At 61.6% G+C, this 57,671-nt stretch carries 46 protein-coding genes and 4 pseudogenes (2 of these 50 running past the window's edge); 17 read left to right on the top strand and 33 right to left on the bottom strand.

The features are described from left to right. On the top strand, nucleotides 1-837 hold the 3' portion of the coding sequence (locus FDW83_RS00520) for a Rid family hydrolase (protein ID WP_138135676.1). The gene continues 12 nt to the left of window position 1, outside the view; only the last 837 of its 849 coding nucleotides appear in the window; the start codon falls outside the window, past its left edge; it ends in the stop codon at nucleotides 835-837. Between the two features lie 87 nt (nucleotides 838-924). Here FDW83_RS00520 and FDW83_RS00515 read toward each other — a convergent pair whose 3' ends face one another. Beyond that, nucleotides 925-1,218: a hypothetical protein gene (locus tag FDW83_RS00515; protein ID WP_138135675.1), complete on the bottom strand. Its 294-nt coding sequence runs from the start codon at nucleotides 1,216-1,218 to the stop codon at nucleotides 925-927. Between the two features lie 821 nt (nucleotides 1,219-2,039). On the opposite strand from FDW83_RS00515, the gene FDW83_RS00510 reads away from it, so the two are divergent. Continuing rightward, nucleotides 2,040-2,528, top strand: a complete 489-nt coding sequence (locus FDW83_RS00510; protein WP_240720787.1) for a thioesterase family protein — start codon at nucleotides 2,040-2,042, stop codon at nucleotides 2,526-2,528. Between the two features lie 201 nt (nucleotides 2,529-2,729). Here FDW83_RS00510 and FDW83_RS00505 read toward each other — a convergent pair whose 3' ends face one another. From FDW83_RS00505 to FDW83_RS00475, 7 genes are all read right to left on the bottom strand, one after another. Then, nucleotides 2,730-3,302, bottom strand: coding sequence for an adenylate kinase (locus FDW83_RS00505; RefSeq protein WP_171027420.1), 573 nt, complete (start codon nucleotides 3,300-3,302; stop codon nucleotides 2,730-2,732). 225 nt (nucleotides 3,303-3,527) lie between these two features. Further along, nucleotides 3,528-4,901, bottom strand: coding sequence for an aromatic acid/H+ symport family MFS transporter (locus tag FDW83_RS00500; RefSeq protein WP_138135673.1), 1,374 nt, complete (start codon nucleotides 4,899-4,901; stop codon nucleotides 3,528-3,530). A gap of 2 nt (nucleotides 4,902-4,903) precedes the next feature. Beyond that, the gene (locus tag FDW83_RS00495; RefSeq protein WP_138135672.1) at nucleotides 4,904-7,294 is read right to left on the bottom strand and encodes a bifunctional salicylyl-CoA 5-hydroxylase/oxidoreductase; all 2,391 of its coding nucleotides are present in this window, start codon (nucleotides 7,292-7,294) and stop codon (nucleotides 4,904-4,906) included. Nucleotides 7,295-7,307: 13 nt separating this feature from the next. Next, entirely contained in the window at nucleotides 7,308-8,966 is a 1,659-nt protein-coding gene (locus FDW83_RS00490) for an AMP-binding protein (RefSeq protein WP_138135671.1), read from the bottom strand. 52 nt (nucleotides 8,967-9,018) lie between these two features. Continuing rightward, the gene (locus FDW83_RS00485; RefSeq protein WP_138135670.1) at nucleotides 9,019-9,891 is read right to left on the bottom strand and encodes an acyl-CoA thioesterase II; all 873 of its coding nucleotides are present in this window, start codon (nucleotides 9,889-9,891) and stop codon (nucleotides 9,019-9,021) included. Between the two features lie 5 nt (nucleotides 9,892-9,896). Continuing rightward, nucleotides 9,897-10,379, bottom strand: a complete 483-nt coding sequence (locus FDW83_RS00480; protein ID WP_138135669.1) for a cupin domain-containing protein — start codon at nucleotides 10,377-10,379, stop codon at nucleotides 9,897-9,899. 4 nt (nucleotides 10,380-10,383) lie between these two features. Then, nucleotides 10,384-11,235, bottom strand: a complete 852-nt coding sequence (locus FDW83_RS00475) for a fumarylacetoacetate hydrolase family protein (protein ID WP_138135668.1) — start codon at nucleotides 11,233-11,235, stop codon at nucleotides 10,384-10,386. Nucleotides 11,236-11,369: 134 nt separating this feature from the next. On the opposite strand from FDW83_RS00475, the gene FDW83_RS00470 reads away from it, so the two are divergent. Then, entirely contained in the window at nucleotides 11,370-11,768 is a 399-nt protein-coding gene (locus FDW83_RS00470; protein ID WP_138135667.1) for a RidA family protein, read from the top strand. Nucleotides 11,769-11,843: 75 nt separating this feature from the next. Here the strand turns inward: FDW83_RS00470 and FDW83_RS00465 are convergent, their stop codons facing one another. From FDW83_RS00465 to FDW83_RS00435, 8 genes and pseudogenes are all read right to left on the bottom strand, one after another. Beyond that, complete coding sequence (locus tag FDW83_RS00465) at nucleotides 11,844-12,719, bottom strand: PaaX family transcriptional regulator C-terminal domain-containing protein (RefSeq protein WP_138135666.1); 876 nt, start codon at nucleotides 12,717-12,719, stop codon at nucleotides 11,844-11,846. A 68-nt stretch (nucleotides 12,720-12,787) separates the two neighbouring features. Continuing rightward, nucleotides 12,788-14,506, bottom strand: a complete 1,719-nt coding sequence (locus FDW83_RS00460; protein WP_138135665.1) for a thiamine pyrophosphate-binding protein — start codon at nucleotides 14,504-14,506, stop codon at nucleotides 12,788-12,790. A 160-nt stretch (nucleotides 14,507-14,666) separates the two neighbouring features. Then, complete coding sequence (locus FDW83_RS00455; RefSeq protein ID WP_240720814.1) at nucleotides 14,667-15,377, bottom strand: LysR substrate-binding domain-containing protein; 711 nt, start codon at nucleotides 15,375-15,377, stop codon at nucleotides 14,667-14,669. 48 nt (nucleotides 15,378-15,425) lie between these two features. Next, nucleotides 15,426-15,629 (bottom strand): annotated as a pseudogene (locus tag FDW83_RS19330) (LysR family transcriptional regulator); the annotation flags it as partial. A 32-nt stretch (nucleotides 15,630-15,661) separates the two neighbouring features. After that, nucleotides 15,662-17,257 carry an ATP-dependent acyl-CoA ligase gene (locus FDW83_RS00450; RefSeq protein WP_240720786.1) on the bottom strand — a complete coding sequence of 532 codons (1,596 nt, stop codon included), beginning with the start codon at nucleotides 17,255-17,257 and terminating at the stop codon, nucleotides 15,662-15,664. Then, the gene (locus tag FDW83_RS19710; protein WP_138135663.1) at nucleotides 17,254-17,571 is read right to left on the bottom strand and encodes a Zn-ribbon domain-containing OB-fold protein; all 318 of its coding nucleotides are present in this window, start codon (nucleotides 17,569-17,571) and stop codon (nucleotides 17,254-17,256) included. Before FDW83_RS19710 ends, FDW83_RS00450 begins: the two co-directional genes overlap by 4 nt. Then, nucleotides 17,568-18,707: a thiolase family protein gene (locus FDW83_RS00440; RefSeq protein ID WP_138135662.1), complete on the bottom strand. Its 1,140-nt coding sequence runs from the start codon at nucleotides 18,705-18,707 to the stop codon at nucleotides 17,568-17,570. Before FDW83_RS00440 ends, FDW83_RS19710 begins: the two co-directional genes overlap by 4 nt. 51 nt (nucleotides 18,708-18,758) lie before the next feature. After that, complete coding sequence (locus FDW83_RS00435; RefSeq protein ID WP_138135661.1) at nucleotides 18,759-20,093, bottom strand: MFS transporter; 1,335 nt, start codon at nucleotides 20,091-20,093, stop codon at nucleotides 18,759-18,761. A gap of 343 nt (nucleotides 20,094-20,436) precedes the next feature. Between FDW83_RS00435 and FDW83_RS00430 the strand changes: the two genes are divergently transcribed. The 3 genes and pseudogenes from FDW83_RS00430 to FDW83_RS00420 all read left to right on the top strand — a co-directional run bounded on the left by FDW83_RS00430 (nucleotide 20,437) and on the right by FDW83_RS00420 (nucleotide 24,380). Then, nucleotides 20,437-21,255 (top strand): cyclase family protein, encoded by an 819-nt coding sequence (locus FDW83_RS00430; RefSeq protein WP_138135660.1) that lies wholly within the window; start codon nucleotides 20,437-20,439, stop codon nucleotides 21,253-21,255. A gap of 233 nt (nucleotides 21,256-21,488) precedes the next feature. Then, nucleotides 21,489-23,645, top strand: coding sequence for a glycogen debranching N-terminal domain-containing protein (locus tag FDW83_RS00425; protein ID WP_138135659.1), 2,157 nt, complete (start codon nucleotides 21,489-21,491; stop codon nucleotides 23,643-23,645). Between the two features lie 244 nt (nucleotides 23,646-23,889). Further along, nucleotides 23,890-24,380 (top strand): annotated as a pseudogene (locus FDW83_RS00420) (recombinase family protein). Between the two features lie 382 nt (nucleotides 24,381-24,762). Here FDW83_RS00420 and FDW83_RS00415 read toward each other — a convergent pair. Next, on the bottom strand, nucleotides 24,763-26,304 hold the full coding sequence (locus FDW83_RS00415; protein ID WP_138135658.1) for a DUF3604 domain-containing protein: 1,542 nt from the start codon (nucleotides 26,302-26,304) through the stop codon (nucleotides 24,763-24,765). Between the two features lie 147 nt (nucleotides 26,305-26,451). Between FDW83_RS00415 and FDW83_RS00410 the strand changes: the two genes are divergently transcribed. After that, nucleotides 26,452-27,888 carry a sulfatase-like hydrolase/transferase gene (locus tag FDW83_RS00410; RefSeq protein ID WP_138135657.1) on the top strand — a complete coding sequence of 479 codons (1,437 nt, stop codon included), beginning with the start codon at nucleotides 26,452-26,454 and terminating at the stop codon, nucleotides 27,886-27,888. Nucleotides 27,889-27,898: 10 nt separating this feature from the next. On the opposite strand, the gene FDW83_RS00405 is transcribed toward FDW83_RS00410, so the two are convergent. The 6 genes from FDW83_RS00405 to FDW83_RS00380 form a co-directional block, all read right to left on the bottom strand. Further along, a complete protein-coding gene (locus tag FDW83_RS00405; RefSeq protein WP_138135656.1) occupies nucleotides 27,899-29,203 on the bottom strand; it encodes a sulfatase in 1,305 nt (434 codons plus the stop codon). Nucleotides 29,204-29,209: 6 nt separating this feature from the next. Beyond that, nucleotides 29,210-30,094, bottom strand: a complete 885-nt coding sequence (locus FDW83_RS00400) for a carbohydrate ABC transporter permease (RefSeq protein ID WP_240720785.1) — start codon at nucleotides 30,092-30,094, stop codon at nucleotides 29,210-29,212. After that, nucleotides 30,087-31,046: a carbohydrate ABC transporter permease gene (locus tag FDW83_RS00395; protein ID WP_138135655.1), complete on the bottom strand. Its 960-nt coding sequence runs from the start codon at nucleotides 31,044-31,046 to the stop codon at nucleotides 30,087-30,089. The genes FDW83_RS00400 and FDW83_RS00395 overlap by 8 nt, the downstream gene beginning before the upstream one ends. After that, nucleotides 31,043-32,323 (bottom strand): extracellular solute-binding protein, encoded by a 1,281-nt coding sequence (locus tag FDW83_RS00390; protein ID WP_138135654.1) that lies wholly within the window; start codon nucleotides 32,321-32,323, stop codon nucleotides 31,043-31,045. Before FDW83_RS00390 ends, FDW83_RS00395 begins: the two co-directional genes overlap by 4 nt. 146 nt (nucleotides 32,324-32,469) lie before the next feature. After that, a complete protein-coding gene (locus FDW83_RS00385) occupies nucleotides 32,470-33,984 on the bottom strand; it encodes an arylsulfatase (RefSeq protein ID WP_138135653.1) in 1,515 nt (504 codons plus the stop codon). Then, the gene (locus FDW83_RS00380) at nucleotides 33,974-35,416 is read right to left on the bottom strand and encodes a sulfatase-like hydrolase/transferase (protein WP_138135652.1); all 1,443 of its coding nucleotides are present in this window, start codon (nucleotides 35,414-35,416) and stop codon (nucleotides 33,974-33,976) included. Before FDW83_RS00380 ends, FDW83_RS00385 begins: the two co-directional genes overlap by 11 nt. A gap of 53 nt (nucleotides 35,417-35,469) precedes the next feature. Here FDW83_RS00380 and FDW83_RS00375 point away from each other — a divergent pair, with 53 nt between their 5' ends. The 3 genes from FDW83_RS00375 (at nucleotide 35,470) to FDW83_RS00365 (ending at nucleotide 39,421) form a co-directional block, all read left to right on the top strand. Next, complete coding sequence (locus FDW83_RS00375) at nucleotides 35,470-36,381, top strand: LysR substrate-binding domain-containing protein (RefSeq protein ID WP_138135651.1); 912 nt, start codon at nucleotides 35,470-35,472, stop codon at nucleotides 36,379-36,381. Nucleotides 36,382-36,460: 79 nt separating this feature from the next. Next, the gene (locus FDW83_RS00370) at nucleotides 36,461-38,257 is read left to right on the top strand and encodes a sulfatase-like hydrolase/transferase (protein ID WP_138135650.1); all 1,797 of its coding nucleotides are present in this window, start codon (nucleotides 36,461-36,463) and stop codon (nucleotides 38,255-38,257) included. A gap of 201 nt (nucleotides 38,258-38,458) precedes the next feature. Continuing rightward, nucleotides 38,459-39,421 carry a formylglycine-generating enzyme family protein gene (locus FDW83_RS00365; RefSeq protein WP_138136080.1) on the top strand — a complete coding sequence of 321 codons (963 nt, stop codon included), beginning with the start codon at nucleotides 38,459-38,461 and terminating at the stop codon, nucleotides 39,419-39,421. A gap of 556 nt (nucleotides 39,422-39,977) precedes the next feature. Here the strand turns inward: FDW83_RS00365 and FDW83_RS00360 are convergent. Next, a complete protein-coding gene (locus FDW83_RS00360) occupies nucleotides 39,978-40,919 on the bottom strand; it encodes a LysR family transcriptional regulator (RefSeq protein WP_138135649.1) in 942 nt (313 codons plus the stop codon). 122 nt (nucleotides 40,920-41,041) lie between these two features. Here FDW83_RS00360 and FDW83_RS00355 point away from each other — a divergent pair, with 122 nt between their 5' ends. The 5 genes and pseudogenes from FDW83_RS00355 to FDW83_RS00335 form a co-directional block, all read left to right on the top strand. Continuing rightward, nucleotides 41,042-42,034, top strand: a complete 993-nt coding sequence (locus FDW83_RS00355; protein WP_138135648.1) for a DUF1852 domain-containing protein — start codon at nucleotides 41,042-41,044, stop codon at nucleotides 42,032-42,034. Between the two features lie 20 nt (nucleotides 42,035-42,054). Beyond that, nucleotides 42,055-43,101 (top strand): methionine synthase, encoded by a 1,047-nt coding sequence (locus tag FDW83_RS00350; protein WP_138135647.1) that lies wholly within the window; start codon nucleotides 42,055-42,057, stop codon nucleotides 43,099-43,101. A 2-nt stretch (nucleotides 43,102-43,103) separates the two neighbouring features. After that, on the top strand, nucleotides 43,104-43,676 hold the full coding sequence (locus tag FDW83_RS00345; RefSeq protein ID WP_138135646.1) for a flavin reductase family protein: 573 nt from the start codon (nucleotides 43,104-43,106) through the stop codon (nucleotides 43,674-43,676). Between the two features lie 278 nt (nucleotides 43,677-43,954). Beyond that, the gene (locus FDW83_RS00340) at nucleotides 43,955-44,719 is read left to right on the top strand and encodes a YoaK family protein (RefSeq protein WP_138135645.1); all 765 of its coding nucleotides are present in this window, start codon (nucleotides 43,955-43,957) and stop codon (nucleotides 44,717-44,719) included. A gap of 529 nt (nucleotides 44,720-45,248) precedes the next feature. Continuing rightward, nucleotides 45,249-45,665: pseudogene (locus FDW83_RS00335) on the top strand (integrase core domain-containing protein); the annotation flags it as partial. 5 nt (nucleotides 45,666-45,670) lie between these two features. Here FDW83_RS00335 and nrdF read toward each other — a convergent pair. The 4 genes from nrdF to nrdH all read right to left on the bottom strand — a co-directional run bounded on the left by nrdF (nucleotide 45,671) and on the right by nrdH (nucleotide 49,700). Continuing rightward, a complete protein-coding gene (gene nrdF, locus FDW83_RS00330; RefSeq protein ID WP_138135644.1) occupies nucleotides 45,671-46,645 on the bottom strand; it encodes a class 1b ribonucleoside-diphosphate reductase subunit beta in 975 nt (324 codons plus the stop codon). An 88-nt stretch (nucleotides 46,646-46,733) separates the two neighbouring features. Next, the gene (nrdE, locus tag FDW83_RS00325; RefSeq protein WP_138136078.1) at nucleotides 46,734-48,854 is read right to left on the bottom strand and encodes a class 1b ribonucleoside-diphosphate reductase subunit alpha; all 2,121 of its coding nucleotides are present in this window, start codon (nucleotides 48,852-48,854) and stop codon (nucleotides 46,734-46,736) included. A 20-nt stretch (nucleotides 48,855-48,874) separates the two neighbouring features. After that, complete coding sequence (gene nrdI / locus FDW83_RS00320; protein WP_138136079.1) at nucleotides 48,875-49,345, bottom strand: class Ib ribonucleoside-diphosphate reductase assembly flavoprotein NrdI; 471 nt, start codon at nucleotides 49,343-49,345, stop codon at nucleotides 48,875-48,877. 109 nt (nucleotides 49,346-49,454) lie between these two features. Continuing rightward, nucleotides 49,455-49,700: a glutaredoxin-like protein NrdH gene (gene nrdH / locus FDW83_RS00315; protein WP_013601222.1), complete on the bottom strand. Its 246-nt coding sequence runs from the start codon at nucleotides 49,698-49,700 to the stop codon at nucleotides 49,455-49,457. A 420-nt stretch (nucleotides 49,701-50,120) separates the two neighbouring features. On the opposite strand from nrdH, the gene FDW83_RS00310 reads away from it, so the two are divergent. Together FDW83_RS00310 and FDW83_RS00305 are read left to right on the top strand one after the other, a co-directional pair. Further along, the gene (locus FDW83_RS00310; protein ID WP_138135643.1) at nucleotides 50,121-51,038 is read left to right on the top strand and encodes a LysR family transcriptional regulator; all 918 of its coding nucleotides are present in this window, start codon (nucleotides 50,121-50,123) and stop codon (nucleotides 51,036-51,038) included. 45 nt (nucleotides 51,039-51,083) lie between these two features. Beyond that, nucleotides 51,084-51,587 (top strand): DUF2004 domain-containing protein, encoded by a 504-nt coding sequence (locus tag FDW83_RS00305; protein WP_138135642.1) that lies wholly within the window; start codon nucleotides 51,084-51,086, stop codon nucleotides 51,585-51,587. A gap of 84 nt (nucleotides 51,588-51,671) precedes the next feature. Here FDW83_RS00305 and metE read toward each other — a convergent pair whose 3' ends face one another. The 5 genes and pseudogenes from metE to FDW83_RS00280 form a co-directional block, all read right to left on the bottom strand. Next, nucleotides 51,672-54,002, bottom strand: coding sequence for a 5-methyltetrahydropteroyltriglutamate--homocysteine S-methyltransferase (gene metE, locus FDW83_RS00300; RefSeq protein ID WP_138135641.1), 2,331 nt, complete (start codon nucleotides 54,000-54,002; stop codon nucleotides 51,672-51,674). 95 nt (nucleotides 54,003-54,097) lie between these two features. After that, entirely contained in the window at nucleotides 54,098-55,060 is a 963-nt protein-coding gene (locus tag FDW83_RS00295) for a methylenetetrahydrofolate reductase (RefSeq protein WP_138135640.1), read from the bottom strand. Between the two features lie 335 nt (nucleotides 55,061-55,395). Next, nucleotides 55,396-56,422 (bottom strand): annotated as a pseudogene (locus FDW83_RS00290) (HNH endonuclease); the annotation flags it as partial. A 342-nt stretch (nucleotides 56,423-56,764) separates the two neighbouring features. Further along, nucleotides 56,765-57,523: a hypothetical protein gene (locus tag FDW83_RS00285; RefSeq protein WP_138135639.1), complete on the bottom strand. Its 759-nt coding sequence runs from the start codon at nucleotides 57,521-57,523 to the stop codon at nucleotides 56,765-56,767. Then, on the bottom strand, nucleotides 57,520-57,671 hold the 3' portion of the coding sequence (locus FDW83_RS00280) for a vWA domain-containing protein (protein WP_138135638.1). 760 nt of this gene lie beyond the right edge of the window; 152 of the gene's 912 nt are visible here — the last part of the coding sequence; its start codon lies off the right edge, out of view; the stop codon is at nucleotides 57,520-57,522. Before FDW83_RS00280 ends, FDW83_RS00285 begins: the two co-directional genes overlap by 4 nt.

The following is a 57,671-nucleotide window of genomic DNA, read 5'->3' as shown; positions in this document are numbered from 1 at the left end:
AAAGCCGCGGCCCCTGTCCGTCAGTTGCGCCTCGTTGTCCAGGCCGAGGACTACGACAAGGCCTTGGCCTTCTACCGCGACGTGCTGGGGCTGCCCGAGGAGGAAGCCTATGAAGGAGAGGGTGACGCCCGCGTTACGATCCTCGATGCCGGCCGGGCCACCCTCGAACTGTCCAACCCTGCCCAGGTGCGGCTCATCGACCGGGTGGAAGCGGAGGGCCAGCCGAGCGCTAGGCTCCGGGTCGCCTTCGAAGTGGAGGACACGGAGGCAGTGACGGCCAGGCTTGTTGAGGCGGGGGCCGAACTGATTGCCACGCCGCGGGAAACCCCTTGGCGGTCGCTGAACTCACGGCTGGCTGCGCCGGCCGGGCTTCAGGTGACCCTCTTCCAGGAGCTCGCGCCGGTTGAGGAGCGGGTACAAACGCCGGGGTTCAAAAAGCCTGAACCGGAAGAAGGCGTGTCCGGCCACCACTTCAGCCCCAGCCTCTACCAATCTCCAGCGCCCTTTTCACACTTTGTCCGGCACGGGAAAATCGGCTACACAGCAGGGATCATCGGACAGAACCCCGACGACGGAAGTCTGGATTCCCCAGATGTGGAGAACCAGTGCGAGGCCATGCTGACCAATCTGGAAACGCTGCTCGGCGAAGTCGGGCTTTCACTGGCCAATGTCCTGAGCACCACTATCTACCTAACCGACTACGACGACTTCCACGTCATCAACGCCGCCTACGCCCGTCGATTCCCCGAACCATTTCCGGCTCGCACCACCCTTCAGGTCGCCGGACTGCCCTTTGGCGCCCGCGTTCAGATCGACGCCGTCGTGGCATTCTCGTAACTTCCGGACGCGGCTTACCCTGAACGTACCGGGGGCCAAACAGCAGTAGGTGTTACAGCCGGGGGGAGGCCGAAATTCCCTCGGGCGTCATCCTCGGAGCAGGCTCTCGCGGCGGATCAGAGCGGCCAGCATGGCCACGAAGCACGCCACGGTGAGGAGGGCCAAAACCGCCAGCACGGGGTTGATCCACGGAGGGACCAGGTCGTACTCGGCGTTGCACTTGGTGGTCAGCGGGAACATCTGGAGCTGCTCATGCGCTTGCTGGCTGCGGTATTCATGGTCATACAGGTGGCCACTCAACTCGCACGCCTCCGCGACGTCGAGCCCGCCGGCGGATAGCCCTTGGAAGAAGACCATGACCAGCAGGAACGCGGACAGCATGGTTAACGACAGCCACCCGGACGGCCTTATGCGCAGCAACGTCTCCCCCATCCACTGGAGCCTACCTGCGTGTCCCCCATCTGCTGAAACGGGTACCCGATACTCAGGTGCCGCTCAGGCGCCGGCTATAGCGTAGTGAGCCGAGCCGGCGGCGAGGGCGTCGCCTGAGACCACGACGCCTCCCCCAGCGGTCGCCGGCTCCCACTCCCTCCTACGAGGCTGCTTCTAGATGGAATTCGACCCAAGACTCCCGAAGTAGGCAGCGCACCCCATCCTGTTCCCTCAGCTACTTGACGGAATATCCGTTATCGGCGTTGGCGTTCAAGGAAGCTGTCGGACAAGCAAGACATAAATTCTCCTAACCCAGGCACCCGCCTGCTCCGGCGGTAGCAGCTAAACCTTTCGTCCGAATACGCTTATGACGCCCTCGCTTCGCTCACAGCGGGCCGCGACGCAGGATAACTCGCTCGAAGATGCTGTCATGCCGCGGCGAAGATGAAGAATAACCTACTTAAAGTTCAGGCCGACCCACGGCGTAGCGACCGGGGTCGTGCCTCCGAACACGGATCGGAACTCTTCGTCGAGTAGGGCGCCGATGCACAGTTCCTGCGCATTTTCCTTAGTCTCCTCAGAGTGTGAACCAGACATCTTTGTCTCCTAGCGAAGAGTCACTTGTAGTGTCCGCCATGCGTGCACCTTGCTACAGTATATATTGTTATATTTACGATCGTAAATAGTCGGACATATGAAGATTATGCACTTGGGTTTACGTACGTCACGCTCTGTTATATTCAGAGACCCGACACCAAGAGGAGTCCGCCGTGGATTTGTCCCGAGCAAACCCCCGTGCCAGCGTAGAACGCACTGTTGAGTGGGTGGACACGGATGCTTCCGGGCACCAGCACAATTCGGCAGTGATGCGCTGGGTGGAGTCCGCCGAGGCGGAGCTGTTCCTTCATACCCTCAAGCTGCCCGACTACTTCCCGAGTGTTCCCCGCGTTCACCAGGAAATCCACTTCAAGGCCAAGCTGTGGTTCGGGCAGAGGATTACGGCGACGGTAGGCATCTCCAAGCTGGGCAGAACGTCCATGACCTACGCCTTTGAGGTTTACGGGCATCAGCACGATGGCCTGGCAGGAGCCGTGGCCGCTTTCGGAACAGTAACGGTTGCTCATGTACCGCCCGGTTCGGCCAAAGCCCAGCCTTGGCCGGTCGCCGTCGTCCAAGCCGTAGCACTCCCCCATCGGCCCGGGGCGGAGGCTCATTCCCGGGCAGGCCATACAGGACATGTTGACCCGAAAGATTTTTAACGTAAGGAAACCCGTGAAAGTGCTGGCTCACGTCAAGCCAGCACTTTCACCGGGGCTAATGTCCCGCATTAGGGCACTTCCTATGTCGGGGGATTTATATGTCGTGAGGCCAGAATCAGTTGTCCTGAGTCGCGGCACCCGGAAGGTTGATCCTTCTGCCAGCGGCGATGCCAGTTCCTGCCATCGCCGGCGGGAACCGTACTAAGAGACTCCGACAAACCTGCCCAAGGAATAGAGGACGCGCTGGGTGACATCGTCGATGCCGCCACTGCCATGGACTTGGGTCAGGATGCCGCGCCGGGCATACCGTGCGACAACCGCTTCGGTCTGCTCGTTGTAGAGGTCCAAGCGGTGCCGAATGACGGCTTCGTTATCGTCCGAGCGCCCCGTTTCCTTCGCCCGACCAAGCAGGCGGGCAACGAGCTCTTCATTGTCGGCGCTCAGCTCCAGGACGACGTCGAGCTTCCGATCCCTTTCAGCGAGGATCAGGTCCAGATAGTCCACCTGGGCAACGGTCCGGGGGTAACCGTCCAGCATAAAGCCGCTTTTTGCGTCGGCCTCGCTGATGCGGTGGCGCACCATCTTGTTGGTTACGCTGTCAGGAACGAAGTCACCGGCGTCCAGGTACTTCTGGGCTGTCAGGCCAAGAGGGGTCTGACCCTTAACGTTGGCACGAAAGATGGCGCCTGTAGAGATTGCAACGATGCCAAGTTGCTTAGAGATCCGCTCCGCCTGGGTTCCCTTGCCGGAACCGGGAGGTCCAATGATCAACATTCTGGTCATGACAAAACCCCTTTGAGGTTGTTAGTGGTAGTGCAGAACATGGTCCCGCCAGGCAGACTCGGCACAGCCCTGACGACGTAGTCAGGGCTGTGCCGTTGATTCTCCCTACGAAACGTGCGCCGGGGGTGACTGTGCCGAACGTGGCCATCGTGCCGGCGTTGGGAGGGGCGTCATCTGGAGCTCCAAGAGACGTGCCCTAATTGTGCTGGCGACCCATTATTCTCTTAGTGCGCCGATCCCGGCCACCTCTTCGTCTGGATCGCCGTCGGCAGTATTTGAAAGGACCCACGGCTCAGGTTGCGGCTTGGGAATCATCGCTACCGCCGTCGCTGCAAGCACCGCGATTCCGGCGAATATCGCGAAGTTGGCCTCAAACGGCAGTCTTGAACCAGCGATCCAGCCACCGATCAGGGGGCCGGAGATGGCGCCCAACCGGGCGAAGCTTAAGGCCCACCCAGTGGCAGTGCCACGGACCTTGGCTGGATAGTAATCGGCAATGTAACCGGTCAAAACCAGGGACGTGGAGATGGAACCTACGCCTGCGAATGCGACGAACAGCAGGTTGACCACCATGGTGTTCGGGAAGACCAACAGCATGATGCCCAAGCCGCCAAGAATGTAGAACACCACCAGGATGAGCTTCTTGCCGTACTTGTCTGCGGCGCGGCCGAGGAGGAGTCCGCCGATGGCAGACGCAAGGCTGAAGACCAGCAGGAAGGTAAGGGACGAGCCGAGATCGTAACCGGCCTTCTTCATGATGCTCGGCAGCCAGGTATTAAGTCCGTAAACAAGGACCAGTCCGCAGAACAGCGAAATCCAAAAGAAGACTGTGGACCGCAGGTACTTGCGGGAGAACATGGTGGTGATGGTCCTCCACCAAGGTTCTGTCACCGCACTAGTCGCTGCTGGTGCTGCCACCGGAGTGTAGTCGGAGATTTTAAGCTTGGCGGCCAGCGCCTTTGCTTCGGCCCTGCGGCCCTTGGACTCGAGGTACTCCAGCGATTCGGGAAGAAGCTTCCAGATGACGGGCAGGAGCACTACCGGTGCGGCACCAATGGCGATCACGGCACGCCACCCGCCGAGCGGAAGGACGAACAAAGCGGCCAACGCGGCAGCTACGATGCCCAGCGAGTAGCCGGAGTACATGAGCCCGTAATTGAAGGAGCGCTTGTTCGGGGCCGAATATTCGATGGTTAACGCCGCTGCCACCGGGATGACACCACCCATGCCCAGCCCTCCGACGAGACGGAACAGGCCAAAAAGTTCAGGGGTGGGAGCCCATGCTGCCCCAGCCTGGGTCAGGGTGAAGATGGCCATCGAGGCCAGCAGCATTTTTTTGCGGCCAACCAGGTCGCTGAGCGTGCCGATGAACAGCGCGCCGATCAGCATTCCGATCAAGGCGTAAGAGCCCAGGCCACCTAGGGCAAGCGGACTCAGGTTCCATTCCTTGTAGTCGGCAAGGGCAGGCAGGACGGCGCCGAGCACACCGACGTCGTAGCCCTCCGCGAGGATGGCAAGCCAGCAGCAGAACAGAACAACGCCGGTGCTGCGCTTGGGCACGCTCCAACTGGTAACCGGTGCGGCGGCCATGGCTACTCCACCAGGACCGATGCAGCGGCGGACGCAGGGGTCCAGCGGAGATGAGGTGTGGTGGTTTCCGCATCCAGTTCCTTCAGCAGGGACAGGCGGGGACGTACGGCGTCAGTGCGGGAGCTCGGCGGCTTGCGCCGGCCGGCCCGGAACTGTGAAATCCACTGGGCGCCGGGTCCTTGGTATTCCTGTTCGGCGGCGGCGTGCAGGGTCCATTGGGGGTCGTACAGGTGGGTGCGGCCCAGCGCGATGAGGTCGGCACGGCCGGCGAGGAGGATGGAGTTGACGTCGTCGTAGGTGGAGATGGCGCCGACGGCTATGACGGCCGCGCCTGCCGGAGCGGCCACTTCGTGGCGGATGCGGTCTGCAAACGGCGTTTGGTAGCTGCGCCCGAAGGCCGGCTTTTCCTCCTTGGCGACCTGCCCAGTGGACACATCCAGGCCCGCTGCGCCGTGCGCAACGAAAGCACGGGCGATTTCGACTGAATCGTCGGATGTGTTGCCGCCGTCGATCCAGTCCGTGGCGGAGATGCGCACCGTCACCGGCTTGCTGGCAGGCCAAGCCGCACGGACGGCGTCGAATACCTCCAGGGGGAACCGGAGCCGGTTTTCCAAGCTGCCGCCGTACTCGTCGGTCCGCCGGTTGGAAACCGGCGAAAGGAACGAGGACAGCAGGTAGCCGTGGGCGGCGTGCACTTCCAGCAGGTCGAAACCTGCTTCCTCAGCCCGCAGCGTGGCGGCGACAAACTCATCTTTGATTGCGTCCATCCCGGCACGGTCCAGCTCCAGGGGGACCTGGTTCCGAGGGCCGTAGGCGACCGCAGACGGGCCAACCGCCTGCCAGTTACCAGCCTCCAGAGGTTCGTCGATGCCTTCCCACATGAGCCTGGTGGAGCCCTTGCGGCCGGAATGGCCGATCTGGGCGCCGATCTTGGCGGTGGACTGGCTGTGGACGAAGTCCACGATTTCCTTCCAGCTGTCCCGCTGGGCGTCTGTGTACAGTCCGGTGCATCCGGGGGTGATGCGGCCTGCTTCGGAGACGCAGACCATTTCGGTCATCACCAAGCCGGCGCCACCGAGGGCCTTGGAGCCGAGGTGGACTTTGTGGAAGTCGCCGGGGATACCGTCAACTGCGGAGTACATGTCCATGGGCGACACCACAACGCGGTTCTTCAATTCCAGTTCCCCGATGATGAAGGGCTGGAACATGGCCGGCGCTGTCTGGGTAAGCCCCTGGGACCGGGCGAAATGCCGCTCCACCGCGGCGGCGAATTCCGGGTCACGCAGGCGCAGGTTTTCCTGGGTGATGCGGCGGCTGCGAGTCAGCAGGTTGAAGGCGAACTGGGTGGCGTCCTGGTCTTTGTACTGGCCAATCCGTTCGAACCATTCGAGGGATGCCTGGGCGGCGCGCTGGGTGGATTCGACAACGGGGCGGCGTTCAGTCTCGTAGGCAGAGAGCGCTGATTCCAGGTCCCGATGTTCGTGAAGGCACGCAGCCAGGGCGAGGGCGTCCTCCATGGCCAGCTTAGTGCCGGAGCCGATGGAGAAGTGCGCGGTGTGGGCGGCGTCGCCGAGCAGCACCACGTTGTCCTTGCGCCAGCTGCGGTTACGGACGGTGTTGAAGTTCAGCCACTTCGAGTTGTTGGACAGAACCTCGTAGCCAGCCAGCTCCTCGGCAAAGATGGAACGGATTTTGGCGATGGCTTTCTCATCGGAGACGCCGGGGGGAAACACTTCACCGGCGGTCTCGTCGAATCCTGCGGCATGCCACACATCTTCGTGCATCTCGACGATGAAGGTGGAGCCTTCGTCCGAGTAGGGGTAGCCGTGGATCTGCATGACGCCCCACTCGGTTTCCTTCACGAAGAACTTGAAGGCCTCGAACACCTGGTCCGTACCGAGCCACATGTACTTGTTGGTGCGCGGATCCAGGTCAGGGCCAAAAGCCTCAGCGTACTTGGCGCGAATCTGGGAGTTCACACCATCCGCGGCCAGCACCAGGTCGTGGGTGGCTTCGAGTTCCTCTACCGCAGGGGCCAGGGTGCTGAACCGGACGTCAACGTCGAGTTCGATGCACCGGCGCTGCAGCAGCTCCAGCAGTTCCTTGCGGCTCATGGCTGCGAAGCCCTGGCCGCCGACGCTGATCATCTGCCCGCCGAAGTGGACGTCGACGTCGGACCAGCGGGCAAAGCGGCGGCTCATGTATTCAGCCACGACGGGGTCCGCGTTGCCGATTCCGCCGAGTGTCTCATCCGAGAAGACGACGCCGAACCCGAAGGTGTCGTTTGCTGCGTTGCGTTCCCAGAGGGTGATCTGGTGGGACGGGTCCAGCTGCTTCATCAGTGCTGCGAAGTACAGGCCGCCCGGGCCGCCTCCAACGATGGCGATTTTCATGGTCTTGCTCCTTTTAGGCCTGGCTCTGGCCGGCGGCGGTCAGTTGTTCGGTTTCGTCCGCGATGCTGTCGCGGAGTTTGAAGTGCTGAAGCTTGCCGCTGGGGTTGCGGGGAAGTTCAGTGACAAAGCGGACGTCGCGAGGGTACTTGTAGGGCGCGATGGTGGCTTTGACGAAGTCCTGGATTTCCTTGCGCTTTGCAGCGTCCCCGACGACGCCCTCGCGAAGCACCACGAACGCGCAGACAACAGTGCCGCGCTCGGGATCGGAACGGCCGATGACAGCGTTCTCCACCACGTCAGGGTGCTGGTCAATAGCGGCTTCAACCTCGGGTGCGCCGATGTTGTAACCGGACGAGACGATCATGTCATCAGACCTGGCCTGGTAGGTGAAGTACCCGTCCTCGTCCATGGAGAACGTATCGCCGGTGACGTTCCAGCCGTGCACGACGTATGTCGACTGGCGCGGATCGTCGAGGTAGCGGCATCCGGTGGGACCGATGACTGCCAGCCGTCCGGTGTGCCCGGGTCCCAGATCGTTCCCGTCCTCGTCGAGTATGGTGGCCCGATACCCCGGGACTGCCCGGCCGGTGGTTCCTGGCCTGATGTCGTAACCCGCAGCGGAGATGAAAACGTGGAGCATTTCGGTGGCACCGATGCCGTTCACCAGCCGGAGCCCGGTTGCCTCCCGGACAGCCACCCAGGTTTCCTTGGACAGGTGCTCACCCGCTGATACGGCAACGCGGAGGCCGCGAAGGAGGTCCCCGCGGTTCTCTTTGAGTATGGCCCGGTAGGCGGTGGGAGCGGTGAAGAGAATGGTTGCTCCTGCTTTGGCCGCATATTGGGCAAGTTCCACCGGCCCGGCTTTTTCTGTGAGCAGTGACGAGGCGCCAAACCGCAGCGGAAAAACCACAAGACCGCCCAGCCCAAAGGTGAAAGCCAGAGGCGGTGACCCGGCAAAGACGTCTTCGGCGGTGGGCTGCAGGATGTGCCGGGCGAAGGTGTCCGCGTTGGCCAGGACGTCCCGGTGGAAGTGCATGGTCACTTTGGGTTTCCCGGTGGTGCCGGAAGTGGGGCCGAGCAGTGCCACGTCGTCGGCAGCTGTATCGACGGTGGTGAATTTTCCGCTCTTTTCTGCGCATCGGTTGGTGAGGTCCCCGTTGTCGGCCCCTCCGTATGCCAGGACTGTTAGGGCGTCGGGTGCTGCTTCCTTGAGTTCGTCAAGGCACCGATGGTCCGAGATGGCGACCACGGGCTTGGTGAGGTGGATCAGTGTTGCGATCTCGCTGGAGCGCAGCATCGGCATGGTGGTTACCACCACTCCGCCCGCCTTAAGCACCCCCAGCCAGGCAGCTACGAGCCAGGGGTTGTTGGGCCCGCGGAGCAGCACACGGTTTCCGGGCACGACGCCCAGGTCATCAGTGAGGACTTGGGCCACCTGGTTGGCGCGCTGCTGCAGCTCACCGTAGGACCACGCCCTCCCGTCGGGGGTCCGCAGGGCGGGGCGGTCCGGACCGTGCTCGGCGACGGCATTGTCGATGAGCACAGCCGCGGCGTTGAGCCGTTCGGGGTACTGAAGTTCGGGGAGGCTAAATTCGAGCGCCGGCCAGGTGTTGGCGGGCGGCAGGTGGTCGCGGGTGAACGTGTCCACGTGGGCCGATTGCGTCATGCTCATGGCCGTTCCTTTCAGTGGTGCGTCGGTGAAGCTGATGCTTGTGTGGGAGGGGTCAGGCGCCGGGGCGAATCATGCCCTCTTGGGCGACTGTGGCAAGGAGCCTTCCCTGCCGGTCGAAGAAGCGGCCCATTGCCAGGCCCCTGTTGCTCTGGCTGGACACGGCTTCCTGGGCGTACAGGATCCATTCGTCGGCGCGGCCCTCGCGGTGGAACCACATGGAGTGGTCCAGGCTGGCCGTTGCGAGTCCCCGGCTGGACCAGTGGAGGCCGTTGACCCTCAGGAGCGGTTCCAGGATGGTGTAGTCGCATACATAGGCCAGCGCAGTGCGGTGAAGATCGACATCGTCCGGCAGGGAATCGAAAGCCTTGACCCAGATGGCCTGCTGCGGCACAGGGCCGCCCTCCAGCTCGATGTACACCGGTCCCGGTACGTGACGCATGTCGAAGCTACGTCCGGCGGACCAGTAATCGACAGCAGGACCGACGGCTTCCTCCAGTGCCTCTGCGGCACTGCGCAGGGAATCAGGTTCGACGGCGGCGGGTGCCTCGGGCTGAAAGTCCGGGCCGTCCTCAGGAACCTGAAAGGAACCCATTGCGGCATAGACAGCCTTGCCGTTCTGGAATCCGCGTACGGTCCGGGTGGAGTACCCGCGGCCGTCACGCAGCCGCTCCACTTCGTAGCGGATGGTTGCCCCGACGTCGACGGGCCGCATGAAGTAGCTGTGCATGGAGTGCAACGCCCTGTCTCCGTCGACTGAGCGCATCATTGCCGCAGCAGCCTGGGCCACCATGTCCCCGCCGTAGGCCTTGGGCCAGGGCACGTACTGGGTTGTGGCGCCGTAGGCCTCGTCGTAGACCTCTGCCGGAGCCGGCGTCAGCTCCACGGCCCGCAGGAAGGTCTCCGAGGTCAGTGTTCCGGTGATCATCGCGGTCAGGCCCTGCGGTAGCCGGCGAGGGTTTCGTCGGCCACGTCGTCGAGGTTGACCACCAGGTTCTCCGGCGTGCGTGCCGTCAGCCAGACGAGTTCCTCGGTGACGGACATGTTTGCCTCCACGTGGGGCATGAACGGTGGGACGAAGACCCAGTCGCCGGCCTTCATGTCGAGGAATTCCTGGTAGTTCTCCCCGAAGTAGATGCGCCCCTGGCCACGCAGCACGTACCCGCCCGTTTCCGCTTCGCCGTGGTGGTGCGGCAGTGAGCGGTACCCGGGAGTGTTGGATACCTGGCCGAACCAGATCTTGGTGGCCGGTGTGTGCTGGATGCTGACACCCGAGACGCGGATGCAGTCCCCGGACTGGGCGGTGTTGGTGTCCTCATGCCCTGCCCGGGTGACCACGGGGACTACCTTGCCATCGGCTTGGGCATAGATGGAGTTGTCGCCTTCGAGGCGGTAGTCAGTAGCAGTCTGGTTCATTGGGTCACTCCTTGGTTGATGTTGGACTGATGCGGACGACGTTTTCAAGGCGTCCTATCCCGGTGATTTCGGTGGTGAGCACGTCACCGTCGTTCAGGAAACGGGGCGGCGTCATGCCCATGCCCACTCCCCCGGGCGTTCCTGTCAGGACGAGGTCGCCAGGGCGCAGGATGGTGAACTGGGAGATGTAGGAAAGCAGTTTTGCCGGGGCAAACACCAGGGTGCCGGTGTTGCCCTTTTGAACGACGTCGCCGTTGACGTAGCCAACGACGTCGAAGGTTTCGCCAGCCTCGTCGGGTGTAACGAGGACGGGGCCGACAGGGGTGGTGGCGTCAAACGCCTTGCCCTGGAACCACTGCAGTGTCCGGTTTTGCCAGTCGCGCATGGAGACGTCATTGGCGACGGTGTACCCGGCTATTGCCGCTGCGGCCTGATCCTCGTCCGCACGGAAGATTTCAGTCCCGACCACCGCCGCCAGCTCGGCCTCCCAGTCGACGCGGTCGCTTCCCCGGACCACGATGGCGTCATTCGCTCCCACCAGGGTGTCCGCGTACTTGGCGAACAGGGTGGGGTACTGGGGAAGTTCCCTGCCCATCTCCTGGATGTGGTCCGCGTAGTTCAGACCGCAGCAGATGACCTTGCCGGCGCGGGGAAGTAGGGGCGCGTAGTCAACGTCGCCGGCTTCGATAACTGCCGGCTCCTTTGCAGCAGCGGCCTCGCGGACCAGGTCCCGCCAGTCCGGCCGGGCCAACAGTCCCCCGACGTCGGAGGCCGGGAGGGCAACATAGGCGTCGGCACCCGTGGCGACTGCCGCCGTCGTTCCCTGTCCGGCTATGCGCAAGGTGGCGAGTTTCATGGATTCTGTCCCTTCGATATCAATGTGTCGACTTTTTTACGATCGTCACATATGCTCAACGTAGCACGGCGGAATTGATCTGCACAGAGCCTTTCCGGAACTTTTTTCAGAAGCCACATACCAGGAGGAACAGCATGGGCCACAAGACAATCAACCCGGAGTCGCTTCCCAAGCCGTCCGGATTCGCGCACGGGATGCTCGCCGGGAACACGGTATTCCTGGGCGGCCAGACGGCCTTGGACAAGGACATGAAGATCGTGCCCGGCGGCATCGTGGAACAGTTCACGCAGGCGTTCTCGAACGTCCTCACCACACTGCGCGAAGCAGGTGGCCAGCCGGAGGACCTGGTAAACGTGACGATCTACCTGACCGACGTTGAGGACTATATAGCCAACGGCCGCGAGATCGGACGCATCTGGCGGGAGATGGCGGGTTCGCAGTATCCGGCGATGGCAGGCATCGGGGTCACCCGCCTGTGGCAAAAAGAGGCGATGATCGAAATCCAGGGCATCGCTGTCATCAGCGAACGCTGACCCGGAAAGTAAAGAGGATCCGGCTGGCCGTTATTGCCAGCCGGATCCTTTTCAGGTTCCCGGACTTTTTGGTCTCTAGGCTGCTTCCGCTTGCTCCACCAGGGACAGGGCATAGATCTCAGCCATCGGAGCGATCAGGCGGTGCACGCTGAAGAAAATCCGGCGCGCCTCGGGTCCTTGCCAGCCGGGCGGGAGGTACTCAAGGGGCAGCCCGGGGTCACGGTAGGGCAGACGCCGCCACAGGGTCAGCATGGGTACGTAGTAGCGGAACGCGTCCCGGCGAAGATCCTCCGAGGACGCGGCCAACGCCTTTTCGGGGTCATCACCCACCAGCGCGGTCCAGTCCTCCAGCGAGCTGCCGTAGGTGTCCATGAACTCGGAGATTTGCGACTCCAAGGCCTCGAGGTCCCACCACTGGGCCACCTTCGCCCGCATATCTGAATCCGACGAGTAGTCGCCGGTAAAGAACTCCACATACTTGTCCAGCCCCCGGGATTCGAGGCGCTGCCTGGCGCCTTCCCGCACTCCGGAAGGTGCAATCCAGACTCCCGCTCCCATGGAACCAAAACCCAGCCTGGTCAGCTCGGTGCGCAGCTGGTGGCGCCGGTCCCGCATCGACTCGGGTACGGAAAAGATGGCCAGGACCCAAGGGGCTCCGGTGGCTGCGCGGTAGGGGGCGAAGATGCGCTCGTCACCCTCACTGACGAGCTTTAGTGAACGCTCGGAGAGCTCGTACCGGGCCACTCCCCCGTTCTTGACGCTCGTCAGTACCCCCTTGGCCTTCAGCCGGGAGACGGCCGAGCGGACGCCGGGCGCATCATGGCCCAGCTCGCCAAGCATCTGAATCAGCACGGAAATGGGAAGCTGGCCGCCCCCGCGGCGTCCATAGAGACCGTAAATCGTCAGGATTAGCTGCTGCTGGGGCAGGGAAGGAACAGGCGCAGCAAGCATGCGATCGGGTCTCGATTCTGTCGGGGTCACAGTCCTTCCAAGCATATTTGAAAGACGAAGCGCTCCACTTAGTGTCCCTTGAACGCTTCCGCCAACCACCAGGCACCGCCGTCGGAAGCGATGCGTGCATCGATGACCAGCGGTGCGTTGCGTGGCCCTGCCAGCCATTCCTTGATCCCGTCAAGGTCGCCAGTCGAGCGGACAGTGAGCGCGGCCGCGCCATATCCGCGGGCGATCGAGGCGATGTCCACCTGGGGGAACCGCACGACGTCCAGGTCCTCGTCATCGGCGTCGAAGTGGTGCACTTCGGCACCGTAGGCGGAATCGTTGTAGATGACGGCCACAAGTGGAATTTTCTCCCGGACCAGCGTCTCCAGTTCCGAGATCGCCATGAGGAAACCTCCGTCGCCGGCTCCCAGGACGGGCAGGCGGTCAGGCCGGGCCTTGGCGGCACCAATGGCCGTGTACAACCCAAGGCCGATCGATTGAAAGGCTTGGGTGAAGCAGAATCCGAACTCGTCCGGAACGGACAGGTAGGTGCTGGGATAGCCCATGAAGTTGCCGGAGTCGACGGATACTATGCGCTCGGCCGGAAGGATGCGGTCAAGTTCCCGGGTGAGCACGCGGGGGTCTATGACCTCGGAGGTGGACAAGTCTTCTGTCAGTTCCGTATTCCAGCGGGCATGGCCCGTGATCTCTCGCGCCATTTCCGGCGTCCGCAGGCCTACCGCGTTGTGCTGGGATGTCCGCAGCCTGGCAAGCACGGCAGCTGCCGTTTCTGCGCTGTCGCCCAGCACGCCCAGGTCGATGGGACGGTTGGCGCCAAGAGCGCGGTCCTCAAGGTCCACTTGAACCACCTTCGCCGTGGGCCCGATCAGCGAACCATGGCGCATTGTCCACATGTTCAGGGCACAACCCCAACCGATGATCAGGTCCGCTTCGGAAATCATTGCCGCGGTGAACGGCGAGGAAAAGCCGCCGGAAATACCCAGGTTGAAGGGGTCACCCTGGAAAAGGCCGTGTGCGACGGCGGAGGTGGCCACGAGTGCCCCCGCCGCCTCGGCCAGGGCGGCGATTTCAGGTCCCGCGCCGCGGCCGCCGCGCCCGGCGACAAAAACCGGCCGCCGGGCATTCCGGATAAGCCCGGCCAGCTCCTCGACAGCCGCATCCGTGGGTGCGAACCGCTGAGCCGGCACCAGCGGTACCGGCTCCGCAATGCCCTCTGGTGCCGGCGCCGCCTGGACATCAGTAGGCAGGGACAGTACAACCGTCCTGCGCTCGTTAACGGCCGTCCGGTATGCCCGGACCGTGTCAGCCACGGCGCTTTGCGGGGAGTGGATGCGCTCGGCCACCGCTCCCACGCTGCGGGCCAATGCGTCCTGATCGATCCTGAAGTTGGAACCCACCGCGGAAGCGGCCGTATCGGCAGTTACGACGATCATGGGCGTACGGCTCTTGGCAGCTTCGCCGATACCCGTCACCGCATTAGTCAGCCCGCAGCCCTGATGGGTGGAGACGACCCCCACCTTCCCGGACATCCGCCCGTAGGCATCGGCCATGGTGGCAGCACCGCCCTCATGGCGGGCTGCTGTATAGGGCACGCCGGCCCGGCGCAATGCATTGGTGACCACGAAGTTCCCGCTGCCCACCACGCCGAAAATGTGGCCAACACCGAGCCGGGCAAGAGTGTATCCGACCAGTTCGCTGACATTGCCGGCCACAAGGGCGGGCGGAACGTCCGGCGTAACCACGTCACTGCCTTCGAAGCCACTGGTGATAACAGTCATTGTCTCTTCTCCTTTGGGGACAGCGCGGAAACGGCCGCCAGCAACGTCATTGGCGCAGGCAGGATTCCGTCACTACGACGATTCTATGGCGTTAAATTTACGAACGTCAATCATTTGAAATATAAGCTCTGCTGGCGGAGGCCTTCAGATGGCGGTGCAGTTAGGGTGAGGTGGTGGACGGGGTGGGGTCGAGGAGGTCGCGCCGGATCTGCTCCCCCACTTCCCGCAGCTTCTCGGCAAACAGTGCAGCGTTCGGGGCCAGTGGCCTGTCCGCATGGAGCAGGATGCCAACCTGCTGGGCAAGTCCTGCGAGGTGCAGCTCGAGCATCTGCAGGCCCGGCTCCACAACTGCCATGGACTCCGGCATCAGGGCAAGAAATCCTGCCTCGGCCACGAGGGCGCGCAAGGTGGCAGGAGTTCCGGATTCCACCCGCTGAACCGGCGGGGTAAGGCCGGCGGCGTGGAAGTTCTCCTCGAGTTCATCACGCAGCGGTGTATTCGCCAGCGGCACTACCCAGGGATGCCTGACGAGATCCCTAAGTGAGGCCTCCGCTAGGGCATGCACGGGGTGGCTGGGCGCGGCAACAATGCGGAATTCCTCCCGGTATAAAGGGACAAGCCGCAGCCGGGACGTACTGGGATGATCGGTAACCCGGCCCACCAGCAGGTCGAGATCGCCGTTGCCCAGCTCCTGTATAAGGGCTTCCGGCGGGGCCTCCCGGAGCAGGACTTCCACCCGGGGCCTTTCAGCTGTGAATCGAGCTACCGCCCGCGGCAACAGCAGGTTGGCGCCGGTAACGTGCGCGCCTACCCGCACCACACCCGCTTCCGGATCTGCGAGCTCATCCACCCTGCGACGCAGGGTAGCCACATGACCCACAATCGCCTTGGCATGCTCGAGGCACACCTGCCCAGCCGGTGTGGGTACCATGCGGCGTCCGGTTCGCTCGAACAGGGGCGCTCCGACCGCTTGCTCGGCTTCCCGTAGGGCCCGGCTCAAGGCCGGCTGCGTCAAATACAGTTCTTCCGCAGCCCGGACCAGGCTCCCTTGTTCTGCAATCGCAAGTACGATCACAAGGTGACGCAGCTTCAGGTGGGTGGTCAGCAGCGCCCGCAGGTCCATCTCTTCATCCTACGGGCTCGCCCTCCAGGCAATCAGCGTGCAGCGGCGGCAGCGGTCTGGCGTGGAATGGCAACTTCCCGGTCCCACTGGGCTGCCTCGCGGCCGGCCGCCTTGAGCACCTGCTTGCGTACCTTGCCGTTCTCGGTCTGGGGCAGCTGATCTACCACGCGCAGGAAGCGCGGGATGGCAAACGACGCCAGCCGTGGGCCGCAGAAATCACACAACTCGGTGAAATCGATCGGCTCCCGCAGGATAAGTGCTGCCATCACCTCATCCTCCCCCAACTCCGAATCGACGGCATAAACTGCAGCGTCCTGGATGGCCGGATGCTGCCGCAACACCTGCTCAACTTCCACAGAGGAAATATTCTCGCCGCGGCGGCGGATCACATCCTTGATCCGGTCAACGAAGCGCACCCATCCGTCCTCGTCAAGGACAACCCGGTCTCCGCTGTGGAACCACAAGTCCTGCCAGGCCTTGGTTGTTGCTTCCGCCATGGCGTGGTACCCGGTGGCCATGGCGTGAGGCTGGTCGCTGCGGATCAACAGTTCACCGGGCACGCCGGCGGGAACGGGCACACCATCGGAGTCCACGACGCGGATGGAGAACCCGGGCCGCACCTTGCCTACATAGCCGGGGCGCCACTGATCGGGAGTTGATCCGATCACCGAATTCGTCTCCGTGGACCCGTAGCCGTCCAGCAGCAGCACCCCAAACCGTTCCCGGAAAGGTTCTACCAGTCGGGCAGGGGTTGCAGGAGAGAGGGCCAGACGGATCGTATGGTCCCGTTCCCCGGGCCCGGGGTCCTTGCCGGCGAGGATGCCCACCATTGCGCCGAGAAGATATGTCACGGTAGCACCGGCGGAGGCGGCGTCCGACCAAAAGCGGGATGCTGAGAACCGCGGGCCCAGAACGTACTCGCCGCCGCATTCAACGGCCTGCATAAAGGCATTAAGGGCGTTCGTGTGAAAAAGGGGTAAGCACGTGTACAGCACGTCCTCGGGGCCAAGCCCCAGCTGGTCAGACATGTTCACCGCCCACCAGTAGAACTGGCCTTGGGGACACAGCACACCCTTGGAAACCCCGGTGGTCCCTGATGTGTACAGGATGGCGGCGGTCTCGGCCGGAGCGGCATCCACTGGTTCCACACCAGTACCAGGCTCCGGGATCGGGAGCACCTCGAAGGGTGCCTGAAGATTTGGGGCGGGGCCGTCGATGACCCACGCCGTGCGAAGGACCTCCGGAGCCACTGCTGCCAGGTGCGGCAGCTGCTCAGCTTCTGCCACCACCAGTGCGGCCCGGGAGTTCTCCAGCACGTGCCGCAGCTGTTCCCCGCGGCTGGCTGTGTTCACAGGAACAGCGACGGCACCAATCCAGGCACAGCCAAGGATCAAGTCGAGCAACTCCGGCCGGTTTGAGGACATCAATGCAACCGTCTGCCCGCGCTCGATCCCGGCGCTGCGCAGCATGCCTCCCGCTCCAGCTGCGGCCTCCACCATTGCCTGGCTGTCACGGCTAACCTCACCGCAGCGGAACAGCGGTGCCGACGGGGCTTTGCTGGCCCGCTCTAGCAGCATCTGCGGGATGGTCAGTGGACGCTGCCGCCGTCCGGCAAGTGTTGGATTCATGACTGATCCTCATTCAGGGTCGTGTGGATTGGTATGTACGCGTTGGCGCCGGACCCGGCTACGGGGTCATTCGTAAGGGGCACACTCTGTCCAGGTTCAGCTTCAGAACCGGTCAGTCGGGCGATAAGCCGCAGGCCGCCGTCGAGGGCCACGGTTGCCAGGACGATGCCGTCAGAGAGTGTCGTGGTTTGCTCAATGGTTCCGGTCTCTGCTGCGACTGTTGAGAAACTGTCCTCTCCGCAGACCGGGCAAAAAAGGCGGGCCGGGAAAAGGAGGCTTCGGCAGTTGCGGCATTCCTGCACCACGGCGCTCATTTTGCGGCCTCCAGCACAGACATGGTGGCGCAGGCGCCGTAGCGGTACAGGACCATGCCGTATCCGCTGACCACAGCGTGGCGGACCGAAATTTGCCGCGCCCCTGCAGTGCCCATGAGCTGGCGGGCTGCCTCAACCAGCCCATGCATGCCGCCGGCTGCGCCCGCCTGTCCCGCCGAGAGCTGGCCCCCGGAGGTGTTCACCGGCAGTTCGCGGGTGGCGATGCGGCGCTTGATGAAATCAGCTGGGTGATCGTCCGCCGGCAGAACGCCGAGGTCCGCCAGCTGCGCCACCACCATGGAGGGGTAATCGTCGTAAACGCAGGCGAGGCCGACGTCCTTCGGGCCGATTCCGGCTTCCTCCCATCCGGGCTGGGCGCAGGCCCGAAGCCCGGTTTCCAGTCCGTCACCGGCCTGCTGGTCGGCGTTGTAGGACGCCCGTACCGTGAGCACCTTTGCACGTGGTCTGCTGTTGCCGGGGTCAGCCACGAGGACAATTGCGTCAGCACCGGTTACCGGAGGAACACAGTCGTAGCGTCCCAACGGAGTGGCGACGGCCGGTGCGTTGAGGTATTCGTCCATGGTGAGGGCTTTTCGGTAGACAGCCCCGGGGTTGTCCGCGGCCCATTCGCGCTGGGCGATGGCGATGTGTCCGTAATCTTCACGAGTAAGTCCGAGCACCTCCATCTGCCGCGTGGTGAGCATCGCAAACAGGGCATTCGGTCCCTTCATCGGCAGGGGCGCGAGGTGGTCCTGGGTCGCGCGGTTGTAGCTGGCCACCAGCTGTGAGAATGCCGGCCCGTCCATCAGGTCCCCTGCAGCGAGAACGATGACCTTGGCATCGCCGGCTTCGATCGCCCGCACTGCGTGCTGGAGCATGCCCCCGGCACTTGCCCCGCCGTTCGTATCCTGCATCAACCAGGTCAGGCGAAGACCCATCCGCCAGGCCAGGTCAATGGCGTGGTCCGGGTTGAGCGTGAAGCTGGAGACCGCGAACCCGTCGACGTCACCCGGGCTGAGGCCTGCTTCCCGCAATGCGTTGCGGACGGCACGGGCGATAACCTGGGAGGTTTCCGTCCCCGGGTGGGGGTGGCGGGTGTAAGGCGATTGCCCTGTTCCGATGATGGAGACCGTCACTTCGGTCCTTTCTGGGGTGACTGTAAGCAAAGGGCGGAACGATCCGGACGTTTAGGAGACAGTCTCGGCCGGCTGGCCTGCTTCCTGACGCTGGTCATCGTGCTTTTTCCGGCCCCCCGCAGCAGCTACCGCTATCAGGGTCACCAGCACCATGCCAATGAGGTACAGCGACACCGGCGCAGAGGAGTTGAAGTTCAACAGCAGGGCCGTGGCGATCATGGGGGCTACCCCGCCGGCGAACACGGCCGCGATTTCGTGGGCAATTGCCATGCCGGAGTACCGGACTTCGGCGGAGAACAGTTCATGGAAGAACGCCGGCTGGGTTCCGATCATGGCACCGTGGCAAACACCGTTGGCGATAAGGAAGGCAAGGATCACCACTGCAGGGGTGTTGGCATCGATCATTGCAAAGAACGGGAAGGCCATTACACCCATACCCACGGCGCCGAACGCGTACATGGGGCGCCGGCCGATACGGTCGGAGAGGTATCCGAAGAAGATGTAAGCGCCGAACGAGACCAGCATCGACACCGCCACTGCCAAGAGCAACAGCCCCTTGTCTACTCCTACGTGGACGCCGTAGACGATCGAGAAGGAAAGGAAGATGTACGAGCCGCCGTTTTCAGCGACGCGCAGGCCCATGGCAATGAGGATTTCGCGAGGGTGGGCCCTTATAGCATCCAGCGCGGGGACACGGTGCTCGGAACGGCTCTCACGGACTTCGGTGAACTCTTTGGATTCGGGAAGCTTGAGGCGGATGTAGGCGCCCACACCAAGCAGAACGATGCTGACGAGGAACGGCAGACGCCAACCCCATGCCAGGAACTCAGGTTCGGGCATCAACTGGACCAGGAAGAAGGCCAGGGAAGACAGCACGAAACCGAGCGAGATGCCGCCCTGGCTGAAGGCTGCGAGCATGCCCCGGCGGGAGTTGCCGCTGTTTTCGCTGATAATCAGAACGCCGCCCCCCCATTCGCCGCCGGCGGCGATGCCCTGGAGGATTCGAAGGACGATGAGCAACGCTGGCGCCCACACCCCAACCTGGGCGTATGTGGGCAGCAAGCCCATCAGCATTGTGCTGATCCCCATGATCGTTAATGTCATGACCAGCGACTGCTTGCGCCCCAGCTTGTCTCCGATGTGACCGAAGATTATTCCGCCCAAGGGGCGGGCGGCGAACCCGACAGCGAATCCGGCAAAAGCGGCCATGGTGCCCACGAGCGGGTCTGTGTCGGCCGGGAAGAACAAACGGCCAAACACGATGGCCGATGCTGTGGCGTACAGGAAGAAGTCGTACCACTCGAGCGCATTGCCGACGAGCGAGGCAACAACGTACTTGCGGACCCCGGGACGTTGTCCCGGCAATGTGGTTGGGGAATCAGACATTGTTGCTCCTTAGTGCTGATGAAACTGTGGCATGTGACCGCCGGCCCGATTTCACATCCCGGCCATGTTGCTGCTGATCCAGGTGAACCCGGATAACGGCCTGGTAAGTGTGACGGGCGTTACGTTGATTAACTTCAGTGTCCCTCCCGGGGCGGGCACCGTCGAATGCCTATATCGCCAGGGTCTATGCAGGTTCCGGTAAGGCAGCCTGATACGCGGGAGTAAGTGTTCCGAACCGGATTGCGCGGTGCTAACGTCGCAGCCATTGGCCCTTGCGTACACGCCGCGGGCAGCCAACGCAATCCTCTGGCCTCCGCTGGGGTGAACAACTTTAGGAGTTCTCATGGAACTAGACGCTGTGAATGACGCCCGTCAGGCGGGCTTGGCCCGCCTGCTCGGTGATCTTGGCGCCCAACGAACCGGCGTAGTGGACCTCACTACCCCGCTCTCCGCCGCCACGCCCACATTGGAGTTGCCCGCGCCATTTGCCAACCTCATTGATTTCTCGCTCGAGGAGGTCTCCGCGTACAACGAGCCAGGGCCCTACTGGAAGCATCACAACATTCATACGGGCGAGCACATCGGCACTCATCTGGACGCCCCGGTACATTGGGCCACGGGGCGCGACGGCAAGGACGTCGCCCAAATCGAGCCAGCCCGGTTAGTAGGCCCGGCCCTTGTCCTGGACGTCACCGCAGAGGCCGCCTCCGATCCCGACTTCCTGCTGGATGTCCACCACATCCGCGAATGGGAATCGGAGTATGGATCACTGCCGGAGGGTGGCTGGCTCCTCATTCGTACCGGCTGGGAGAACCGCTCCCAAGACCGTGAACGCTTCCTGAACAAGGATGAACAGGGAAACCCGCACTCCCCCGGATTTACAGTCGAATGCGCCCGATGGATTGCGGAAGAATCCGTGTTGTCGGGAATTGGCGTGGAGACGGTCGGCATTGACGCCGGCGCAGCCGCCGGACAACAGCCCCCTTTCCCGGCCCATCACTTCCTGCTGGGAAATGATAAGTACGGCATCACTTCGCTGCGGAATCTGGCGCAGCTGCCGCCAGTCGGCGCAGTGCTCATCGTGGCCCCGTTGCCGATCGTCGGCGGAACCGGCAGCCCGGCCCGCGTGCTCGCCCTGGTTGAGGCCAACCAGATGCATTGACCGAGAGAATGCAGTGGGGCGTTCACTGGCGTGGGCTGACATGAAGAAGCCTGCAACAGATCGCCTACAGGTCGGATCCAAATCGGAGGCTGGCCGCAGTTGTGCTTTGCGGATGGCCAGGCTAGCGCCAGGGTGTAGACCGGCGTAGCGTCGATGAAAACGAACAGGGCGCTGGGCGGGGCTAGATACGGAGGCCGGCTCGACGGCCAAGGATCCATCAGAGGAGCCAGGCAATGGCTGGCTGGAATGCTGACACGGCGGCCGGCCCGATGGGGCCAGGGTCAGTTACCTTGGTGCAGGGATCATCGTTCTGCATCTCCTTGCAGAACGGAGACATCCACTCCGACCTTCCACACGGTCTGTTCGTTCAGGACACTCGTGTCCTGTCCGGCTGGAGCCTGACCGTTAACGGTCAGCCACTCGAGCCCTTGGCGGCGGAAACGAAGGAGCCGTACCGGGAGTTGTTCGCCGGGCGCCCCTCCCGCTCAGAGGGGTATGCGGACAGCCCGCTGATTGTGGAGCGGCTGCGCGAATTGGGGGCCGGTATGCAGGAGCAGGTCACCGTTTACAACCACTCTGTGGAACCGGCGGAATGTGTGATCGTGCTGCGGATTGAGGCAGACTTCGCGGACCTCTTCGAGGTGAAAGAGGCAAGGATCCAGCGGCGATGGGACGAAACCCGCCGCACCAACGGCGACGCGCTCACTATTCGGGCTGTCTGGCAGGATGTCCGGAAGAGCGTGACTGTCCAGGGCCAAGGGGCTGACGTCACGCCGCAGGCCCTCACGTACCGGGTGACCGTGCCGCCGCACGGGCACTGGAACACTGTCCTGACCGTCGCGCCCAGCACCGAGGGAGCCGACCCCGCTTTGGCTTTTGTTCAATCCGGCGGGGATGGATCGTCCCCCCTGGACAGGCGCCGGCAAGAGTGGGTGGCCAAGATACCCGTGTTGCAGATGGGAAACCGCTCCATTGAACGGACCCTGCAGCGCAGCTACGACGACCTGGGCGCGCTCCGCATCGAGGACCCGGACCACGCGGATCGTGTGGTGGTGGCCGCCGGGGCACCATGGTTTATGGCTTTGTTTGGGCGCGACTCACTGTGGGCCTCACAAATGGCGTTGCCTGTGGACCCGTCCCTGGCGTTGGGTACGCTGCAGACGCTGGCGGACCGGCAGGGAACCGTTGTGGATCCAGTGAGCGAAGAGGAGCCCGGCAAGATCCTGCACGAAGTCCGGCTCGACGTCTCCAGCGGGCTGTCCCTGGGCGGCAAGTCCGCCTACTACGGCAGCGTCGACGCCACGCCGCTGTTCGTGATGATGCTGGGATCGGTCAGCCGCTGGGGATTCGCCAAGGACACCATCGCCGCGCTGCTGCCCCATGCGGACCGTGCTCTGGAGTGGATCCGTGACTATGGAGACAAAGATGGCGACGGTTTCGTCGAGTACGAGCGACTCAATCCCCAAGGGCTGATCAACCAAGGCTGGAAGGACTCCTGGGACGGCATCAACTTCGCCGATGGAAGCTTGGCCGAACCACCGATCGCACTTTGCGAAGTTCAGGCCTATGTCTACGCCGCGTACGTGTCGCGCGCGTGGATGGCTTACGACGCCGGAGACAGGGGTTTAGCGGATGAGCTCATCGATCGGGCCGCGCACTTGAAGAAACGGTTCAATGAGCAATTCTGGATCCCTGAACGTGGTTACTTCGCCATAGCCCTCGATGGCAAGAAGCGGCAGGTTGACGCGTGCGCCTCGAACATGGGCCACTGCCTGTGGCACGGCATTGTTGATGAGGACAAGGTACCGCCGGTGGCTGAACGGCTGATGTCTCCGGAAATGTTCAGCGGGTGGGGAGTACGGACCCTGGCCAGCGACATGGGAGCCTACAACCCAGCAAGCTACCACAACGGATCGGTTTGGCCGCATGATAATGCAATCATCGCGGCAGGCCTGCTCCGCTACGGATTCGTAGCGGAGGCACAACGGATATCCACCGCACTATTGGAGGCTGCCGAGTATTCCAACGGCCGCCTACCGGAGCTCTTCTGCGGCTTCAGCCGGGACCGGTTTGCCGCGCCCGTGCCCTACCCCACGGCCTGTTCACCGCAAGCCTGGGCAGCAACCGCGCCGATCCTGCTGGTGACTAGCCTGATGCGGTATGACACACACGTGTCCCGCGGAGGGTTCTGGATGGATCCCGTACTCCCGGAATCCTACGGGAACCTACACATCACCAACGCCCCCTTGGGCGGCGGCCGAATCACCATCGACATTGCCAATTCCGTAGCGACCGTGCAGGGACTCCCCGAAGGGATGCTGTTCTACCGCGGGCACCGGCCCTGGATGACAGAACTGCTGGAGCAAACAGGTCAGCGCAGAATGACCTAAAACCGGCCGTTCCCATTCTGTTTGTCCTCCTCCCCAATCAAACCTCGCAACTTGTGGCCGCTGGCGTGGTTAGTTCCGTACGCGATGACGAGTTGATCAATGACGGTCGCCTCTTGTCCAGATGTCAGGCTGCAGCACACCCCAACCTGACGATCGACAGTCTCGGTCTTGACTTCCTTGTATGACGGGTCTAGAACGCAACTTCACAGGCGGAGGGTTGGAGGCAGCAGTGGCCGGATAGCGGATCGGGTACGTGCGCGTGAGCACGCTGGACCAAAACGAGAAGCGCCAGCTTGAAGGCCAGGTTTTGGATCGGGTTTTCACGGATAGGGCCTCGCCCGCAACCTCGATGACCTGCGTGCCCTCGTCCAAACCCTTACCCGTAAGGGGTGCGGGTGGAATTCATCTAGAGAGCCTGCTCTTCACCGGCGAGGACTCCCCCATGGCCAACCTCATGCCCTCCGTCATGGGCGCCTTTGCCGAATTCGAGCGTTCCCTCATCAGGGAACGCCAGCGGGAAGGTATCGCCCTGGCCAAGCGCGGCGCCTATAAGGGCCGAAAAAGACCCTGACACCGGAACGGGCAGCCGAGCTGGTCCAGCGGACCAGCAGCGGCATTCCAAAAGTCGTTCTTGCCCACGATTACGGGATCAGCAGGGAGACGGTCTACCAGTACCTGCGCCAAGCCAGGTCAGCGGGAACCTTCTCCCCCGCCGAGCACCCCCTCTTGCCGTAGCTTTACGGAATATCCGTTGTCGGCATAGCAAAATAGGGACTGAATACCTTCCGCCGTGTACAGGCAGCTGAACCAGAATGGCACGCCGTCAGGCCTACCCTGCCCTGGACCCTTTCCAGCATCGACGGAAAACGACCCTGGGCCGCGCCCGTCATGGGAGCCCGACCGGTGACTCGACAAATAATTACGTGTTGAACTTGGTCGCAGCAGCCATCTGAACTGGGCGGTCTGGTTACGGAAGGAAAAGCTGAGTTGTTGCCGCCGGTTGTGCGGAAAGGCGATCTGATCGGTCGGCTCCATGAATTGGGGCGCGTACCGCTGTCCCCCTGTCAGGGCGGTGACCTCGGTGATTTGGTGATCCCAACTCCGCCGATGATCGTCGTCACCGCGCCTGGGAGTCAACCCAGGTTGGCGAGCTCCATGCGTACTGATCGTTGTGTTGCCGGACCCGTACGTAGTACCAGTCGCGAGGTCCTCCAGTTCCGGAGTCCAGGAGTTCGAGTTGCACCTGCCGGCTGCTTCGGGGGGAGGCTCGGTGGATGAGGATCCCGCCGGAAAGAAAACCTCCTGTATATCCGGCTCGCGAGCCCTGCAGAAGTTCTGCGATTGAGTGCCTCATCTCGACACCGTTGAATTTGCCGAGCAGCACAGTGTGGTCATCCCCTGTTACGTGCAGTGCAAGTTGCTGGGTCGCGTCCGTCATGACGGTCGGGTTGCCCCTCGTTTCGGTCGAGAAGACCAGGCGATGATCGTCGATTTGCCGCCAGGCGGAAAAGCTGCATTTGCCTTCGATTGAATTGCTTGGAGCCACGACGTCATTGCCATGCAGCCGTGGCTCGACCGCGGTGATGCGCCCTCCAAGGACTTCGAGTTCGACGTCCCATGCTGTTTTGACTCCGATTTCTCCCCATCCGACAGTGACTGAAAGCACTCCGTCAAAGTCCTCGTCCCCCGTTCCTGCTGGAGACGTTCGCGCAATAACTTCCCCGTTACGGACCAGTTCCACGTAATCGATGGCATCGCCGCCCATCACATCTATTGCGATCTCCCTTTTGCCGTTGCTGAGGATCGCCGCGCCCATGGGGAAACCGTTGACACTCGTCGCCACCATGATGCGGTCGCCGGTGGCTGCGTAGGTGCGTCTTGCCCGGAGGGCGTTCCAAATGCCATCCCGCGTGAGCTCGTCGGCCCACACCATTGCCCTTCCGTAGCCGTGGCTCCCCGGATGCGCACTGTGATGGTCAGTCGAGCCAATAAAGCCGAAAATTCTGCCTAGGTGGAGGCCGTACTGGGCTGTGCTGGCGGTATCCCTTGGACCCATCGTGTGCAAATAAGGCCGCGGTGCCACGTCGGACTCCCCACATCCGTGCATGGAAAGCATTTCAACGACCGGAGAAAACTCCTCACTATACGTTTCCCAATTGATGCCCCGCCGGCCCGACTTGTAACCGATGTGATGAGGGATTGCCAAGGCATCGAGCCCGCTCCTCTTTAGTTTCCTCAGCACACGGCGAAGCTGCTCCAGGCTGCGAGCGGAAGCCGGAGCCAGCGGCCCTTGACCTGATTTGTAGTAAATACAGTGGTCACCGTATTGCATGCTGTGCCACTCGAAGGAGAGCAGCGTGACGAATTGGCCGTCCTCGTGGACCGACTCGGTAACTTCCTGAACGCGGTCCCATTCGTCACGCAGATGTGCGAATCCCCTGCTGTGATACTCACGCACGTGAGAGGGGTGATCAGGCATATCGTGCCAGCTGGCGTGACCAGTAACGCTGGCAAAATCGAGTTGGAGGCGGGCATTGACGTAGGCTTCTTCGATGCTGCCATGGCCGTAACTGATGTCACAGTGATTGTGAATATCTCCCGCATAGGCCAACATGCCCGCGTAGGCCTCCAGCGAAGACCCCACTCGCGCTAGCGCCATAATCTGCTCCTAGCCTGGATCAGGAAAGCGGCAAAGGGTTAGTCCAAACAATACTCGCGTCCGCCTTTCAGTAATTGGCCCGACAAAGTTCCCTTGGCACTCCAGGACCTATCAGGAGTTCGTCGACGCCGCTACAATCCCAAATCAATGGCAGAGAGCCAATTTGAAGGGAGTCCGGTGCACCGCAGACCAAACATTCTCTTCATTTTGAGCGATGATCAGGGGCAGTGGGCCCTCGGTTGTTCAGGCAACGATGAGATCCTCACTCCGCATCTGGACGCTCTCGCTGAACGTGGTGCCCGCTTGGAGAATTTCTTTTGTGCCTCACCCGTCTGCTCACCGGCTCGGGCGACCTTGCTCACGGGGGCTGTACCGTCCGGCCATGGAGTGCATGATTTTCTCGTGGGGCATGAGGCGGGCGAAGCGGGAGTCGATTTTCTCGAGGGCCAGCCCCTGTTCACTGCCACCTTGGCGGACAACGGATACAGTCTTGGCTTCGTCGGGAAATGGCATCTTGGGGCCAGTGACCGGCCGCGGTCCGGGTTTAGATACTGGTACGCCTTGGAAGGCGGCAGCAGCGACTATCACGAGGCAACGATATACAGGGGATCAGCTAAAGAGACTCCCCTTGCCTATCTCACGGATGTCTTTGCTGATGAGGCTATCGCCTTTATGGAAGCGAGTGCCAGAAACCCGGAACCATTCTTTCTATCCCTGAATTTCACAGCCCCGCACAAGCCGTGGACAGGCCAGCACCCGGAGCGCTTTGAGCGGCTGTACAGGAATTGCAGCTTCGACTCCTGTCCGCAGGAACGAGCACATCCCTGGCTGGCTACGAAAAATGGCGCGGCTATTGCGGGCGAATCCGATACCAGGGCTGCCCTGGTCGGGTACTTCGCAGCTGTCACCGCCATGGATGAGGCTGTCGGCAGGGTTTTGAACCGTCTGCGGGAACTCGGCCTGGCGGAGGACACCTTGGTCGTTTTCTCGAGCGACAATGGGTTCAACTGCGGCCACCATGGGATCTGGGGAAAGGGCAACGGAACTTTGCCTTTAAACATGTACGACTCATCGATAAAGGTTCCCGCGATCTTCGCCTTTCCTGGCAGGATTCCAGAAGGCCAGGTCCTGAGCGACCTAGTGTCCGGCTATGACATGGCCGCGACTCTATTGGAGCTAGTGGGTATTGATTCATATGAGTTCGAGCAGGGCCCTGGCAGAAGCTTCGCGAGGCTCCTAGCTGATGGCTGGAGTGAAGCGGAACGGCGCCCGGTTGTGGTGTATGACGAATATGGCCCCGTCCGCATGATCCGTACCCATGATTGGAAGTACGTGCACAGGTACCCTCTCGGTCCACACGAACTCTACGATCTTCACTCGGATCCCGACGAGCGGAGAAACGAGATCGGCAACCCCAGCAATGCTGGGCGAATAGCCGATCTGCGCCGACAGCTCCATTCTTGGTTTTCGCTTCATGCAACTGCGCTACGCGACGGCTGCTGCCTCCCGGTCAGCGGCGGCGGGCAAGCAGAGATGGTTAGGGAGGATCCCCTAAATGCATTTATTCCACGGGAGATCTCGTAGTTCTGTGAGTTCACCTTCTGTATGGTTCCGGTGGCTCATCCACATCCCCCTCTAACAGCGGATCAGACGATTCCTCCATGAAGCGATCCAGGTCCTCCGACAGCCCGGCTTTGAGCTCGGCATGATGCTCCGATTGAGCGAGATTGGACAGTTCCCAAGGGTCGTCTCCCAGGAGATAGAGCTCCTCCCTTGGACGCGGCCCGAGGTGCCCATTTCCCATTCCCGCCCTCGTTTCACTGTTTTCCAGATCAGCCGGAAGAGGAAGCAGTGGTCCGTTCACGTAGTTGCGGATGTATTTTGCATCGTTAGTGCGAATTGCACGCATGGGATCATATCGATCGTGATATGTCTTCTCAAAAAAGAGCTCCCTCGTCTCGTTCAAGTCACGGGTCGCACCGAGCAATAGGGGGGCCAAGCTCCTGCCAGCCAGTTCCTCCCGCACTGATCCCCCGGCCAGCTCAACAAGTGTGGGTGCGATATCCAAGTGGCTCGCCAGCGTCTTGACCCGGGCGGGTGGGACACCCCATTGAAGCGGAGGACGAATAAGCAGGGTCACTTTGACGCCCGAATCGTAGAGGGTGCTCTTTGCCCTCGGAAATGCCGCCCCATGGTCCGTGGTAAAGATGACGATGGTGTTGCTCGCATCCGGGCTGGCGTCGATGGCTGACAGGATCAGCTCAAATGCTTCGTCCATCTGCCGAATGGCGCCATAGAATCCCGCGATGTCAGCACGTGTATGCCCGTTGTCAGGCAGGTACGGCGGTACGTCCACAGATGCGGGATCGGCCGGACGGTAGTCCTCCGGAGGCCATGGCCGGTGAACTTCCCACATCCCAATGGTGGCAAAGTAGGGGCTGCCGTTCTGGTTGTGTGCGTACCAGCGCTGTACCAGCCGGGCTACTTCCAGGGCCCGGGGAATGAACCCGAGACCTAGAACTTCGTCAAAACCCAGCACGCGTGCGTCGAAGTCCTCGTGTTGCAGACCGATCAGCGTCGTGTGGTAACCAAGGGGTGACAGCATCTCAGGCAGCGTCCTGACCCCTTCAGCGTAGCGCCATCCCTGGTGGGTAAGCCCCATCAGGCCATTTTGGTGGGGCATCTGTCCCGTGAAGAGTGAGGAACGTGCAGGTGTGCACAGTGGAGCAGTCGCAAATGCTGAATCAAAGACCAGAGAGTGTTCGGCGAAGTCTTGTAAGCGGCTGTCTGGAACTCCTCGGTATCCATAGGTGCTCAACCAATCCCCAAGGTCGTGGCAGTGGATGAGCACAATGTTGGGTTGCCTTTGAGAGTGCGCCGGTTCGCCAAGTATCGACATGAGCGTCTATCCCTTGACGGCCCCGCCGGTGAGCCCGGCAACAATTTGTCGGTTAGCGACGATAGCGAGAAGGATGATGGGAACGGCGGTGACAACTCCCACCGCGGCCATTGCTCCGAACTTTATCTCCTGAGGTTGGATCAGCGCGGCGATGCCCACCGTAATCGGTGCCTGTGAACCACCTGTGGTGAACACCAGGCCGAAGAGGAACTCGTTCCAGACCTGAATGGCCGTGAAGATGGCCACCGCGGCTATGCCAGGTGCCGCGAGAGGCAACATAACCGTCCGGAAGGCGCCGAATTCACTGGCGCCATCTATCGCTGCCGATTCGCGCAGTTCACCAGGGATGGTGTCGAAGTAGAACTTCGTCATGATCGTGGCGAACGGGAGATTGAACACGGTATTGAGCAGGATAAGCCCAGTGAGGCTGTTAACGAGGCCGTAGTTGGTCAGCGTCGCATAAAGCCCCGGGACCAGAGTCATCGGAGGGATAACCTGGAGCAGGGCGGAGACCGAAAGCACCGTTACAACAACCCGGTTGGACCATTGCAACTGGCTCAGGCTGTAGCCGGCAAGCGCACTAATGACGAGTGTGATCGCGGTCGCTGAGATGACGAGCAAAATACTGTTGATGACCTGCCCACCGAAAACCGCGCGGGGATCAAAAATCTCCGCGAAGTTATCGACGGCGAATTCAGCGCCCCAGCCCATCGAGATGATGACCCGTGGTTTCTGGAGTGAAATGAAGATCATCCAGATCAGTGGAACGATGGTGATGATGGCCGCTCCGATAACAATCAGGCGGGCGATCCAGTGACCGCCGTCCTGTTTTGAAGCTCCAGTTCGCTGCCGAGCCTCGGTTCCGCGGGAGGCAGTTTGGACTTCAGGCACGGGACAACCTCCTGATAAGTGACCGGGAAACGAACACGAGGATGAGTACAAGCAGGACCAACAGCACGACCGTAACGCTCAGGGCAGCGCCGTAGCCGTATTCAAAGGCGTCAAAGAACACGGAGCGCAGGTAAATCGAGATGACGGTCGTGGCTGTACCTGGCCCGCCGAAGGTGAGGAGGTACATCTCATCGAACACCTTCACACCCATGATGATCCGGATTGCCGCAGCACCCAGTATGGCTGGCGCGAGGAGAGGCAGGACGACGAATCGCACCCGCTGCATGTAACTGGCGCCGTCAACGCTGGCTGCCTCAAGCACCTCCGGATCAAGGCCCCGCAGCGCCGTATAGACGAACAGGAAAACTATCGGCGTCCAGTGCCACACGTCGACCACGATGACACTGGCCATCGCCCCGAAGTTGTCACCCAACCAGGCCTGGGGGTTTATTCCGAAGCTGATCAGTATCCGGTTCAGCAGGCCGATCTGGGGACTGAGAATGAGCAGCCAGATAACACTGATGACAACAGGGGCAATGATGGCAGGCCAGATGATGACATTCTGTGCCAGCTGTTGCCCGCGGATCAGGCGCTCCGTTGCCAGGGCCAGCAGTACGCCCAGCACCAGGGTGAGGACAACGGTGGAGGTGATAAAAACAGCAGAATTCCACAGTGAAATACCGAACACTCTGTCCGACATCATCTCCGTAAAGTTGTCGAAACCGACCGGCCTCCACAAGAAGTTACCCGCGACCAGCCGGACCCTTCCGAAGGCCATCCAGACAAGCTGCCCGACCGGAAATGCAACCAGTACCAGGAAGAAGATCAAGAGGGGCAGGACCGAGAGGTACTTGAACCAGTGAATCTGCTTCCGCCGGTGCATGCGTTGCTCGTGCGGCCGGTCCACATCCCGTCCTCCGGAAGTGGCACCGGCCCTGGCCGTGGTGCTCATTTCAGGAAGCCTGCCTTTTCGACGACCTCGGTGAGACGGTCCTGCATTACAGAGATCGAATCCTCCAAGTTCCTGGTACCGGCAAGGTACTCGCCAATGGCCGGATCAGTGACGTCGAGCAGGGCGGGAGTGAAGGGGTACCGCAGGCCACCGCGGATATCTTCTTCTGAATCAATGAGGACCTGAAGTTCCGGCCGTTGGCTGGTAACGTCCGCACGCGTGGTCACACCGCCGTAACCTTCCCATTTCTGCATGGTGTCTTTGCTGGTAAGCCAGGTCAGGAAATCGTAGGCTGCAGCTGAACGGTTATCAGGCAGTCCCGTCGGAACACCCATCGTCCACGTACCGCTGACGGGTGTGCCGCCCGGCAATTTGGCGTAACCGATCTTGCCGGCAACCCGGGAGGCAGCCGGGTTCTCAAGCGGGACAGCGTTGGCTGTCACAAGGGCTGTCTGCAGAACATCCCCGCTTTGCATAAGGGAAATCGCTTCGGCCTGAGCTATCGTTTGCGGTGCTGCCGGCCCGATGTCGGCCAGCTCCTTGAACTTCGTCAAGGCCTGCCTGAATTCAGACGAGTCAACGGCTGGTTTCCAATTCCCGCCGGTCTCATCTTCAAACCACTTCCCCCCATAGGAGTACAGCAAGGCGCTGAAGTCGTACGACGGCGTCTTACCCCTCACCACGAAGCCGTTACCGACAGCACCTGCTGCCTTGGCTGCGTTCCCATTGGCGACGACGTCGTCCCAAGTCGTCGGGACATTGAGACCCAGCTGTTGGTAAAGGTCGGTCCGGTACATGAATTCATGGATATTGCCGTTGATGGGCAGGGAATAAGGTGTTCCGTCCGGGGTAGTACTGCGTGCGTCCGCATCCCAGCGGCCAATTCCAGCGAATTCGATAAGGTTCTCGTCCCATTCGAAGTCCGAGTTCACGTCTGTGAGTGGCTGTACCCACTCGTTGTCGTAAAACTGCCCGACCCATTGTTCATTGATCAGGAATAGATCGAAGGCATTCGAGCCGCTTTGGGCGGCATTGGCCTCTTGGGTCAGCAACCCGTCAAACGGAAATGACGTGAGGTTTATTTTGATGCCTTTTTCGCTCTCGTAGTCAGCGATGACTTTCTTGTAGCCCTCCAACCAGGGCGCTTCGACGGCAGGCAGGTTAAGTTCTGTCACGGCTTCATCCGAGGTATCCCCTCCAGGCGTGCAGCCGGTGACAAGACCAAGTGCAGCGGCGGCTGCGACAAGCCCTTTCGCAGGGGCCGATGGCTTCTTCATTGCTATTCTCCTTTGAATCGTCAAGACTCTTCGCTCGCGCCCCAGGCAACTAAGCTTTCAAAGAACCTGCCAGACGCAGCATGTTTTGGGATGGGTAACGTTGCACGCAAGATTTGTCAGGTGAGGGTCGAATGTTTCTCTCCTTCTCAGCTGCTTGGCCCGCGAGCGGGGGAAGATTCTGTAAACGTGACCCCCAAGGGAAAACCGCTGTCGGTACCAGCGATCTCAACGAGGGCTGCATAGAGGTCGGTTACGACATCGAGGTGCTCTTTCCAAAGATCTGTCGTTTCCGAAGGGTCCTGCACCACGTCGTACAGTTGGCCGACAGGGCGGTCCGGGCTGAGGTTGTTGCCCTGGGGCTCCGAAAGCCCGCCCCCCGATCCCGTGGCGAAGATGGCTTTCCACCGTCCGCGAAGGATTGAGAAGGCCCCGCCCATGCTGTGCAGAACAAGCGGCACCTCCTCATCAGCGGAAGCCCCCAGCAGGACGGCAGAGCGATCGACGCCGTCGGGGGCAGCAGTAGCGGGCAGCTCCAAATCCAGGAGGGCCGCGATACTGGGGAGGAGATCAATGAGACCGAAAGGCGAGTTACCCACCACCCCCCGGTTTATTGTTCCCGGCCATCGGGCAATCAGGGGCTCCCGATGACCGCCGTCCCAGGCATCGCCTTTTTGCCCTCGCCAAGGGCCATTTGCCCGGTGCACTTGAGTGTCTCCGTCATCAGGGAAGATGGTCGGAGCTCCGTTATCGCTGGTAAATATGAAGAGGGTGTTATCGAGAAGGCCGGCCTCGCCAAGGGCATTACCCAGCTCACCCACCATCCAGTCAACAAAAACGACCGAATCACCGCGGGGTCCAGCCTGCGAAGAACCTCTAAGGAACGCAGGGGGGACCTGGGGCCGGTGCGGGGCCGAAGGAGCGAAATACAGGAAGAATGGACTTTTGCCGTCCTGGCGCCGGATGAAGTGGACCGCTTCCGCCGTGAACCGGAGGTCCACTTCACGTTCGTCCCAATCATCGGATTCAAAACCAGGCCGCTGACTGGGCAGGAAGCGCCTCTTCTTCCGCCTCGGAACCCCCACCGTACGGTCCTGCTGCAAAAAAGCATAGGGCGGCATGTTGAGGGAACCGGCAATGCCAAAGAACTGATCGAAACCCAGTTCAAGCGGGCCTCCAGTGAAGGGCTTCGAGTAATCAATGTCAACGCCGGAGTCCCAATCCATGTCCCGATGCTTCACGAGAGGATCGCCAAGCTGGTATTCAAGGGGATCTGAACCGCTGAAGGCATCCCACGTAGTGCCATCAAAATGTTTCCACCCCAGTCCCAAATGCCATTTACCGATTGCTGCGGTGGCATATCCTGCAGTTTTCAGCACTGATGCGAGGGTGCCCCGGAAGGGCTCAATCAGAGCAGGACCGTGACCCATCAGCACCCCTTTTTTCAGCGGGCTGCGCCAACTGTACCGGCCTGTCAGAAGGGAATATCGGCTGGGCGTGCAAACCGCAGACGCTGCATGGGCGTCCGTTAGCCGAACCCCTTCGGCCGCAAGTGAATCTATGTTCGGCGTCGCGATCCTGTGCGCTCCATAGCAACTGAGGTCCCCCCAGCCAAGGTCATCGGCCAGGACGAGAACGACATTTGGTCTCGTCTTACTGTTCATGGCTATCCCCTCTCCCTCCCCATTGCTCGCCCCGATGAGTGTTGCTCCGCTCGGCTTCCACCGACTCGAACCATCGGTTCAGTTCTGCTTCCATCCGAGCCACAACAGTGGGATAGCGAGCGGCGACGTCGTGCCGCTCCCACTCGTCCTCGCTGATGTCGAAAAGTTGGACGGGCCCTGGTTCAGGCAGCGAACGTACGCTGGGAGGCCCGTTGACAGGTTCTGGATAGAGCTCTGGGCGGACCTTTATTTCAGCATCGATCCTCTCGTCCTCCGGATCCAGATCCAGAGTTCCGGCGAGGGCCGGGTGAACCAGTTTCCAGCGCCCGTCCCGCATCGCCGCGTTCGACGCCAACATGGGTTGGTAGCGGGTCCACTGCCAGAAGCGGGGGCCGTATTCCACTTTTGAACCGGTAAAGACAGGGCGCAAGTCCTGACCATCAAGGGGCAAGCCGCTCGGGTTTTCTGCTCCAGCTACTCCCAGAAGAGTGGGGTACCAGTCAACGAAATGGGCGAATTGGTTTGTGCTCCCTGGAGTGACGCCCTCGGGCCAGTGCAGAATGAGCGGAAGCCGGATGCCGCCGTCGTAAACGTATTGCTTCGCGCCCTTCAGGCCGGCGTTAAATCTGGCCGCCGAATGGACGCCTTCTCCACCATGGTCCGGTCCGTTGTCGCTGGTGAACAGGAATATGGTTTTGTCTGAAAGGCCCGCATCCACCAGCGCCTGCCTAATCCGTCCAACCCCTCGATCCATCGCCTCAACCATGGCGTAGATGGTCGCGACCACCTCGTTCGGGGCCGCCGAACGATGCCTTCCGATGAGCTCGCTCGGGGCTTGGAACGGAAAGTGAGGGGCGTTAAAGGCCACATGGAGAAAAAACGGCTCACCGGCATGGCGTTGGATGAACTCCACCGACTCGTCCGCAAGGACGTCAGTGAGATACCTGCCATCCGGATGTAGACGTTTCCCCTGCACTTCCAGGTTCCATTGCCAGTAGTCCTGCCAACCACCACGGAACCCGACAAATTCCTCAAAGCCCCGCTCTCCGGGGGCATACGCCTCCCCGATCGCCCCCGTGTGCCATTTTCCTATCAGGCCTGTTCGGTAACCGCTGGCCCGCAGGGCAGCGGCCAGAGTGACTTCGGCAAGGGAAAGTCTGTCCGTCCCCCGCGCCTCTAAAGTATCGATCACGCCAGTCCGCTGTGGATAGCGGCCGGTGAGGAAGGCAGCACGGGCGGGGGCACAAACTGGGGAAGCTGAGTAGTGCTGGGTGAAGACGAGCGAGTCAGATGCAAGAGAATCGAGTTCCGGGGTGGAATTCAGCTGACCATTTACGAATCCAAAGTCGCCATAACCCATGTCATCGGCCAAGATAAGGACGATGTTGGGGCGCGAAAGCTGCTGGCTGGCCCGCATATTCCATTCAAACACCGGCGAATTTGCAGAACAACGCGGTCAAGCTACTCTTCCGATAAGCTTTACTTATGCAGCTGCGCCAGCTCGAAATCTTCAGCGTTTTGGCTGATGAATTGCATTTTGGGAGAGCGGCCGCCCGTTTGCGGATATCGCAGTCAGCGCTGAGCCAGCAGCTGCAGAAACTGGAGATTTCTCTTGGCACCCAGCTGGTGGTTCGCACGAGCCGGGAGATCAGCCTTACTGAAGCTGGCACGTTGTTTCTGGAGCCAGCGAGACAAACGCTGGCAACGGCGGACAGGGCGGAGCTTCTCCTCCAGGACTACAAGGCAGGACGTGCGGGTCGGATTGTCATCGGTTCCTTGGGGGCAGGTCTCAACGGACCGCTGCCGGAGATCATCCGGAGATTTCGGATTACTTCACCCACCAGCGTGATCGAGTTAAGGCACTTCCGCGATAGCACATCGCAAGAGCATGCCATCCTCACAGGAGCACTTGACGCCGCGATTCTGAGGCGTGTTGCGAACCAGCGATCGATCCGGACAGTGAAGCTCCTGGATGAATCATTCGTTGTCTTCTTCCCGAACCACCACCGGCTGGCGGGCCGCTCCCTCGTCTCCCTTGCAGAGCTGAGCGAAGAAAATTACGTTCTCTGGCACCGGCACTTTGGCTCATCGTTTTATGACCTGATCATTGATGCCTGTCGAGAGCATGGCTTCCAGCCGAACATTGAGGCTTTTGGCGATACCTTGGAAGCACAACTGGCGCTCGTTGCCGGAGGCGTAGGCATATGCATCCAATCGGCATCACACGCCTCCATCACCCGGGTTGGAGTGAAGTCCGTCCCTTTGGACCCTCGTGATATCGGTGCGTCACTCTGGTTCGCCCACCGTCGCTGGCACGACTCTCCGGTCGTTGCCAAACTGGTCGAAGTAGTAGCCGATGGGGCCGGGAACTGGACACTGGCCGACCCGGCACCTTGAACCTATCCGCTGGCACTGCCATGATTCGAGGTACTGCTGACATCAGCAATCTCATTCACATTTCGGATGAGGGAGGACGATGACACGCGCCATAGTTGTTATGTTCGATAGCCTGAACCGGGAGTACCTTCCCGCATACAACGCCGAGACCCCTGTGAGCACGCCCAACTTCGCCCGGTTGGCCCGCCGAACTGTCACCATGGAAACGTCCTACGCCGGGAGTATGCCCTGTATGCCGGCGAGGAGGGAGCTCCATACCGGCCGATACAACTTCCTGCACCGGGGGTGGGGGCCAATGGAGCCTTTTGATGACTCTGTTCCGGAGATGCTGCGGGCTGCCGGCGTGCACACCCACCTGGCGACGGATCACATGCATTACTGGGAGGATGGCGGAGCTACGTACCACACGCGTTACTCGACCTACTCATTGATCCGGGGGCAGCAGGGGGACCCCTGGAAAGGTGAGGTCGCTGATCCGCCGCCCGCCAACGACTTGCGTGTTCACCGGTTAGGCACCTGGCGGCAGGACCAGATCAACCGCAAGTACATGGCAGAATTCGCCGACCACCCTCAGATCCGGACCTTTGATGCAGCCGAGGAGTTCATCCGCACCAACCACCTCCAGGACCGCTGGATGATCCAGGTGGAAACGTTCGACCCCCACGAACCGTTTTTCAGCACGCCTGACTTGAATGCGAAATACGACGATCCCAGCTACACCGGTCCGGAGTACGAATGGCCGGAATACATGGAGGACATCGAAGACAATCGGGTGCGCAACCATGTCCGTAACCGGTACTCGGCACTGACCGAACTCTGCGACCAGTCATTGGGCCGGGTGCTGGACCTCATGGACGAGTATTCGATGTGGGAGGACACGCTGCTCATTGTGTGCACCGACCACGGGTTTTTCCTGGGCGAACACGGATGGTGGGGTAAGAGCGTTCAGCCGTGGTACGAGGAAGTCATCCACACCCCGCTATTCCTTTGGGATCCTTCCTCCGGGAGGGCCGGATCCCGCCACAACGGGCTCGTCCAGACGATCGATATAGCGCCTACACTCTTGGAACACTTTGGCCTAGAGCCAACATCGGATATGCAGGGTATCTCCCTGCCTTCGGTTCTGCGGAATGAAAGACCAGCCCACGACTTCGTTTTGTTCGGTGCCTTCGGAGGCCAGGTCAATATTACGGACGGAAGGTACGTGTACATGCGCACATGCACCAGCCCGGACAACTCTCCGCTGCACGAACACACGCTCATGCCAACCCACATGCGCGGCTTCTTCACCTTGCACGAACTCTCCGGGGCCGAACTCGCCCAACCGTTTACCTTCACCAAAGGCTGCCCCGTTCTGCGCTCCCCCGCGGCAACCATGGGAAACCCCCGCTCGCTGGGCACACTCCTGTTTGACCTCAAAACGGACCCTCACCAAACGACGCCGCTCTTGGACGAAGACCTGGAGCTACGGATGTGCAAAGCCCTCGTGGATCTCCTGAAGCGCAACGACTCACCCCGCAGCCAGTTCGAGCGGCTGGGTCTTCCCGAAGAGGGACCAGTGGGAAAAGAACACCTAAGCTGCGCAAGGCAAAAACCGGAATTCACCTTCTTACCGCCCAGTCACTTCCCCGCCGGGACGCCAAGCGTTCACACGCCAATCGCAGACCTGCTCGCCGACCCGGCAACCCGTGCCATTTTGGAACGGTACCTTGACCGCAAACTCCTCACAGGGCTCTTTCCCCGGATCTCCGGCCCAGTTTCCCTCTACCGCGCTACAGTCGCACTGCGAGGAACGATCAGCTGGCCAACCCTCCAACAAGTGGCAGTGGAACTGAGATCGGCTGCATCCTCAAGGGACATGCCGGAACCCCCCTAATAGCTAGCGGAAGAGGCATCGCAATATGGGCACCTTCACTCAGTGACGTCCCTTCCCCTTAAACTGAAAGGGCCCAGACAAACTTAGGGCTATCGAGTACCAGATTTCTGATGAAGGTTGCGAGGCCGTCTTACTGACATGCAAAGTGATGGAGGCGATATGGACCCAACGTCAAACGCCAATTCATCCGGTGACTCACCAATGAGCAACACTACAAACTGCTGCTCATCGCCGAGGGAACCCCTTATAAAAACGCGACAGCCCCGTGTTCTTCGCCAGACACGCTCCCTGCAGGGTGCAAGGCACCAGGACGTCGGCCTTAGCGGCGGCCGCTTCGCCATGGGTGATGCCTTCGCAGAGGGCTATCCCTCGGACGGCGAGACTCCGGTGCACGAGGTGAAGCTGGACGGGTTCAGGATTGACGCGACTCCTGTGACCAACAGCATGTTTGCTGACTTCATCAGAGAAACTGGATACTGTACCGAGGCGGAACAGTATGGAACTTCAGCCGTGTTCCATATGCTGGTTCGGGCCCAACCCCGCGACATTCTCGGTGCCGCTGCCGGCGCGCCATGGTGGCTGAACGTGCGGGGTGCCAATTGGGCACATCCCGCAGGGCCGTCCTCGAGTTGGGAGGACATCGAAAATCACCCAGTGGTCCATGTCTCTCATCACGATGCCCTTGCCTACTGCGCCTGGGCTCGGCGCCGACTGCCCACAGAAGCAGAATGGGAATATGCGGCCAGAGGAGGGCTGGAGGGCATGCGGTACTGCTGGGGTAATGACCTGACCCCCGGCGGGGAACACCGTTGCAATATCTGGCAAGGGACATTCCCGAAAATCAACACGCGCGACGACGGGCATCTGGGCACCGCCCCAACAAAATCCTTTCCGCCAAACGGTTACGGGCTGTACGAGATGGCCGGAAACGTCTGGGAATGGTGTGGCGACTGGTTCTTGCCGAAGTATTACCGCAACTCCCCCACAGATAATCCACTAGGGCCAAGTATTGGGGCCGGGCGCGTCATGCGCGGCGGCTCCTACCTGTGCCACGACTCGTACTGTAACCGCTACCGGGTCGCGGCCCGCACCTCCAACACACCAGACTCCTCCTCGGGTAACTGTGGCTTCCGCACTGTTGCAGCCAGCGGAGATGAACCATAAATCGCTCAGTTGCTGCTTCAAGGCCGCCCCAAAGCGAGGAGGGAGCCCATTAGGGCACACCCAAACCTGACGTCAAGGCCACTTGAGAAGGGCAAATGTCGCCTACGCGCGGAGCTACGGGCTTGTTCTCAGCAGCCCGCGAGTAACAGCATGTGACATCGCCACCGCTTGCCCCAACCGGATTCAACAAATCCGGATTCCTTGGACTTTTTCGCGTGTCTCGGGACAGTTACCTTGGTTTCCTTCCCATCCGGACTGTCAGAGTGGAGTCTGAGAACATCGTGAGTAGGCGTCAATAATGCGGGAAATTGACATCATTCTGACGCCACTCCGGGAAGTAGAAACTTGATTGCGCAGTACGGCACCGCAGCCTTACAAGCCCTGCGTGATGTCCCCGGGCTGGATCGTCACCACCTGGAACAGGCCGGTTTCCTCGCTGGCGTCCGCACCGGTCATGCCAACGACGGCGACGGGCATGTGCGATACCAGCAACCCGCTCGGCTGCAACAAACACGTCCAATCACCGAAGGGGTAAAGACCGCCCGCTTAACTGCAGTCAGTCGAGTAGCGCTACGCCGAACTCAGCGACGACGGCCCGCAATTCCCTGAGGTAGCGCTGCGCTTGGTCGGTAAGCGGAATCGCGGCGTGGCCGATCCAGCCGATCTCGATGCGTTCGTCAACGTCGAGCGGGATGGCGACGATCTCCGGGTCGAGCTGCCCGCTGATGATGCCCGTCGAGATCGTGTAGCCGTGGAGCCCGATCATGAGGTTGAAGATCGTCGCACGGTCAGAGACTCGGATCTCCTGCTTACTGGACAAGGTGGAGAGAATCTCCTCGGCGAAGTAAAAAGAGTTGTTCGCACCTTGATCGAAGGTTAGCCGCGGCAAGCCGGCGAGATCGGCGAGAGTCGCACGCTCTTTTGAGGCGAGCGGGTTGTTCCGTGAAATGAAAATGTGCGGTTCGGCGAGGAAAAGCGGAGTGAACGCGAGCCCGGATTCCCGGAGTAGCTTGTCGATGATCTTCCGGTTGAAATCGTTCCGGTAGAGGATGCCTATCTCGCTGCGGAGCGTCCGGACATCCTCGATGATGTCCCAGGTGCGGGACTCACGCAGCGAGAACTCGTATTCGGCCACCTCAGTGGCCTTGACCATCCGGACGAAGGCGTCCACCGCGAACGAGTAGTGCTGCGTTGACACCCCGAGCAGACGTCGCGTCGGTGGCCTACCAAGGTAGCGCTGCTCGAGGAGAGCGAACTGCTCGACGACCTGCCTCGCATAGCCGAGGAACTCTACCCCGTCGGCGGTGAGGGTGACCCCGCGGGCGGAGCGAAGCAGGAGCGCACGGCCCACCCGGGCCTCAAGGTCCTTCATCGCTGCGGACATTGTCGGCTGCGCTACGTAGAGAAGATCGGCAGCCGCGGAGATCGACCCCTCAGCTGCAACTTCTATGAAGTAGCGGAGCTGCTGCAGGGTCAGTCCGCTCGAAAGCTGTGGCATAGGAAAATTCTATATGAGTGCATAGAAACCCCTAGTTACTCGATACCTCCGGAAGGCTGCAACATGGATACATCCCCTTCTGAAAGGCCGTCTCCGGCCCATCATCAACGGATTGGCAACGCATGGCAGACGACTTCACCTTCAGCATCACCACGACCCGCTTCAACGAGGACTACTCCCCGTCGGAAGGCTCCCGGATCACGACGAATTTCGCCAACCTGGCACGGGGCGAGCACCGCCAGGAGAACCTCCGCAACGCCTTGACCATGATGCGGCGCCGCTTCAACGACCTCGCAGGCTGGGACAACCCAGACCGGGACCGTTACACGCTCGAGCTTGAGATCGTCTCCGTGCAGATACAGTTCACTGCGGAAGGCACGGATCAGCAGTTCCCGCTGTTCGAGGTTCTCGACATCCAGATCGTCGACCAGCTGAACGGGGTCCGCCACCACGGGATCGTCGGGAACAACTTCTCCTCCTACGTCCGTGACTTCGACTTCAGCGTCGTACTGCCAGCGGCAGCAGGGGACTCAGGCAAGCCCACCGTTCCCGAGGACTTCGGCGATCTTCACGGCAAACTGTTCCAGCACTTCCTCGATTCCCCGGAATGCCAGGAACGCTTCCCGCAGCCGCCAGTGGTGTGCATCAGCGTCTCCACGAGCAAGACGTACCGGCGAACGGGGAACCGTCACCCAGTCCTGGGCGTCGAGTACCAGCAGGACGAGTTCTCGCTGACGGACGCATACTTCGGAAAGATGGGGCTGCAGGTTCGCTACTTCATGCCACGCGGCAGCGTTGCGCCGCTCGCCTTCTATTTCCGCGGCGACCTGCTCAACGACTACTCCAACCTGCAGCTCATCGGCACGATCAGCACCATGGAGACGTTCCAGAAGATCTACCGCCCGGAGATCTACAACGCGAACTCCGCCGCCGGCCCCGTCTACCAGCCGAGCCTGGGAGAGCAGGATTACTCGCGGACCCAGATCGCTTACGACCGCGTCGAGCGCAGTCAGCTCGCGATCACGCAGGCGAAGTACACGGAGGAGCACTTCATCACGCCCCACAAGGATCTGTTGGACCAGTGGACCGCCAACTACCCCGCTCTCGTCAACTGACCCACGGAGAATCGTCAATCATGAACACACTTTTGCCCACCACCGTTGTCGGAAGCCTGCCGAAACCATCGTGGCTCGCACAGCCGGAGACTCTTTGGTCCCCGTGGAAGCTGGAGGGAAATGCGCTGCTCGAGGGCAAGCAGGATGCGCTGCGCATTGCCATCCACGAGCAGAGCCGACGCGGCATCGACATCGTCAGCGACGGCGAGCAAACCCGCCAGCATTTCGTCACGACCTTCATCGAACATCTCAGCGGGGTCGACTTTGAACAGCGCAAGACCGTGCGCATCCGCGATCGCTACGACGCGAGCGTGCCGACCGTCGTCGGAGCGGTGCGCCGCGAGCGGCCGGTATTCGTCCGAGACGCGATGTTCCTCCGCGCAGCCACCGACCGGCCGATCAAATGGACTCTTCCCGGTCCAATGACGATGGTGGACACGCTCTACGATGACCACTACAAGAGCCGCGAGAAGCTGGCCTGGGAGTTCGCCACGATCCTGAACCAGGAGGCGAAAGAACTAGAGGCGGCCGGCGTGGACATCATCCAGTTCGACGAGCCCGCGTTCAATGTCTTCCTCGATGAGGTCAAGGACTGGGGCGTGGCTGCGCTTGAGAGAGCGGCAGAAGGGCTGCGTGCGGAGACCGCCGTGCATATCTGCTACGGCTACGGGATCAAGGCGAATACTGACTGGAAGGCGACGCTCGGCTCACAGTGGCGGCAGTACGAGGAATCGTTCCCGCTGCTGCAGAGCTCCAGCATCGATATCATCTCGCTGGAATGCCAGAACTCCCACGTGCCCATGGACCTCATCGAGCTCCTCCGCGGCAAGAAAGTCATGCTCGGGGCAATCGACGTCGCAAGCGAGACCATCGAGACCCCGGAGGACGTCGCCAACACCCTCCGCAAGGCCCTGCAGTTCGTTGATGCGGACAAGCTCATCCCCAGCTCTAACTGCGGCATGGCACCGTTCCCCCGGGACGTCGCACTGGCCAAGCTGAGTGCTCTCAGCGCAGGGACGAACATCATTCGCGAGGAACTCGACCGCTCCGCACCCAAAGTGTCATAACGATGTTTCACGCCTACCCCGCAGACACTTGGCTCGAAGCTCCGAAGCAAAGCTTCCCGCCCTCCCTCTCGGCCGACGAATTCAAAGCACTGTTCCGTGGCCACCCAGGAGGAGTCGCCGTCATCACCGCGGATGCCGGCGAAGGACCGGTGGCACTGACGGTATCGTCGGTCGTGTCAGTGAGTGCGGAACCTCCGTTGCTGATTTTCTCGGTCTCGGCACTATCCTCTGCGTCCGAGGTGCTTTCGCGCGCCGAAACCGTCGTCGTGCACCTGCTGGACGCGCACGACGTCCACTTGGCGAAGTTTGGAGCGACCCCCGGCGCCGACCGCTTTGACCAGACGCACCGCTGGTCGGCCCTTGCAACCGGCGAAGCGGTGTATGACGATGTCCGCGCCTGGGTGCGCTGCGCCGTCATCAATCGCATGGAGATGGGGACCTCCACAATCATCGCCGTTCACGCCCTAGAGTCCCGCGTGATGCGTGACGTCCAAGCGGGCGAACCCGGCGACGCTCTGGTCTACCACAACCGTTCATGGCACCGTCTGGGCGAAGATTCCAAGCTTGAAGGCTGAGCGCCGCGCCAAAAATGCCAGGCAGCAAGCCGAACGGCTCACGACGGCGGGAGCACAACTCCCACCGTCGTACTCGTTAACATCGGAGCGTCCATCGACTCCCTGAACGGCTCGGATGCAACCCTGTTCTACACGCATGCGACGCTTCGGTTCGCCCTCAAGAAGCTCCCACCGAAAGCGTTAAAACGGCGTAATTGTCCAGAGTTCTTTGGACAATTAACGACGGTCACACCTCCCGCCATGCTGCAGCCCTTCAGAATCATTCAGGAGATTCAAAAATGACCACATCCCCACATTCCCCATCTGCCGCACCCAGTGCCGGACTTGGTAATCAAGCAGACGAAGCACAGGTCCTGGCCGAGAAGCGCTGGAATGTGCAGTTGCTTGGGCTCCTAATGGTCCTGACTTTTGGGACTGGAATCGTCGATGCAGTCGGTTATCTCGCCCTTGACCACGTCTTCATCGGAAACATGACGGGGAACGTGGTGATACTGGGCATGGCCATGGCGGGAGCAGATGGGCTTCCAGTGCTAGGTCCTCTGACAGCGATGGTGTGTTTCTCAATCGGCGCCGCGGTGACCGGGCTGGTACTGAGAAAACGATCTGCGGAATGGCGCCAGCCAATCACGGTGCTGCTGCTTGTCGCCGGGCTCCTTCTTTGCTCCGTCGGGGCCCTAGCCTCCCTGGTCGATAATAACCTCACCACCGACGTCCGAGTGATCATCTCTTCATTGGCGGCAGCTGCTATGGGAATTCAGGCATGTGTAGCCCGAAAGCTCGCGGTCCGGGAAATGACAACCGTGGTCGTCACCTCCACCTTAACCGCGTTGTCGGGTGAGCTTTTCCTCGTAACGGGGCACAAGGGATTGCTGAACAGGAGAAGTGCTGCGATTGTTGTGCTTCTTCTTGGGGCGGCTCTTGGCGCGCTGCTTGCCGGCGCCGGAGCCGGCCCTGCTTTGATCGTTTCCGGAGCCCTGATAGTTGTTGTGGCATTGCTGGGGCAATGGGGAGCCCGGATTCATCGTTCCCGTCTATCTACCTGAGCGGAGGCGCCGAAGAGGCAAAGAACGGGTGGCCTCCACCAAGCGAAGCCAGTAGCCTCTGGTAAGGGTAAGTCGAAGCGTATTCGACTTACCCTTTCCTGCCTTTTGAATCACTGCTGGGGCCTCGTTTGGTCGAGCCCATACCGTTACCGCCTTAACTCGTTAAGTCCGGAAACCTGGCAGACCGGCGGAATATCCTCCGCTTAGAGCACACCCCAACCTGACGTCAGGCTACACTTTCGAAAGTGTCAGAGTAGCGTTGCATTCTTACTTTCCCGACAGCAGCCGGCGGGTTCTATGACCTCAACCTGACACCCACGAGTCCGTCGATGTCCCAATTTGTGGGAGGCAACTGCATTGCTGGCCTCCGGAAACGGTCTTTGGGTCGTGAGCGGCGCAAGTGCCTTCTATGCTCGTTGCTGTTGAGAAGTCGTGCGGAGCCGCGGCCGCGTGTACTCCCCTCCACCGGGCATTCGTCCAGCACGCCAACTGTCAGCCTCTCCGAGGAGTACTGAGCCCCGGAAAAGCTTCCCGCTACGTCTATTCCGAGATCTTGCCTGACGAGACCAAAGAAACTGAGACCAAAGAAACTGCCGCAGCCTTCATGCGCAACGCGATCGCGGCGTTCTCCGCCAAAGGGGTGAAGATCCAGCGTGTGCTCACTGATAACGGTTCCTGCTACCGGTCCAAAGCCTTCGCCCAGGTCTTGGCCGAAGCCGGGATCCGCCACAAACGCACCAGACCCTACCGGCCGCAGACGAACGGAAAAGTAGAACGCTTCAACCGCATCCTCCTGGAAGAGTGGGCCTACGCCCGGCCCTTCGTCTCAGAAATCGAACGCCAAGCCTGCTACCAGGACTTCATCGAGCACTACAATCAGGCCAGGCCTCACACCGCACTAAAAGGCGCCTCACCCGCCAGCCGCGTCACCAACCAACCGGGTTAGTACACCTAGAAGTCCCAGTCCTCGTCTTCGGTGTTCACGGCCTTGCCGATCACGTAGGACGAACCTGACCCCGAGAAGAAGTCGTGGTTCTCGTCAGCGTTCGGGGACAGCGCCGAGAGGATTGCCGGGTTTACGTCCGTGACGGAGGACGGGAACATCGCCTCGTAGCCCAGGTTCATCAGGGCCTTGTTAGCGTTGTAGTGCAGGAACTTCTTGACGTCCTCAGCCAGGCCCACTTCGTCGTACAGATCGTGCGTGTACTGGACCTCGTTCTCGTACAGTTCGAAGAGCAGCTCAAACGTGTAGTCCTTGATCTCCTGGCGGCGCTCCTCGGACAAGGTCTCCAGTCCGCGCTGGAACTTGTAGCCGATGTAGTAGCCGTGCACGGCCTCGTCGCGGATGATCAGGCGGATCAGGTCGGCCGTGTTCGTCAGCTTGGCGCGTGAGGACCAGTACATGGGCAGGTAGAAGCCCGAGTAGAACAGGAAGCTCTCCAGCAGCGTGGAAGCCACTTTGCGCTTCAGGGGATCGTCGCCCTGGTAGTAGTCCATGACGATCTGGGCCTTCTTCTGAAGGTTCTCGTTCTCGGTGGACCAGCGGAACGCCTCGTCGATCTCCTTGGTGGAGGCCAGCGTGGAGAAAATGGACGAGTAGCTCTTGGCGTGCACCGACTCCATGAACGCGATGTTCGTGTAAACGGCTTCCTCGTGCGGGGTCAGCGCATCGGGGATGAGGGAGACGGCGCCGACGGTGCCCTGGATGGTGTCCAGCAGGGTCAGACCAGTGAAGACGCGCATGGTGAGCTGCTGCTCGGCCGGCGTCAGGGTGTTCCAGGACTGGACGTCGTTGGACAGCGGCACCTTTTCCGGCAGCCAGAAGTTGTTGACGAGCCGGTTCCAGACCTCCACGTCCTTGTCGTCCTGGATGCGGTTCCAGTTGATGGCCTCGACGTGGCTCAGAAGCTTGACCTTCTCGGTCATGTCATCCCCTCATTGTTGGGTTGTTCTCTAAGTTAAAGCGTACGACGGCGGGCGGTTGCCCGCCGTCGTAATCAACCTGAAACGGTTGTCATAGGGCGCAGCTGACGCAGCCCTCCACCTCGGTCCCTTCCAGCGCGAGCTGGCGGAGGCGGATGTAGTAGAGCGTCTTGATGCCCTTGCGCCACGCGTAGATCTGGGCCTTGTTGATCTCGCGGGTGGTGGCGGTGTCCTTGAAGAACAGCGTCAGGGACAGGCCCTGGTCCACGTGCTGGGTGGCAGCGGCGTAGGTGTCGATGATCTTCTCGTAGCCGATCTCGTACGCGTCCTGGTAGTAGTCCAGGTTGTCGTTGGTGAGGTACGGCGCCGGGTAGTAGACGCGTCCGATCTTGCCTTCCTTGCGGATCTCGATCTTGGCCGCCACCGGGTGGATGGAGGAGGTCGAGTTGTTGATGTAGGAGATCGAACCCGTGGGCGGCACGGCCTGCAGGTTCTGGTTGTAGATGCCGTGCTCCATGACGGAGGCCTTCAGCCCGCGCCAGTCATCCTGGGTGGGAATCCGGTGGCCGGCGAAAAGTTCGCGGACACGCGCCGTCTCCGGAGCCCACTCCTGCTCGATGTACTTGTCGAAGAACTCCCCCGATGCGTACTTGGAGTTCTCGAAGCCGCCGAACTTCTGCCCGGTTTCAATGGCCAGCCTGTTGGAGGCTCGCAGGGCGTGGAACAGCACCGTGTAGAAGTAGATGTTGGTGAAGTCCAGGCCCTCTTCGGAGCCGTAGTGCACCCGCTCGCGGGCCAGGTAACCGTGCAGGTTCATCTGGCCCAAGCCGATGGCGTGGCTCTTCGCGTTGCCCTCGGCCACGGACGGCACCGAGTTGATGTAGGACATGTCGGACACCGCGGAAAGCGCGCGGATGGCCGTCTCGATGGAAGCACCGAAGTCCGGGGAGTCCATGGTCTTGGCGATGTTCATCGATCCGAGGTTGCAGGAGATGTCCTTGCCCACGGTCTGGTAGGTGAGGTCCTCGTTGTAGAGGGACGGCGTGGACACCTGCAGGATCTCCGAGCAGAGGTTGCTCATGGTGATCTTGCCGGCAATCGGGTTGGCCCGGTTCACGGTGTCCTCGAACATGATGTACGGGTAGCCGGACTCGAACTGGATCTCGGCGAGGGTCTGGAAGAACTCACGCGCATTGATCTTGGTCTTCTTGATACGGGAATCGTCCACCATCTCGTAGTACTTTTCGGTGACCGAGACGTCCGAGAACGGCACACCGTAGACGCGCTCGACGTCGTACGGCGAGAACAGGTACATGTCCTCGTTCTTCTTGGCCAGCTCGAACGTGATGTCCGGGATGACGACGCCGAGGGAGAGGGTCTTGATGCGGATCTTCTCGTCCGCGTTCTCCCGCTTGGTGTCCAGGAACCGGTAGATGTCCGGGTGGTGGGCGTGCAGGTAGACGGCACCCGCGCCCTGGCGGGCACCGAGCTGGTTGGCGTAGGAAAAGCTGTCTTCGAGCAGCTTCATCACGGGGATGACGCCGGAGGACTGGTTCTCGATCTGCTTGATCGGTGCGCCGTGCTCGCGGATGTTTGTCAGCGAGAGGGCAACGCCGCCGCCGCGCTTGGAGAGCTGCAGTGCGGAGTTGATGCCGCGGGCGATCGACTCCATGTTGTCTTCGATGCGCAGCAGGAAGCAGGAGACCAGCTCGCCGCGCTGGGCCTTGCCGGCGTTGAGGAACGTGGGCGTTGCCGGCTGGAAGCGGCCGTCAATGATCTCGTCCACCAGGCGGGTGGCCAGTTCCTCGTTGCCACGGCCCAGGTGGAGGGCCACCATGCAGACACGGTCCTCGTACCGCTCCAGGTAGCGCTTGCCGTCAAACGTCTTCAGCGTGTACGAGGTGTAGAACTTGAAGGCGCCCAGGAAGGTTTCGAACCGGAACTTCTTCTTGTAGGCACGGTTGAACAGTTCACGTATGAAGTTCATCGTGTACTGGTCCAGTGTTTCGCGCTCGTAGTACTGGTTCTTCACCAGGTAGTCGAGCTTCTCCTCCAGGTCATGGAAGAAAACGGTGTTGTTGTTGACGTGCTGCAGGAAGTACTGGTGCGCGGCCTCACGGTCGGCCTCGAACTGGATTTCGCCGCTGGGACCGTACAGGTTCAGCATGGCGTTCAGCTCGTGGTAGCCCAGGCCCTTGTAAGCGGCCGGCAACTCGGGCTTCTGGGCCCTGGTTACTTCTGTGTCTGCGACAGTCGTGTCCAAAACATGTCCAATCCCTGGTTGACCCTGGCAACGTCTTCCGGCGTTCCCATGAGTTCGAATCGATAAAGATGGGGTATCTGGCATTTGGCGGCAATGATGTCCGCTGCCAGGCAGTAGTTGTCCCCGAAATTTGTGTTGCCGGCACCGATGACCCCACGAAGCAGCTCCCTGTTGCGGGGGTTGTTCAAGAACCTGATGACCTGCCTGGGGACGGATCCCTCTCCCCCGGTGCCGCCATATGTCGGCACCACCAGCACGAACGGCCGGGTGGCGAGCAGGGGTGCGTCCCTTGGATAAAGCGGAATCCGGGCCGCCTCACGGCCGAGCTTCGAGACGAAGCGGCTGGTGTTCTCGGAAGCCGAGGAGAAATAGATGAGCTGGCTGCTGGTTGGAACCAGTTCCGCATCATTCTGCGGACGGGCCGGCGGGGACACCTCCACGCGCTGAGCCGCGTGTCTTTGCGAAGCCGTGTGGTCTTGCTGTGCTGTTGGTGCTGCCATTGGAGTCACCTCAGCTTGATGGTTGTTGCCGGCAGGAAAAGCAGGGCTCCTAGGCCACGGAGGAAACGGCCGAAAGGGCCAGTTCTTCGATCTTGTCCGGACGGAAGCCTGACCAGTGGTCCTGGTCGGTGACCACAACGGGTGCCTGCATGTAACCCAGTGCCTTCAGGCGTTCGAGGGCCTCAGCGTCCTGGGAGATGTCAACGCTCTGGTAGGTGATGCCCTTCTTGTCGAGCGCACGGTAGGTGGCGTTGCACTGAACACAAGCAGGCTTGGTGTAAACCGTTACGGTCATGGTCGCTGTCCCCTTTTGTCGAAATCGTCGCTGGTCCGGTGTCCCCGTCCAAGCTGTATGTCGATACTACATGTAGTGCAGACGCCTCTTTGGAACCCCAAGATGATGTATTACAAGTATGTCATTTAATGCACCGTTAATCCACAGGCAGGGCCCTTCAAAATGTCCGGAATCCCGGCGATCTGGCGGACAGAATCCACATCCTGTGGAGTAGTTAGGCACATTTAAACCCCAGCGTGTCGTGGGAAAGACGGCGTGTCGCGCCAACCTGCGAAGGATCACGGAGGCATCGGAAAGGGGTCCGGGAGTGGCCTTGGGAACCACGCCCCGTGATTAACGGCACGACGGCGGCAGTCGCCCGGGTGCAGCGCCCGATGAGGGCACAGGAGAAGCAGCGCACGCTTGCAGTACTGTGGGCTGGTGGTAAATCCGGTGCACCTGAAGACCCTCATGGAGGTTACGCGGCTCGGGTCATTTGCAGCCGCAGCAGCAACGCTGGGCTACACGGCCTCCGCCGTCTCCCAACAGATGTCTGCTCTGGAACGTGACACGGGCGTTGTCCTGTTCCAGCGGTCAGCGCGGAGCGTCGTTCCCACGGAAGCCGCCGTCGTTATGACCCGCCACGCCGCGAAGGTGCTGACGGACATCGAAGCGCTGATGGCCGCAGCCGCCAGAACCCAGGACGGCGCCAGCCAGGAACTTCGGCTGGGGATCTTCCCCAGCCTGGCAACGTACGTCCTGCCCAGGATCCTGAAGAATCCGGCGTGGAAGAATCTCGGCATCGACCTGAAAGTGTCCGTTGCCGAACCCGGCCAAACCATTCAGGGGCTGCGCGCCGGCGGGGACCTGGACCTCGCCGTCGTGTTCCAGGTGGGCCAAACCGGAGTGGCCTGGCCTGCCACCATCAACAGGCGGTGGATCGGCGACGACGACTTCCGGGTTGTCCTGCCCTCAGGCTGGGGCTTCCGGCCGGACGCGAATGTGGCTGCGGAGCATCTGTCCGAGATGCCGTGGATCATGCACCACCCGGGGACCAGCGATGCCATGGTCATCGAGCGGCTGTTCGCCGGCTGCAACCTCCACCCCCGGGTGGTGGCGCACAGCGACGACTTTCATGCCAGCCTGGAGATGGCGGCTGCAGGGCTGGGCGCGGCACTGGTTCCGGAACTCGCGCTCCGGCACAAGCCCGCGGGCGTGGTGGTACTGGATGTTCCCGAAATCCGGCTCGCCCGGAACGTCTTCGCGCTGCTGATCAATGACAGGAAGACCGCACGCGTGCAGCTTTTCGTGGACCTGATGGCTGAAACGCTTGCGGGCATGCGCACGGCCGTGAATTAGGCCTGAATGCTGGAATGCTCTGCAGTTCAGGTCTATGTTGAACTTATGAGCAAGGTAGCGAGCCAGCACTTTGGAGAGATCGAGCTCAATCACGGCAGGGATCACTCGGTCGCCGCGAAGCACGAGTTGCGCGGCCACCCGCTGGAACTCGACCTGAACATTACCGCCCACGACCACTTCGATGAAGCAGCGTTGCGGAAGGTGGACTACCGCCTGCGGTTCCTGCCGGAGCTGGTGGACGAGGTCAAGGACATGATTGCCGAGGAGCTGGAGCAGGAAGGCACCAGCCCGTGCGAGTACCTGCATTTTCACTGCAGCGCCCTCAAGGACGAGCACCTGCATAAGGTATTCGGCGTCGAGGAACGCAGCCAGCTCACCAACGATGTCTTCCTGAAGGCGCTCAAACTTGGGCATGTGGGCATCTACCCCGGCCAGCCCGAACGCTACTTCGTCCTTGACTTCACCCTTGGCGAGCACTTCACGGATGAAGTCCTGGTGGCCTCCGCCGATGAGGACGGTGTTGTTGACGACGAGATTGTCTGGTCCTGACTCCCCCGCCCACCGAAAAATAACGACGGCGGCCGGTCACCACAGGTGACCGGCCGCGTTCGCCTGCTTCTTAGCTCGTTTGGATTACTTTGCTGTTTCCAGCAGCTCTGCGCGGACTGCCTGGGTTGCTTTGACCAGGTTGCGCAGGGACTCTTCAGTCTCGGCGTAGCCGCGGGTCTTCAGGCCGCAGTCGGGGTTGACCCAGAGCTGGCGGGACGGGACGTGCTTGACGGCGGTGGTCAGCAGTTCGGTAACTTCCCGCTCCCCCGGTACCCGTGGCGAGTGGATGTCGTAGACACCCGGGCCAACGCCGCGGCCGAAACCGTGGGACTCGAGGTCGTGGACAACTTCCATCCGTGAACGTGCGGCCTCGATGGAGGTCACGTCCGCGTCGAGGCCGTCAATGGCGTCGATGATCACGCCGAACTCGGAGTAGCAGAGGTGCGTGTGGATCTGGGTCGCGTCGGCGGCACCGGCAGTGGCCAGGCGGAAGGAGTCCACCGACCACTTCAGGTAGTCGGCGTGGTCAGCCTTGCGCAGGGGAAGCAGTTCGCGCAGTGCGGGCTCGTCGACCTGGATGACCTTGATGCCGGCTGCTTCCAGGTCCGCGATTTCGTCACGCAGGGCCAGGCCAACCTGGTTGGCCGTTTCGGCCAGCGGCTGGTCATCGCGGACGAAGGACCAGGCCAGGATGGTTACCGGACCCGTGAGCATGCCCTTCATCGGCTTGCTGGTCAGGGACTGGGCGTACTCGGCCCATTTGACGGTGATGGGGGCGCTGCGGGTGACGTCGCCCCACAGGATGGAGGGGCGGGTGCAGCGCGAACCGTAGGACTGGACCCATCCGTGGACGGTCACGTCAAAGCCTTCGAGGTTCTCGGCGAAGTACTGGACCATGTCGTTGCGCTCGGGCTCACCGTGCACCAGGACGTCGTAGCCGAGCTCTTCCTGCAGGTCCACGACGCGCTTGATCTCGTCCTTCATAAGCTGTTCGTACTGCTCGTCGTTCAGGTCACCCTTGATGTTGCGGGCACGTGCCGAGCGGATCTCAGACGTCTGCGGGAAGGACCCGATGGTGGTGGTGGGCAGCGGCGGCAGCTGGAGCGCTTCTTCCTGGGCGGCTTCACGAACGGAGTACTCCGGGCGGGTGAAATCGGCAGCCGTGAGGGCTGCGGTGCGGGCACGGACGTCTGCACGGCGCACCCCTTCGGCGGCGGCACGGGAAGCGATCACGCGGCTGGCCTCGTCGATGGCGGACTGAACGGCGGCCGCGTCAGTCAGCAGCCCGGCCAGGGTCTTGACCTCAACAGCCTTCTGGTCCGCGAAAGCCAACCAGCTGCGCAGTTCAGCGGAGAGCGTTGTCTCTTCCTCGACGTCGTGCGGCACGTGCTGCGTGGAGGTGGAGGTGGAGACTGCCACGTCGGCAACCGACGCGCGCAGTTCTTCCAGCTTTGCGGCGGAGGCGGCGAGGTCGTTCCGCCAGATGTTGTGGCCGTCAACGAGGCCGGCAACCAGCGTCTTTTCGCCGAGCAGGGCGAGGTCGTCGGCGGCAGGAACAGCTCCTTTGAAGACGTCCACGTGCAGCGCATCGATGTTGGTCCCGGCAATGGCGGCGAACTGGCCGTCCAGCGAACCATACGGGGTGGACACCAGGATTTGCGGACGGCTGGGAACGGCCGTCAGCACCTCGTAGGCGCGGGTAACTGCGGCCTCGAGGTCGGCGGCCGGGATGTCCTGGTCGACGACGAGGGCGGGTTCGTCCAGCTGGACCCAGCCCGCTCCGGCGGCGGCCAGCTTTTCGAGGAGCTGGGCGTACACCGGGAGGACGTCCTCGAGGCGGGCCAGCGGCGCGAAGCCGGAGGGTGCGTTGTCGGAAGCCTTGGACAGCAGCAGGTATGTGACCGGGCCGACGATGTAGGGGCGGGTCTCGATGCCGTTGGCGAGGGCGAACTCGAATTCCTCTACGATGCGGTTGGAGCTGAGGGAGAACTTAGTCTCCGGTCCGATCTCGGGAACCAGGTAGTGGTAGTTGGTATCGAACCACTTGGTCATTTCCAGCGGCTGCTGTTCCTTGTTGCCGCGGGCCAGGGTGAAGTATCCGTCAATACCCAGCTGTCCCTCAGCGTTGAGGAGCGAGCCGAAACGGGCGGGAACAGCGCCGAGGTGGGCGGTGGCATCGAGGACCTGGTCGTAGTAGGAGAACGTGCCTGGTACGGCTGCGGCCTCGGTCAGGCCGAGTTCCTGGAGGCGCTTGGCGGTGGCCAGCTGGATGTCCTTGGCTGCGGCGTCCAGGGCGGCGGCGTCGCTTTTGCCGGCCCAGTATGCTTCGACAGCTTTCTTGAGCTCGCGGCGCCGTCCGATGCGGGGGTAGCCAAGGAGTGAGGCGGAGGGGAAACGGGTGTTCTTTACGGTCATGGGAAATTTCCTAACGTGGGCAGCCCAAACGTCGGGCTGGTCGGTTTAAGGTGTTGGTGCGGCGGGGTGGAGGTATAAGACGCCGGCAGGAATGTTCAGCTGGCGAGCTGGCTCTGGACGCCCTGGTGCTGACGGCTGCTGTGGCGGCTGTGCCGTGGAAGGGCTAGCTTGTCCAGCACTTCGAGCGCGCTCTGGTGCTCGTTGAAGGTGTAGATGTGGATGCCCGGAGCGCCGGCATGCAAGGCAGCATTGGCAAGGTCGACGGTCGCGTCAACGCCGATGTGCAGCCGCTCGAGGTCGCTGTCAGCCGCTGCAAGCCTGGACATGAGTTCAGGGGCGGGTTCCACACCGGTGAGTTCGCCCAGGCGGTTGAGCCGGCGAAGGCTGGTGAGCGGCATGACACCCGGAATGATCGGGATTGTCACCCCTGCACGGCGTGCCCTGGTCAGGAGGTCTGCGTACTGGTCGGCGTGGAAAAACACCTGGGTGATGGCGAAGTCGGCGCCGGAACGCTGTTTGGCAAGCAGCACCTCGACGTCGTGCGCCTCGCTGGGCGATTCCGGGTGGCGGGCGGGGTATGCCGCGACGCCAACGGCAATCTTTCCGGCACATAGCATGGCCGAACGTCGCTGCTCCACCCTGCGGATGAGCTCGATCAGGTCCTGGGCGTAACGCAGCGATCCATCGGTCGTCTGGCCGTCCTTGGGCAGGTCGCCGCGAAGGGCAAGGATGCCGCGTACGCCGGTGTCCAGCAGTTGGCCGATGATCCCTGCCAGTTCCTGAGGCGTGTTGCCAACGCAGGTGAGGTGGGCCAGGGGCCGAAGCGTGGTTTCCAGCAGGAGGCGGTTGATGAGTTCGACGGCGGTGTCCCGGTTGGAGCCGCTCGCCCCATACGTGATGGAGACGTAGTCCGGCTCGGTCGTCTCAAGTTCGCGGATGGTGTTCCACAGGGTTTCTGCCGCGGCCGGCGAACGGGGCGGGAACAACTCATAGGACAGTGCTACGGGAGCTGCATCAGAGAGATTTGGGTGTGTGTCAATAAGGCTTGGTGGTGACATTTGCGTCCTTGGCTTTGGGCCATTGGAGGCTGCTTGCCACGGGTGTGACAGCAGTCCGGCAATGAATTTGAGTTTGGGGAACACGAAGGAACTTCACAGGACGCAGCCGCGAATGTTACGCCTGGATCGAAGTTTTCCGTGAGCAAATGTCAGGCCCACATGGGGGCACCCACACCCTCCGGAGCGGAGGATCGCTGACACGTTACCGCGGTAACTTGTAAAGACTTTATGAGCGGCCCGGAGAGCATTTCAAGTTGGGCTCCGAATTAAGACGCAGTCTTACGCCCTGTTTCTGCCACACAACTGAATAATCTTCGTCAATCGTTCAGTCCCGGTCACCCCGCCGGTCCTGCCCGGCCAAGCACCTGGACGGCCGGATGTTTCTTCGCGTCTCGCCCTTGGGCCCTTTTGCCGGCAGGAATGCCGCCTGTTCTCCAGTGTGTGCCGGGCAACAGCGGTGCCGTGGATGTGTAGGTGTGGCCGGTGGGGGTTTTCATCTGAACGGTATGCCGGGCTCCGGGGATATGGAGTGGTTTGGCTGACCAGCCGGGTGTTTTCTTTGGTGTGGTTGCAGGCTTCGCAAAGGCCCTGGCCGTTACCGGCGCTGGTAGGCCCGTCCTTGCGTCAGGGGATGATGTGGTCGTCGTGGCGGATGGGCGTGTCACAGTACGGGGTCCGGCAGACATTGTCCCGGACCTGGATGAAGCGGCGGAGCCCGTGCGGGAAGAGCCGGGCCCGTGAGTCCATCGCGACAAGATCCCCTGTGGCGGGTGCGGTGTAGAGCCGCCGGACCCAGGTCTTCAGCTCTTCACCTCCCGCCGGCCCCGCGACAGCAATTTTTCTGGCCCATGCTGCCGGGACGGTGCCGTAGCCGGTCAGGCGTGCCGGTTCGCTGTCGCCCTGGAGGAGGGTGCGGTCGGTCATGACGAGCTGGACTTCGATCCTGCTGACCCCGCCCTTTACGCCGGTGGCGCGTTCGACGAGGGTGTCGGCCATGATCTGGCCCTTGCCCCGCCCATCTCCCGCAGCCCGGAGCGTGTCAGCTTTCTTGGTGAGAGCTGCATAGACGGCCACGCCCTGCGCTACGGGCAGCAGCGCAGTCAGGCGCGCCATGGTGTCCGGCGCCGGGCGCAACGACACGGTCCGTTCGTTCACGGCGTGGCTGGCCCGCTTCGCCACCGACCGCGGGTCCTTCCGGTACGCGGCGGCCTTGACGGCGGAGATGATGGCCCGGTCACCGGCGCCGTCGAAGGTCCCGGTGTCGGGGGCGAGTTCCTCGTCCACCGCGGCCCGGTCCTCCACCGACAAACACGCGGTTTCCTTCACTACCAGCGTGGTCCGCCACTCGTTCAGCTGCCCCGACCGCGTTGGCGATGGTGGGAACAACGGCATGCAATGAAGCACTGGCAGCAGATGGGACACCAGGAGCGGCAGGCACGCCGGCAGGATGTAAGCCAGCCTCAGCTACGGCGCTGGCAAGAGAAGGGGCAACGGTAACGGCTTCAGCCAAGGACGGCGCGCCGGCAGCCGTCGGGACGCCACCATGCCCCGCCTCCACTGCCGCCGCCCCGAACACCTTCATGAGCCGAGTCTTCCAGCAGGGTGTGACAAAACCGGCCATCCAAAAGCCCTATGTGGGAAAACCTCCTGTGCCGGCAAGCCTCCCAAGTAACGGTGAAGGCGTAGAAGGGACGGCCTGCAGCGCTACCAGGGGCGGTCCGGGCCTGCAGGGTAGTCAGTGTCATTCAGGTAGTCTTCGCGTTCGCGCCCTGCGTTGCGTTCACGTTCGGCCTGCCTGGCATTTTCTTCAAGCTGCTCCAGCTGGCTTTGCTGCAGGGGTTCCTGTTCCTCCGAAGCCTCATCCTGGGAAGCCTCGCCCGGTGTCTCCTCAAACTCCGCGGCAGCAACCAACTTGCTGTTCAGGCGCTGCTCCGCCTCCCTCAGCGTTTTCCCGGAACCGGCAGCCGTGTCCCCGGAGGAGCATCGCGGCGGCGCCGTGTCCACAACGGCCAGCGCCTCCGCATAAAGAGAAGCAGCCGACGACGGTTCCTCCGCACCCTGCTTTTCGTCACCCAGTTTCTCGATGGCCAGGCTGAGATTAACCCGGATGCTGCATTCGTCCCCGGAGCCGGATGGAACAGCCGCCAGGGCTTCCTCGAACAGCAGCCGGGCTGCCGGATAGTTTCCGGCAAGAGCCTCGGCGTCTCCCGCCGCAAAGGGTGCTTTGTGCCGCTCGATGACGTTGGCAAGGCTCAGTCCCCCGGCTGCGCGTTCCACTGCCGCCGCGTCTCCTGCTTTGAAAGCGGTGTCGGCCTGGTTCGCAAGCAGACCGAGGCTCAACAGTTTTGCTGCCATACCGACGAGAAGCAGCACAGGCAGGGCGGACCACAACAGCAGGCGCCGGCGCAGCCGCTTTCCGCTGTCCTGGTCCGGTGTTGCGGGGCCTGGTTGGGGACGGATCACGGTTGCGCCCTTCCCACGGCCGGCCGCAGCTCCCGGAACCGCCGTATCAGTGCGGCGGCCTCCACCAGGGCAAGGACGAATGCGCCCGCCGCCAAAACCCAGTAGAGCTCTGTCCGCCCTGACAGTGAACCTGCGTCCCAGGCACGGT

The organism is Pseudarthrobacter sp. NamE2, assembly GCF_005796205.1.
Taxonomy (GTDB): Bacteria; Actinomycetota; Actinomycetes; order Actinomycetales; family Micrococcaceae; genus Arthrobacter.
The sequence above is the reverse complement of the archived record's forward strand: the minus strand, read 5'-3'. Positions and strand labels throughout refer to the sequence as shown.

Excerpts from the sequence above, each read along its gene's own strand:
- FDW83_RS00515 (WP_138135675.1), bottom strand. The coding sequence starts at position 1,218 with ATGCTGTCCGCGTTCCTGCTGGTCATGGTCTTCTTCCAAGGGCTATCC.
- FDW83_RS00505 (WP_171027420.1), bottom strand. The coding sequence starts at position 3,302 with ATGTTGATCATTGGACCTCCCGGTTCCGGCAAGGGAACCCAGGCGGAG.
- FDW83_RS00500 (WP_138135673.1), bottom strand. The coding sequence starts at position 4,901 with ATGGCCGCCGCACCGGTTACCAGTTGGAGCGTGCCCAAGCGCAGCACC.
- FDW83_RS00495 (WP_138135672.1), bottom strand. The coding sequence starts at position 7,294 with ATGAAAATCGCCATCGTTGGAGGCGGCCCGGGCGGCCTGTACTTCGCA.
- FDW83_RS00490 (WP_138135671.1), bottom strand. The coding sequence starts at position 8,966 with ATGAGCATGACGCAATCGGCCCACGTGGACACGTTCACCCGCGACCAC.
- FDW83_RS00485 (WP_138135670.1), bottom strand. The coding sequence starts at position 9,891 with ATGATCACCGGAACACTGACCTCGGAGACCTTCCTGCGGGCCGTGGAG.
- FDW83_RS00480 (WP_138135669.1), bottom strand. The coding sequence starts at position 10,379 with ATGAACCAGACTGCTACTGACTACCGCCTCGAAGGCGACAACTCCATC.
- FDW83_RS00475 (WP_138135668.1), bottom strand. The coding sequence starts at position 11,235 with ATGAAACTCGCCACCTTGCGCATAGCCGGACAGGGAACGACGGCGGCA.
- FDW83_RS00470 (WP_138135667.1), top strand. The coding sequence starts at position 11,370 with ATGGGCCACAAGACAATCAACCCGGAGTCGCTTCCCAAGCCGTCCGGA.
- FDW83_RS00465 (WP_138135666.1), bottom strand. The coding sequence starts at position 12,719 with ATGCTTGCTGCGCCTGTTCCTTCCCTGCCCCAGCAGCAGCTAATCCTG.
- FDW83_RS00460 (WP_138135665.1), bottom strand. The coding sequence starts at position 14,506 with ATGACTGTTATCACCAGTGGCTTCGAAGGCAGTGACGTGGTTACGCCG.
- FDW83_RS00450 (WP_240720786.1), bottom strand. The coding sequence starts at position 17,257 with ATGAATCCAACACTTGCCGGACGGCGGCAGCGTCCACTGACCATCCCG.
- FDW83_RS19710 (WP_138135663.1), bottom strand. The coding sequence starts at position 17,571 with ATGAGCGCCGTGGTGCAGGAATGCCGCAACTGCCGAAGCCTCCTTTTC.
- FDW83_RS00435 (WP_138135661.1), bottom strand. The coding sequence starts at position 20,093 with ATGTCTGATTCCCCAACCACATTGCCGGGACAACGTCCCGGGGTCCGC.
- FDW83_RS00430 (WP_138135660.1), top strand. The coding sequence starts at position 20,437 with ATGGAACTAGACGCTGTGAATGACGCCCGTCAGGCGGGCTTGGCCCGC.
- FDW83_RS00425 (WP_138135659.1), top strand. The coding sequence starts at position 21,489 with ATGGCTGGCTGGAATGCTGACACGGCGGCCGGCCCGATGGGGCCAGGG.
- FDW83_RS00415 (WP_138135658.1), bottom strand. The coding sequence starts at position 26,304 with ATGGCGCTAGCGCGAGTGGGGTCTTCGCTGGAGGCCTACGCGGGCATG.
- FDW83_RS00410 (WP_138135657.1), top strand. The coding sequence starts at position 26,452 with ATGGCAGAGAGCCAATTTGAAGGGAGTCCGGTGCACCGCAGACCAAAC.
- FDW83_RS00405 (WP_138135656.1), bottom strand. The coding sequence starts at position 29,203 with ATGTCGATACTTGGCGAACCGGCGCACTCTCAAAGGCAACCCAACATT.
- FDW83_RS00395 (WP_138135655.1), bottom strand. The coding sequence starts at position 31,046 with ATGAGCACCACGGCCAGGGCCGGTGCCACTTCCGGAGGACGGGATGTG.
- FDW83_RS00390 (WP_138135654.1), bottom strand. The coding sequence starts at position 32,323 with ATGAAGAAGCCATCGGCCCCTGCGAAAGGGCTTGTCGCAGCCGCCGCT.
- FDW83_RS00385 (WP_138135653.1), bottom strand. The coding sequence starts at position 33,984 with ATGAACAGTAAGACGAGACCAAATGTCGTTCTCGTCCTGGCCGATGAC.
- FDW83_RS00375 (WP_138135651.1), top strand. The coding sequence starts at position 35,470 with ATGCAGCTGCGCCAGCTCGAAATCTTCAGCGTTTTGGCTGATGAATTG.
- FDW83_RS00370 (WP_138135650.1), top strand. The coding sequence starts at position 36,461 with ATGACACGCGCCATAGTTGTTATGTTCGATAGCCTGAACCGGGAGTAC.
- FDW83_RS00365 (WP_138136080.1), top strand. The coding sequence starts at position 38,459 with ATGAGCAACACTACAAACTGCTGCTCATCGCCGAGGGAACCCCTTATA.
- FDW83_RS00360 (WP_138135649.1), bottom strand. The coding sequence starts at position 40,919 with ATGCCACAGCTTTCGAGCGGACTGACCCTGCAGCAGCTCCGCTACTTC.
- FDW83_RS00355 (WP_138135648.1), top strand. The coding sequence starts at position 41,042 with ATGGCAGACGACTTCACCTTCAGCATCACCACGACCCGCTTCAACGAG.
- FDW83_RS00350 (WP_138135647.1), top strand. The coding sequence starts at position 42,055 with ATGAACACACTTTTGCCCACCACCGTTGTCGGAAGCCTGCCGAAACCA.
- FDW83_RS00345 (WP_138135646.1), top strand. The coding sequence starts at position 43,104 with ATGTTTCACGCCTACCCCGCAGACACTTGGCTCGAAGCTCCGAAGCAA.
- FDW83_RS00340 (WP_138135645.1), top strand. The coding sequence starts at position 43,955 with ATGACCACATCCCCACATTCCCCATCTGCCGCACCCAGTGCCGGACTT.
- nrdF (WP_138135644.1), bottom strand. The coding sequence starts at position 46,645 with ATGACCGAGAAGGTCAAGCTTCTGAGCCACGTCGAGGCCATCAACTGG.
- nrdH (WP_013601222.1), bottom strand. The coding sequence starts at position 49,700 with ATGACCGTAACGGTTTACACCAAGCCTGCTTGTGTTCAGTGCAACGCC.
- FDW83_RS00305 (WP_138135642.1), top strand. The coding sequence starts at position 51,084 with ATGAGCAAGGTAGCGAGCCAGCACTTTGGAGAGATCGAGCTCAATCAC.
- metE (WP_138135641.1), bottom strand. The coding sequence starts at position 54,002 with ATGACCGTAAAGAACACCCGTTTCCCCTCCGCCTCACTCCTTGGCTAC.
- FDW83_RS00295 (WP_138135640.1), bottom strand. The coding sequence starts at position 55,060 with ATGTCACCACCAAGCCTTATTGACACACACCCAAATCTCTCTGATGCA.